This is a genomic window from Pseudomonas sp. Leaf129 (assembly GCF_001423465.1).
Classification (GTDB): domain Bacteria; phylum Pseudomonadota; class Gammaproteobacteria; order Pseudomonadales; family Pseudomonadaceae; genus Aquipseudomonas; species Aquipseudomonas coleopterorum.
On record NZ_LMOC01000010.1, the window covers coordinates 57049 to 113737 of the forward strand.

The following is a 56689-nucleotide window of genomic DNA, read 5'->3' on the forward strand; positions in this document are numbered from 1 at the left end:
ACCCGCGCCAGGGCCGTTTCCTCAAACTGCTACCGGCGATCCTTCTGTACATGGCCTATCTGACCCTGCTCATCGCCGCGCGCAGCGCCATGGAAAAAGGCCGGCTGCCCGCAGCGCTTGGCATGTGGTGGGTGCACGCGCTGTTCCTGGCCATCGGCCTGCTGCTGATGTATTGGGAACCCATGAAGCTGGCCCGTGCCAGCCGCCGTGCCAAGGGGGTGACCCATGGTTAAGCTCGATCGTTACATCGGCAAAAGCGTCGCGGTCGCCATTCTGGCCGTGCTGGGGATCATCCTCGGGCTGGCCTCGCTGTTCGCCTTCATCGACGAGATGGGTGACATCAGCGACACCTACACCTTGGTCGATGCCGGCAAATACGTGGCGCTGACGGCTCCGCGACGGGTCTACGACATGCTGCCGATGGCGGCCCTGATCGGCTGCCTGATCGGCCTCGGCAGCCTGGCCAGCAGCAGCGAACTGACCATCATGCGCGCGGCCGGCGTGTCGGTGGGGCGCATCGTCTGGGCAGTGATGAAGCCCATGCTGGTGTTGATGATCGTGGGCGTGCTGGTAGGTGAATACGTTGCCCCGCCTGCAGAAGACAAGGCTCAGGCCGAGCGCTCCCTGGCTCAGGGCAGTGGCGATGCGCAGAGCGGCAAGCACGGCATGTGGCACCGCCAGGGCGATGAATTCATCCACATCAACACGGTCCAGCCACGAGGCCTGCTGTACGGGGTCACCCGTTACCGCTTCGACGACCAGCGCCATATGCTCAGCGCCAGCTTTGCCCGCAAGGCGCAATACGATGGTGATCATTGGCAGTTGAGTGATGTCACTACCACGCTGTTCCACAGCGATCGCAGCGAAGTGGTCAAGGCTCCCGAAGAGCGTTGGGATGTTTCCCTGACTCCACAGCTGCTGAGTACGGTCATTGTCGCACCCGAAGCGCTGTCGATTTCCGGTCTGTGGGGCTACATCCACTACCTCGCCGATCAAGGGCTGAACAACGGTCAGTACTGGTTGGCGTTCTGGGTGAAGGTCCTGCAACCGCTGGTCACGGCAGCGCTGGTGTTGATGGCCATCTCGTTCATCTTCGGCCCGTTGCGTTCGGTCACCCTGGGCCAGCGCGTGTTCACCGGCGTGCTGGTGGGCTTCGTGTTCCGCATCGCCCAGGACCTGCTCGGGCCATCGAGCCTGGTATTCGGCTTCCCACCGCTGCTGGCAGTGGTGCTGCCTGCAGCGATCTGCGCCGTGGCAGGGATCTGGCTGTTGCGACGCGCCGGTTAGCGCAAGCACAGCCACACAGAAAACCGGCCCTCAGTGGCCGGTTTTTCGTTGGGCCATCCGCACCACCTGGCTGCGCGATCCCAGATCGTGCCAGGTGCGCTGGCGTCGATCGAACAGCATCCACCACCAGCCGATCCCCAGGCATAGCCACGACACTATCGCCAGGACAAAGCGCAGCGCCGCCTGGCCCAGGCCGAGCGGGCTACCGTCGGCACTTTGCACGCGGATACCCCAGGCCTGCATGCCCAGGGTCTGCCCGGCACGGGTCCAGAAACAGGCGAAGAAGGCGAACGACAGACTTGCCAGCAGCAGTGAAAGCCATTGGTCATGATCTAAGGCGCCTGCCTCGGACAGGGCGCGCAGGTGAGCTTCGCCGTACCAGAGCACTTGTCCCAGCTTGTACAGCGCGGTGGCGACCATCAGCAGGGCTACCAACAGGATCAGATCGTAGGCCGCCGCAGCCAGCCGGCGAGCCAAGGTTGCCGGCATCGGCTGATGTATAGCGTTCACGGCATCGGGTGCCATCGAGAATCCTTGGAAGGGGGGCAGTCGGCGCTTACCGAGCGGCCACAAAAAAGCCCCAGGCTATCAGCGCTGGGGCTTTTGGGCGACGCTCGAATCAAGCCTCGGCTTGAACCTCGTCGGCCTGCAGGCCTTTCTGGCCCTGCACGGATACGAAGGTGACCTTTTGGCCTTCCTTCAGGCTCTTGAAGCCGTTGCCTTGAATGGCGCGGAAGTGAACGAACAGGTCTGGACCGCTTTCAGGCGTAATGAAACCGAAACCTTTTTCGTCGTTGAACCACTTGACGGTACCGCTTTGACGATTCGACATAGCTTAATTTCCTTGAAACCTAGAAGTATTAACAGCGTCTTTCACATGAAAGAGTACTGGGCTGATTTGCAGGAAAGTTAAGAGACGTCGAACGGGTTGTAGCAGTCATCAGCGCTACTGCCCAGGTCACGATCCAAGCGACCCATGCAAACACAGTGGAGAAACTTTACGCTAACTTCAGCGAGAAAAACAAGCCCTCGCAACCGCGGTGTTCAGACCTTTTTGTGCCGCATTTCAGGCCCTGTTCGGGGCGTTGCCCCAAGTTCGTGCACAAGCTGCATACACTTGACGTCATTGAGTTAAAACAACGGAAACAGTGCAATAAGGTGTGTTGGAACTATGACGCTTTAGCGTCGCGTCATAGTTTTTATCTACCAGGGACGGCTGTCAGCCAGAGTCCATCGATGCGCCAGGTTGCAATCAGCCCCGATAATAGCGTTGCGGCACGAACGGCATCTTGGCAACTTTCATGGGCACGGGCTTGCCACGCACGATGGCACTGAGCGTAGTGTCCAGCGTCGCTGCGCTGGCCTCCACATAGCCCATGGCAACCGGAGCATCCAGGGTCGGGCCGAAACCGCCACTGCAGACGCGACCGACTTCAACGCCTTCGGCATTCAGGATGGGAGCACCCTCACGTACGGGTGTGCGTTCTTGAGGCAGCAGGCCGACGCGCTTGCGTGCAACGCCTTCGTGTTGCTGCGCGAAGATGATCTCGGCACCCGGGAAACCTCCGTCACGGGCACCATCGGCGCGGCGCGTCTTGGAGATGGCCCAGAGCAAGCTGGCCTCGATGGGCGAGGTATCGCTGTCCATGTCATGGCCGTACAGACACAGGCCTGCTTCGAGTCGCAGCGAATCCCGTGCGCCCAGGCCAATGGGTTCCACTTCAGCCTCGGCCAGCAGCGCGCGCGCCAGGGCTTCGGCCTGGGCGTTTGGCACGGAAATCTCGAAACCGTCCTCGCCGGTGTAGCCCGAGCGACTCACGTAGCAGACCACGCCGAGCAGCTCGACGCTGGCGAATTGCATGAACGTCATCTGCGCGACTTCCGGGGCCAGACGTGCCAGCACCGTGACCGCCGCCGGACCCTGAAGCGCCAGCAGCGCACGTGAATCGAACAAGGCTTCGATCGTGCAACGGCCGCTCAAATGCTGTTGCAGGTGGGCCAGGTCCTGGTCCTTGCAGGCAGCGTTGACGACCAGCATCAAGGTGTCGTTGCCCAGGTTCGCCACCATCAGGTCGTCGAGAATGCCGCCCTGTTCGTTGGTGAACAGCGCATAGCGCTGCATGCCCACCGGCAGGTCGATGATGTCCACCGGCACCAACGTTTCGAGGGCCTTGGCGGCGTCGGCGCCGGTCAGGCGAATCTGGCCCATGTGCGACACATCGAACAGGCCGGCCTGGGCTCGGGTGTGTCGATGTTCTTTCATGACGCCCAGTGGGTACTGCACCGGCATGTCGTAGCCGGCGAAGGGCACCATGCGCGCGCCCAGTTCCAGGTGCAGCGCATGCAGCGGGGTGGTTTGCAGAGGGGTATCGGACATAGTCATTCCTTGCGCAGCAGGGCGCGCGGCAATCAAGGCCGCGCACCGCCGTCATCACGCTTGCTGATAGGCTTCGATGGAAGGGCAGGCACACACCAGGTTGCGGTCGCCGAAAACGTTGTCGACCCGGCCAACGGGTGGCCAATACTTGTTTTCCAGCAGGGTCGGCAGCGGGTAGACCGCCTGTTCACGACTGTAGGCGTGGGTCCATTCGCCGACCAACTCGGCGGCCGTGTGCGGCGCATTCTTCAGCGGGTTGTCGTCGCGATCCAGACGGCCTTCCTCGACCGCGCGAATTTCTTCGCGGATCTGGATCATGGCGTTGCAGAAGCGGTCGAGTTCTTCCATCGATTCGCTTTCGGTCGGCTCGATCATCAGGGTGCCCGCCACCGGGAACGACATGGTCGGGGCGTGGAAGCCGAAGTCGATCAAGCGCTTGGCGACGTCGTCGACGCTGATGCCGCTGCTGTCCTTGAGCGGGCGCACGTCGAGGATGCACTCGTGAGCCACCAGGCCGTTGCTGCCGGCGTACAGAATCGGGTAATGCTGCTCCAGGCGACGGGCGATGTAGTTGGCGTTGAGGATGGCCACCTGGGAAGCGCGCTTGAGACCGTCGCCGCCCATCATGCGGATGTACATCCAGGTGATCGGCAGGATGCTGGCGCTGCCGAACGGCGCTGCGCAGACGGCGCCTTCCTTGCGTTCCAGGGCCGCGTGGCCGGGCAGGAACGGAGCAAGGTGCGCTTTCACGCCGATCGGGCCGACACCCGGACCGCCACCGCCATGGGGAATGCAGAAGGTCTTGTGCAGGTTCAGGTGGGACACGTCGCCGCCGAACTTGCCCGGCGCGCACAGGCCCACCATGGCGTTCATGTTGGCGCCATCGATGTACACCTGGCCTCCGTGGTCATGGATGATCGCGCAGATCTCGCGGATACCTTCCTCGAACACGCCATGGGTGGACGGGTAGGTGATCATCAGGGCTGCCAGCTTGTCGCTGTGCTCGATGGCCTTGGCGCGCAGGTCTTCGATGTCGACGTTGCCGCGCGCGTCGCAGGCGGTGACCACCACGCGCATCCCGGCCATGTGCGCCGTAGCCGGATTGGTGCCGTGGGCCGAGGACGGAATCAGGCAGATGTCGCGATGCGCTTCGCCACGGCTTTGGTGGTAGGCCCGAATCGCCAGCAGCCCGGCGTATTCACCCTGGGAACCGGCGTTGGGCTGCAGGGACACGGAGTCGTAACCGGTGGCGGCGCACAGCATGCTCTCCAGCTCGTCGGTCAGCAGTTGATAGCCCAGGCTCTGCGCGGCCGGAGCGAAAGGGTGCAACTGGCCAAATTCGGCCCAGGTCACCGGGATCATCTCGCTGGCGGCGTTGAGCTTCATGGTGCAGGAGCCCAGCGGGATCATGGTGCGATCCAGGGCCAGGTCCTTGTCGGCCAGGCGGCGCAGATAGCGCATCAGCTCGGTTTCCGAGTGATAGCGGTTGAAGACCGGATGTTGCAGGATCGCCGACTGACGCAGCAGGGCTTCGGGCAGTCGATCGGTGACTTCGTCGGCCAGGGTCTGGAAGGTCACCTCGGTGCTTTCGTTGTGGAACAGCGCGAACAGCGCTTCCACATCGGCCTGGCGGGTGGTTTCGTCCAGCGAGATGCCCACGCGCTCGGCATCGACCTCGCGCAAGTTGATACCCGCGGCACGGGCCTGCTCATGCAGGCGCTCGGTCGCGTTGCCGGTGGCAAGGGTCAGGGTGTCGAAGAAATGCTGCTGCTCGACGCGCACGCCCAGTTGCGTCAGGCCGCGCGCCAGGATGGCGGTGAGCTGGTGGGTGCGCCGAGCGATCTGGATCAAGCCAGCCGGGCCGTGGTAGACCGCGTACATGCTGGCGATGTTGGCCAGCAGGACCTGCGCCGTGCAGATGTTGCTGGTGGCCTTCTCGCGGCGGATATGCTGCTCGCGGGTCTGCATGGCCAGGCGCAGGGCGCTCTTGCCGTGACGGTCCACGGACACGCCGACCAGACGGCCTGGCATGTCGCGTTTGAAGCTGTCGCGGGTGGAGAAATACGCAGCGTGCGGGCCGCCGAAACCCAACGGCACACCAAAACGCTGGGCGCTGCCGATGGCCACGTCGGCACCGAATTCACCCGGCGGGCTGAGCAGGGTCAAGGCCAGCAGATCTGCGGCCACAGCCACCAGAGCGTTGCCGGCGTGGAAGCGCTCGACCAGTTCGCGGTAATCGAAAATGTCGCCGTTGCTGGCGGGGTACTGCAGCAGTGCGCCAAAGAAGCCGTCGGTGTCGGCGAGCTGGTGCTCGTCGCCGACGACCACCTCGATACCCAAGGGCTCAGCGCGGGTGATCAGTACGGCCAGGGTCTGCGGGTGGCAGTGGCTGGAGGCGAAGAAGCGCTGGCTGCTCTTGTTCTTGCTCAGGCGTTTGCAAAAGGTCATGGCTTCGGCAGCCGCGGTCGCTTCGTCGAGCAGCGAGGCATTGGCGATGGGCAAGCCGGTCAGGTCGCTGATCAGGGTCTGGAAGTTCAGCAGCGCTTCCAGGCGGCCCTGGGAAATTTCCGGCTGATACGGCGTGTAGGCCGTGTACCACGCAGGGTTTTCCAGCAGGTTGCGCAGAATCGGCGCTGGCGTGTGGGTGTTGTAATAGCCCTGGCCGATGTAGTTCTTGAACAGTTGGTTCTGCTGGGCAATGGCCTTGATGGCGGCCAAGGCATCGGCTTCGCTCTGCCCGGCAGACAGACCAAGCACGCTGGTGCCCTTGATGCTTTCGGGGATGACGCTGGCGCTCAGCGCGTCCAGGTTGTCGTAGCCGAGAAAATCGAGCATGGCCTGCTCGTCGGCAGGGCCGGGGCCGATGTGGCGAGCGATGAATTCGTTGTCGGTGTGCAGTGCAATGGCGCGAGTCATGGTCGATCCTCAGCCTTGGGCGGCGATCAGGTTGTCGTAGGCGGGCTGGTCGAGCAAGGCGTGAACCTGGTCCAGGTCATCGGGGATGAAACGGAAGAACCAGCCCTGTGCCAGTGGGTCCTGATTGACCAGTTCCGGGGCGGCATCGAGCGCTGCGTTGACCTCGACGATCTCGCCGTCGAGCGGCATGTTGATGCTGCTGGCAGCCTTCACCGATTCCAGCACCGAAACCTCGGCATCGCGCGCGTGGTGGGCCAATTCGGGCAACTGCACGAACACGACATCGCCCAAGGCGTTCTGGGCAAAAGGGGTGATGCCGACTGTGACGCTGCCGTCGGCTTCGAGGCGTAGCCATTCGTGTTCGACGGTGAAACGCAACTCGCTCATGGAAACTCCGCAATGATTTGGGGTTCAGCAATGGCGGTTACTTAGCAAGATGGTTGCCAGATTCCCCAAAGCCACACACTTCAAGGCCTTCAGGCAGATGACCTACGTCCAGCAGCAGATTGGCTGTAACGAAAACGCTACGCATCACGCGGGCCCATACCTGGCGATAGCCCCTGTAGCAGCGGCGCAAGCCGCGTCGGCGCCAAACGCGGTCTGTCGAATACACTGCGGTGGGCCCAGACGCGGCTTGCGCCGCTGCTACAGGGCGCATCAGACAAGGGTGTATTGGATTGCGTACGGTGTATTGGAATCGATACGGTATGGGTTGTGTGACGTGTCAGGATGCGCTACCAATACCGTACTTGCGCAGTCGATTCGCAATGGCCGTATGTGACGTCTGCAGTCGGCTGGCCAACTGGCGGCTCGACGGATAGCTGGGGTATAGCTTTTCCAACAGCGCTTTTTCGTAGGCGCCCACCGCCTGCTCCAGGCTGACCACCTCACCGTCGTTGCGGTGGGTCACGCGGGTACCGGCAATATCCAGATCACCGATATCCACCGTATTGCTTTCGCAGACGGCAGCGGCGCGAAAGATCACGTTCTGCAACTGCCGGACATTGCCCGGCCAGCGGTTGCCCAGCAAGGCAGGATAAGTATTCGCTGTCAGTCGGCACATCGGCCGCTGAATCTGCGTGCAGGCCTGCTGCATGAAGTAACGCGCGAGCAACAGAATGTCTTCGCCGCGCTCGCGCAGCGGCGGCACATTCAGGTTGAGCACGTTGAGGCGGTAGAACAAGTCTTCCCGAAACGCTCCTTCGGCCACCATCTGCTCCAGATTGCGGTGGGTGGCGCTGAGGATGCGCACATTGACCTTGACCTCGCGGTCGCCGCCGACCCTGCGAAAGCTGCCATCGTTGAGAAAACGCAGCAGCTTGGCTTGCAGGTACGGCGACATTTCACCGATTTCGTCGAGGAACACCGTGCCCTGGTGGGCCAACTCCATCAGCCCCGGCTTGCCGCCTCGCTGGGCACCCGTGAAGGCGCCGGGGGCGTAGCCGAACAGCTCGCTCTCGGCGAGGTTCTCCGGCAGCGCGGCACAATTGAGAGCCAGGAACGGCGCCCCGTGGCGCGCGCTGACGGCATGGCAGGCACGTGCCACCAGTTCCTTGCCGGTGCCGGTTTCGCCCTGGATCAATAAAGGCGCATCCAGGGCCGCAACGCGTTGCGCTCGAGCCTTCAGCGCACGAATGGGTGCAGAGTCACCCAGCAGCGAGTCGAATCCCTCGGCATGGTCGTGGTGCAGGGCGGCCAGCCGTTCACCCATGCGGTTGGGCGGGTACAGCGTCAGCAAGGCACCTGCGTCGGTGATGGGTGTGGCATCGAGCAGCAGCGTCTGACCATTCAGATTGACCTCGCGCAGTGGCAGTCGGAACCCCTGTTCCAACAGGGAACCGAGCAGGGCCGGATCGGCGAACAGATCGGCCACCGACTGCCCGGCCGGCTCGCGACCATACAGCTCGACCAAGGCCGGGTTGGCCAGCAGAACATTGCCGGCACTGTCCAGCGCCAGCACTGGATCGGCCATGGCGGCCAGCAGGGCTTCGAGCTGCAGATGCCGGCGCTGTCCGGGCAGGATGTCGACCACACGCACGTCTTCCACGCCCTTTACCCGGAACAGGGCATCGTGCAGCTCTTCCAGGACCAGCGGGCTGAGCGTCGGCGCATCGATGTAGACGTTGGGTGGGACCATCTCGACGGCATCGAGATTGAGATTGCGGGCACCAAGCAATGCCAGCACTTCCTGGGTGATGCCGACACGGTCGATGAAGCTGACGTGGATACGCATGGGTTTCGTGCATTCTGGACAGCGGAGGCAGGCAGTATGCCTTGCCATGGCTCAAAGCTGTAGGGCCGAGGCTGTGGGTCAGCGCTCGGCAGTGACGCGTTCGGGTCGCGACCAGATCCACAGGTTGACCAGCACCATGCCCGCGATGGCAGCGTAGACCGGCCAGTGTTGCTTGAGGGTGAACCACATCACCAGCGAGCAGATCACCATGCTGACGGTGGCGCTGACCTTGGTCCGGCGGGTGATCACCTTGCCATTGCGCCAGTTGTGCAGCATGGGGCCGAACAACTTGTGGTTCTCCAGCCAGGCGCTGAGCCGCGGCGAGCTTTTGGTTGCCGCCCACGCGGCCAGCAGGATGAACTCGGTGGTGGGCAACCCCGGCACCACGATCGCGATCAGCCCGATGATCAGGCTGGTATAGGCCAGCAGGCCGTAAAGCACGCGGGCCATCTTTGAGGGGAGCGGGCGAGGGTTGTCCATGAGTTCCATACAGTCGGGTTTCAAGCCGGCGCCGTGTCCCGATGATCGGCGTAGGTGTGTTGCAGCAGCACCTGCAAGCGCGCGAACGCGTCGTTGGCCGCCTGGTCGGCTTCCGCTTCTTCGCTCGGGCTGAAGGGCAGGGCATCGAAAATTGCGTTGAAGGCTTTCCAGCCCTTGCCGCGTCCGCCTTCGGGTTCGGCCAGATGACGAGCACCGAAACTCTCCGTGTAGCCCAGGGCGTTGGCCCGCTTGATCAGGATAGCGGCGCCGAGTTTAGACCCTTCGGAGACACGAATCCAGGTCAGCGCCGTCGCCAGGCTGGGCTCGCTGAGGGCGCCCGGAACAGGTTGCGGAATGGCCACGCCCAGATCGATCAGGTCGGCCTTGGCCGCCTCAGCGCGGCAGCGCCCGGGCAGGTCGGGAAACAAGGCGATCAGGGCGGGATCGTTGTACAGGTGCTGCAGCTCCGACTGGAACAGGTACTGCATCTGCAGAAAGCGCCCGTAGCTTTCCGGCGTATCGAATGGCGCGTGGCGGGCCACGGTGTTTTCCAGGCTGTCATGCAACGCCTGGCTGATCGCGCGCAAGCGCGCGGAGCGCAGTGGGGCGTGGTCCTGAGGGTGCTCGGTGACGGTCATTGCGAATTCCTTGAAAATGCGGTGCTGTGTAGACGAGACGAATCGACTCACAGCGGACCGTAAAAAAATCTCACCACAGGGGCAGCGGTTATCTGCCCCTACAGTGCCATTATCAGATGTCCCAAACCAGATTGATCGCGAAATTACGACCAGGAGCCGTGAGACGGTCGAGGTTGGCGGGTGATGTCACCGCCGCTTCGCCCACACCGTCATAACTGCGTACGTCGTCCCATAGCCAGTATTTCTTGTCGGTGAGGTTGTACAGGCCGGCGTTGACGGTGACGTCGTCGGTGACCTTGTAGTAACCGGCCAGGTCGAGGATGCCGAATCCAGGCGTTTTGAACACGCCGCTGCCGTCCGGCGACTTGAACGCGCTGCTGTCCACTCGGTTCTGCCGCTTGACCAGTGTCCAGCTGAGCAGGCCGCCGTATTGCTGCTGCTCGTAACCCAGGCCGAAGACACCCTTGAGCGGATTGACGCTGTTGATCGGTTGGCCGTTGTCTTCGTTCTTGCCATGGGCGTAGGCGATGGAGCCCTGGCTGTAGAGACCTTGCGGTGCGCCGAAGCTGTCCAGGTTCAAGCGGCCCTTGAGCTCGACGCCCTTGATGGTGGCGTGCTTGATATTGTTGCTTTGGAACACCGCGGACGTCGCCCCGGGGGTGACCGCATCTTCGTTGATGAAGTCACGATACTGGTTGTAGAACACCGCGATGTCGAAAGTGCCGGCTTCGAATTTGCCGCGCAGACCGGTTTCATAGCTTCTGCTTTTCTCTGGATCCAGGTCCGGATTGGGCTGGACCGTATAACCGGCGCCCAGGTTTTCGAAGCGACCGTACAGCGCCTTGGCCGAGGGCGTGCGGAAGCCTTCGGCGTACTGCCCGTACCAGGTGTAGTGGTCATCGAAGTCGTAGGTCACGCCCATCGTGGGTGACAACCGGTGCCAGTTCCGATCGCTGTCGGTCACGGTGTACTCGCCCTTGGGGTTGACCGTGCGCAGGAACTCATCGGTCAGGCGGGGCTTGAGCTGGGTGTAGTCATAGCGAGCGCTGGGCCGGAAGGTCCACTGGTTCCAGCGGATCTCGTCCTGGGCGAACAGGCTGTAGGTGTTGATGGTCGGGTCGGGGAAGTCGCTGGACTTGACCAGGCGATCGGTCGAACTGTCGGCGCCGATGGCTCGGCAACTGCCCATCACGGTCAGGCAGGTCCCGTAGCCGCTGCGCGAGCCGGTGACCTTCTGCTGGCGGATGTTCGTGCCGTAGGTCAGTAGGTGATCGGTTTGTCCCACCTGAAAGGCCTTGTCCAGTTGCAGGTCGAACACCCACTGGCGCTCTTTGTACAGGGTGTCACGCGTTCGCAGCACATCGCGTGCGCGCGGAACGACATAGTGCTCTTCGGTGTGCTGGTCGGTCTTGGCGATCTGGTAGTTCAGGCTCCACTTGATGTGATCGGCCACGACGCTGTCCAGGCCGAAGTCGTGGTTCAAGCCGAAGCGCTCGCGGGTGACCGTGTCATTGCCACCGCGCGATCGATAGAAATTCAGCGGGCTGCCATTGGCATACGGGCCGCCATAGGCGCTTTTCAGGTCGACATCACGGTCGTCCTTGTACTTTTCATAGGTAAGCCCGAACCGAGCGTCGTCGGCGTAGTTCCAGCCCAGCTTGGCCAGAACGTTGGTGGAGCGCACATCCTTGGGGTCGGCCGCGGTGCGGCTCAGTCCGGTACTGTTGTGATCTGCGTGGGACTCGGTTTCATGCCCGTTGCGCTGGCTCACATGCAGCAAGGCGTCGAGGTCACCCGTACGGCCGGCCACGGTGGCCGAGCTCAGCCAGCTCTCGTCTGCCGAGCTGTAGCCGGTCTTCAGGCGCGCGCCGATGTCCTTGCCCGGCTTGATGATGTCTTCCGGGTCCAGGGTGTAATAGCTGACCACCCCACCGATGGCGCTGCTGCCGTACAGCGACGACGCCGGCCCGCGCAGGATTTCCACCCGCTTGACGATTTCCGGGTCGACGTAGTTGCGCTCGGTTTGCGCATAGGGGCCGTTGAAGAAGCTGTCCGGCACTTCGACGCCATCGACCTGAGTGAGGATGCGGTCGCCATCGATGCCGCGAATGTTGTAGCCGGTGATGCCACTGCGCAGGCCGGTGCCGCCCGCTGACACGCCCGGTTCGTAGCGCACCACATCCTGAATCGTGTTGACGTTGTCACGGTCCAGCTGCGTGCGGTCCTGCACGCTGACGGTGCTCGGTACGCTGTCGGCGCTCTGTTCCTGGCGGGTGGCGCTGACGGTCATCTGTTGCAGGGCGATCACGGCACCCGGCGGACTGCGCTCGAGCACGACATTATTGGCGCTAATTTTCCGGTAGCGCAGCGATGTGCCCGCGAGCAGGCGATCCAGTGCCTGTTCCGGCGTCAGGTTGCCACGTGCGCCGGGTGATACAACGTCCCGAGCGAGCTCGGCGGGCAGTCCGACTTGCCATCCCGTCGTGGTGCTGAAGCCGTTCAAGGCCGATGTCAGAGGTTGCTGGGCGATGCTGAAGGAGTGACTGACGCTGTTGCGGGCGCTGCTTGGTGTCGGCTCTGCAGCGCTGCCCACGGCAGGCACGGCGGCCAGCAGCAGGGCAGCGGCGAGCACCGAGTGGTGGAACGTTGGACGAGTGAAACCTGTGGGCATCGAAAGCGCTCCTTGTCGCGTGTCGTTATAGTGTCGCTGATTCGAATACGAATCAGTTGCATTGGCTATGACTAGACGGATGGGGAAGCGCTACAGCGTAAAAATAATTATGCGGGTTATGCAGGTTGTTGGTTCATGAGAGTGACGTGTCTGTCAGTTCAGGATGACCAGCGCCGGAAACTCCCGCACCTGCGCCGACGTTACCTGGGCCAGCGAGCGAACTACATCGAGCGGATTGTCCAGGCGGTAATTGCCGGTCACCGCCACCTGCTCGAGTTTTTTGTCGGTATTGATGATCCACCCTGGGTAATAGCGTCGAAGTTCGGCGAGCACCTCGCCCATGGGGCAGTTCTCGAAGATCAGCCGGCCCTGGACCCAGGCCAGATCCTTCTGCGGATCGAGCCGCTCGCGTGTGCCGAACCCCTTGGGGCCGATACGGATACTGTCGCCGGCGTTCAGACGGACTTTCTCGTCATGGCTGGCGCTGAGGTCGACGTTGCCGCGCTGTACCCGCACCTGCGCCTGGCCATCGTGGTAGCTAACGGCGAAGGCGCTGTCGAGCACATCGGCACGCACCGGGCCGGCTCGCACCTGCAAAGGTTGCCGACGGCTGGGCGGCACCTCGAAAAAGGCTTCGCCTTCGTACAGGCGCGCGCTGCGTTGCCGCGTGTCGATTCGGCTGGAAAAGGCCGAATCGGTGTTGAGCAGCACCTTGGAGCCGTCCTCCAGTTCCAGGTGCTGGCGTTCGCCGACCTGGGTCAGATGAGCAGCCTGTACGCGCAGCGGCAGGTGGGTGAAATTGAGTACGCCGACCACCAGTATCGCGGCGGTGGCGAGGGGTTTCCAATGCCGCCGCCACGCCGGCGTTCGGCACTGCGTTTGCAGGGCCACGGCGGCGTCCTGCACCGGCGCCCCGTGCCACACGGCGCGGGCTTGCTCGAACGCAGCGGCATGTCCGGGGTCGGCCAGCAGCCAGGTCTCGAATGCCCTTTGCTCGGCGGGGTCGGCGCAGGGCTGAACGATCAGCCAATCGATGGCTTGCTCCGTGACGGGCGTCAATGGCGCCTGTTCTGGTGAATGCTGCCGGTTCACGGGTGTTGCTCCAGGCGCTGTGCGACGCCGATGCAGATCGCCATGATCAATTTCAATTCCTTCTGTACGGTGCTTGCCGAGACGTCCAGCTCCTGGGCAATCTCTACATAACTGCTGCCATGCACTCGGCTCAATATGAAAATGCGCTGCTGGCGCGGCGTCAGTCGGCCAAGGCTCAGGGTCAGCCTGGCCAGCAGGCGCTCGGCATGAGCCGCCTCATCTGGAGTGCTGCTCGCTGCTGCAATGCTTTGTAGCACGTCGAGGGGCACATCTTCGACCATGGTCCGCTCCTGCACCCGCCGTGAGCGCAGATAATCCAGTGCCAGATTGCGCGCTGTCTGAAACACGAAGGGTTCGAGGTGCTCGATGGGTCGCTCGCCCAGGGCACGGTTGACCCTCAGGTAGGTTTCCTGAAGCAGGTCTTCGGCGGTGCTGGGGTTGCGTACCATGCGCTGAAGGGTGCGCAGCAGACTCAAGCGCTGGGAGAGAAAAACGGAATTGAAGCGTGATTGACTCACGGAAGTGCTCGACCGGAAAGCAGCAGATGATAATGCTTCTCATCTGTTCATCTAGTCAAGTCGCGATCTTTGCAAGAGGTATCGCGGCTGGAGACGGCATCAACCGTATCCAGCCGCTATGGGGTCTTACTTGGCGTTGATCAGCGCCAGGCAGTTGTCCAGCATGCGGTTCGAGAAGCCCCACTCGTTGTCGTACCAGGCCATGACCTTGACCAGCTTGCCGTTGACCTTGGTGTGGTTGGCATCGAAGATCGACGACAGCGGGTTGTGGTTGAAGTCGGTCGAGACCAGCGGCAGGGTGTTGTAACCCAGCACCTTGGACTGTTCGGCCGCCGCCTGCATCAGCGCGTTGATCTCGTCACGGCTGACTTCGCGCGACAGGTTCAGGGTCAGGTCGACCAGCGATACGTTGATCACTGGGACGCGTACTGCCATGCCGGTCAGCTTGCCGGCAAGTTCGGGCAGCACCAGGCCCACTGCCTCGGCAGCACCGGTCTTGCTGGGGATCATCGACTGGGTGGCCGAGCGCGCGCGGTAGGGGTCGCTGTGGTACACGTCGATCAGGTTCTGGTCGTTGGTGTAGGCATGGATCGTGGTCATCAGACCCTGCTCGATGCCCAGCTCGCGGTGCAGTACCTGGGCAACCGGCGCCAGGCAGTTGGTGGTGCACGAGGCGTTGGAGATCACCTCGTGGGACTGGCGCAGCACTTCATGGTTGACGCCATAGACCACCGTGGCGTCGGCGCCCTTGGCCGGGGCCGAGATGATCACCTTGCGCGCGCCGGCGGTCAGGTGCGCCGCGGCCTTCTCACGGTCAGTGAACAGGCCGGTGCATTCGAACACCACGTCGATCTTCTCGGCCTTCCACGGCAGCTCGGCCGGGTTGCGGATCGCGCTCACCGAGATGCGATCGCCATTGACCGTCAGGCCTTCCTTGTCGTGCTCCACCGTGCCGTCGAAGGTGCCATGCACCGTGTCGTACTTGAGCAGGTGGGCGTTGATCGCGCTGTCGCCCAGGTCGTTGATGGCGACGACTTGCAGGTCCTGGCGGTAGCCTTGGGTATAGAGTGCCCGCAGGACGTTGCGGCCGATGCGGCCAAAACCGTTGATTGCTATGCGAATGGTCATGAGTGATTCCTGTAATCAGATTGGGTGATTCCCCTTGGATCAGGTCCGGGCAAGCAGGTCACGTAATCTGTTTTGTTGTTGGAATTACAAGATTATTCGCATAGAAATAGAAAACAAGCCTTTTTAGTGGCAATATTTTGTTCTATCTACAACGAGTGACCGGTACAACCCTTCCTTCACATCGATTCTGCCTGCAGGGCTTTGAGCCCTGGCACAGGTCGTAGTTCGGACAGAGTGTTGCAGAGGTCGCCCCCAAAGCCTGGAGTTCTTCACATGCATCCCCGCGTCCTTGAGGTCACCCAACGGCTGATCGCGCGTAGCCAAGCTACCCGCGAGCACTACCTGCAACTGATCGACAGCGCTGCCAGCGACGGCCCCATGCGGGGCAAGCTGCAGTGTGCGAACTTTGCCCATGGAGTAGCGGGGTGCGGCACCGAAGACAAGCACCAACTGCGCATGATGAACGCGACCAATATCGCAATTGTTTCGTCATATAACGACATGCTCTCGGCGCATCAGCCTTACGAGACCTACCCCGAACAGCTCAAGCAGGCCCTGCGTGAAATCGGCTCGGTCGGCCAGTTCGCCGGCGGCGTGCCGGCCATGTGCGATGGTGTGACCCAGGGCGAGCCCGGCATGGAACTGAGCCTGGCCAGCCGCGAGACCATTGCGCTGTCCACAGCCGTGGCGCTGTCGCACAACATGTTCGACGGTGCGCTGATGCTCGGCATCTGCGACAAGATCGTGCCGGGCTTGATGATGGGGGCCCTGCGTTTTGGCCATCTGCCCATGATCTTCGTCCCCGGCGGACCGATGCCGTCGGGCATTTCCAACAAGGAAAAGGCCGATGTCCGGCAGCGCTATGCCGAGGGCAAGGCCAGCCGTGAGGAGTTGCTCGAATCGGAGATGAAGTCCTACCACAGTCCGGGCACCTGCACCTTCTATGGCACGGCCAACACCAATCAGCTGCTCATGGAGGTGCTCGGCCTGCATTTGCCGGGCGCCTCGTTCGTCAACCCCAATACGCCGCTGCGCGACGCGCTGACCCATGAAGCGGCTCATCAGGTGACGCGCCTGACCAAAGCCAATGGCGAGTTCACGCCCATTGGTCGCATCGTCGACGAAAAGTCACTGGTGAATTCGATCGTCGCCCTGCACGCCACGGGCGGTTCGACCAACCACACCCTGCACATGCCGGCGATCGCCATGGCAGCAGGCATCATCCTGACCTGGCAGGACATGGCCGACCTTTCCGAAGTCGTGCCTACCCTGTCCAATGTCTACCCGAACGGCAAGGCTGACATCAACCATTTCCAGGCCGCTGGCGGCATGGCGTTCCTGATTCGCGAGCTGCTCGGTGCAGGCCTGTTGCACGAGGATGTCAACACCGTGGCCGGCCATGGCCTGAGCCGCTATACCCGCGAGCCGTTTCTGGAAGACGGCCGTCTGGTCTGGCGCGAAGGGCCTGTGGCGAGCCTCGACGAGAGCATTCTGCGCCCGGTGGCACGCCCGTTTTCGGCCGAGGGCGGATTGCGCGTGATGGAAGGCAACCTGGGCCGTGGCGTCATGAAAGTGTCTGCTGTGGCTCTGGAGAATCAGGTGGTGGAGGCGCCTTGCCGCGTGTTCCAGGACCAGCAGGAACTGGCCGACGCGTTCAAGGCCGGCGAGCTGGAAAAGGATTTCGTCGCCGTCATGCGTTTCCAGGGCCCGCGCTCCAACGGCATGCCGGAACTGCACAAGATGACGCCGTTTCTCGGCGTGCTGCAGGACCGCGGCTTCAAGGTCGCGCTGGTTACCGACGGGCGCATGTCCGGCGCGTCTGGCAAGATTCCCGCCGCCATTCATGTCAGCCCCGAAGCGGCCAGTGGCGGACCGTTGGCCTTGGTGCGCGATGGCGATATCATCCGGGTCGACGGTGTCGAAGGTACCTTGCAGGTGCGCGTCGATGCCCAGACGCTGGCCAGCCGCACCCCGGCGGTCGGCACCTTGGCCAATGGCGTAGGTTGCGGGCGTGAACTGTTCGGGTTCATGCGCCAGGCCTTCAGCTCGGCCGAGCAAGGCGCCAGTGCCTTCACTTCGGGGTTGGAGATTTTGCGATGACACTCGCCCTCATTGGCGATATTGGCGGTACCAACGCACGTTTCGCCATCTGGGAGAATGACGCATTGCATTCGGTCCGGGTCTTCGCGACGGCGGACCACACCAGCCCCGAGCACGCGATCGGCGTGTACATGGCCGACCTCAAACTGCAGAAAGGCGATATCGGTGCCGCGTGCCTGGCGGTGGCCGGCCCGGTGGACGGTGACGAATTTCGCTTCACCAACAGCCATTGGCGCCTGAGCCGCAAGGCCTTCTGCCAGACCCTGCAGCTGGATCACCTGCTGCTGATCAACGACTTCACGGCCATGGCCTTGGGCATGACCCGGCTGCAGCCCGACGAGTATCAGCTGGTGTGCGAAGGGGAGGCCGACCCTGCACGTCCGGCCGTGGTCATCGGTCCGGGCACCGGCCTGGGCGTGGGCACCTTGATCGGCCTGCGCAACGGCTGGATGGCGCTGCCGGGGGAGGGCGGCCACGTCGACCTGCCGGTTGGCAGCCCCCGCGAAGCTCAGCTGCGAGCGCACATCGAAGCGCAGATCGGTCACGTCAGTGCCGAAACGATTCTGAGCGGTGGCGGCTTGTTGAGGTTGTATCAAACTGTGTGCGAAGTGGACGGTCACGAGCCATCCTGCGACTCACCTGCGCAAGTCACCGAAGCCGGTCTGGCCGGCGATCCCGTCGCCCGCGAAACCCTGGAGCAATTCTGTCGCTTTCTCGGCCGGGTGGCGGGCAACAATGTGCTGACCGTGGGCGGTCGCGGTGGTGTGTACATCGTCGGCGGCGTGATCCCGCGCTTCCTGGAAATCTTCATGCAGAGCGGTTTCGCCGAAAGCTTCGCCGACAAGGGCTGCATGAGCGATTACTTCAAGGGCATTCCCGTGTGGGTGGTCACGGCCGAGTTCTCCGGGCTGCTGGGCGCTGGCGTGGCCTTGCAACAGGCGCAAGCTTGAGCGTTTAATCAGCCCTTGAAAAAAGCCGGGCGTATCGACCCGGCAATGACAACAAGGACGCCCACGTGAGCACTGTCGGCAAATCGATCCTGCTGGTCGATGACGATCAGGAAATCCGCGAACTGCTGGACACCTACCTGAGCCGCGCCGGCTTTGCCGTGCGCACCACGGCCAACGGCGCGGGCTTTCGCGAAGCCCTGAGCGCCGAGGTCGGCACCGACCTGGTGATTCTCGACGTCATGCTGCCCGACGAAGACGGCTTCAGCCTGTGCCGCTGGATCCGCCAGCATCCACGCATGGCCCAAGTGCCGATCATCATGCTGACGGCCAGCTCCGATGAAGCGGACCGGGTAATCGGTCTCGAATTAGGCGCCGATGACTATCTGGGCAAACCGTTCAGCCCTCGCGAGCTGCAAGCGCGCATCAAGGCGCTGCTGCGGCGCAGCCAGTTCGCCAGCGAGCGTAGCGAGCGCAGCGGCGAGGTGCTTGGCTTCGACGAGTGGCGGCTCGATACCGTGAGCCACCGGTTGTTTCACACCGATGGCGAGGAGGTGTTCCTGTCCGGTGCCGACTTCGCCTTGCTCAAACTGTTTCTCGATCATCCCCAGCAGATTCTCGACCGCGACACCATCGGCAACGCCACCCGCGGGCGCGAGCCGATGCCTCTGGACCGCATCGTCGACATGGCGGTCAGCCGTCTGCGCCAGCGCCTGCGCGACAACGACAAACCGCCCCGGTTGATCCGCACGGTGCGCGGTAGCGGTTACCTGCTGGCGGCCCACGTTGCGCCTGTTTAAACCACGCTCGCTGCTGGGCCGCATGCTCTTGCTGACACTGCTGGCGGTGCTGCTGGCGCAGGGGTTGTCCAGCGTGATCTGGTTGTCGCAGTTGCGGGCCACTCAGCTCGAAGGACTGGTTACCAGCGCGCGCAGCCTGGCGCATTCGATGGCGGCCAGCGTCAGCTATTTTCGTTCGCTGCCACTGGCCTATCGGCCGCTGGTGCTGGATCAGCTGCGCAGCATGGGCGGTACGCGCTTTTTCGTATCGCTCAATGACAAGCCCCTGGGCATGCAGTTGCTCGAACCGACCGCACGCAAGACCGCGGTAATCGAGGCGGTGTCTGCGGTGCTCAGATCTCAGCTGGGCAGCGACGTGGATATTTCGGTGACCTTCGTCAGCCCCGATGATCTGCGCATCTTCAACAGCGGCCTGAAGCTGGACGAACTGCCGCGTTCCTGGGCGCACTACGCCCTGACCCTGGAGCCGGTGAATCCACCGGTGCTGGTCACCCAGATTCGCCTGGGGCCGAGCGAATGGCTGTACATCGCTTCACTGTTGCCCGAACCCTACACGACCCTGGAAGAAGAGGGACTGCCGGCCCAGCAGATCTGGTTCATCGCCCTCACCAGCGGTTTCCTGTTGCTGTTCATCGGCGTGCTGGTGCACTGGCAGAGTCGTCCTCTCAAACGTCTGGCTCGCGCCGCACGCGAGTTGTCCTTGGGCGAGGTCAACAACCAGCCGCCCATGGACGGAGGCGGCAGCGAGGTGGTGGAAGTGGCGCGGGCGCTGAATGCCATGCGCGAGCGCATCAGCCGCTACCTGACCGAACGCAGCCAGTTGTTCAGCGCCATCTCCCATGACTTGCGCACGCCCATCACCCGTTTGCGGCTGCGCGTCGAACTGCTCGACGATCCCACCCTGGAGGCCAAGTTCGGCCGCGACCTGGACGAGCTGGAATTGCTGGTCAAGGGCGCACTGCAATGCGTGAAAGACACCGACATCCACGAGAACATCGAGCGGGTCGATCTCGATCAGGTCCTCGACTGTCTGGTGGAACCTTATCTGGCGCCGCACGGCAATGGCCGTGTGACCCTGGAAGGCCAGGCGCGCCGACCCTACGCCGGCAAGCCGCTGGCCATCAAACGCTGCATCGGCAACCTGATCGACAACGCCCTCAAGTACGGTGACCGCGCGCACCTGTCCATCCACGACGATGCGCAGGCCTTCGTGCTGTACGTGGACGATGAGGGCCCCGGTGTACCCGAGCAACGATTACAGAAGGTCTTCGAGCCGCACTTCCGCCTGGCCGGTACCCAGCAGGGCTATGGGCTAGGGCTGGGTATCGCGCGCAACATCGCCCACAGCCACGGTGGCGAGGTGACGTTGCAGAATCTTCCGGCCGGTGGCTTGCGGGTGACATTGGTCTTGCCGCGCAAGACGGTGTGAGCGGTCCGCGTGTTTCTGCACACCAACTGGCCGGGCGATCATGAATGTCACCAGTCTGTGACATTTCCCTATCCCTTCGTTACCTGCACCCCACTTGGCGGTGTTTACACTCTCACGCAACGCAAGCATCAGACTTGCCTCTGCATAACAACAAAAAAGGAAGTCCCATGAACAAGCTCTCTCGCCTCGCCCTCGTCGTTTCCTTCGCCTCCCTGTTCCCGCTCAGTGCCATGGCTGCCGATTCCAAAGGTTCGGTGGAAGTGGTCCATTGGTGGACGTCAGGCGGTGAAAAAGCGGCGGTCGACGTGCTCAAGGCGCAGGTCGAGAAAGATGGCTTCACCTGGAAAGACGGGGCCGTAGCCGGTGGCGGCGGTTCGACTGCCATGACCGTGCTCAAGAGCCGCGCCGTGGCCGGCAACCCGCCTGGTGTAGCCCAGATCAAAGGCCCGGACATCCAGGAATGGGCGTCGACCGGCCTGCTCGACACCGACGTGCTGAAAGATGTCGCCAAGTCGGAAAAGTGGGACAGTCTGCTCGACAAGAAAGTCTCCGATACCGTGAAGTACGACGGTGATTACGTCGCCGTGCCGGTGAATATTCACCGCGTGAACTGGCTGTGGATCAACCCGGAAGTGTTCAAGAAAGCCGGTATCACCAAGAACCCGACCACTCTCGAAGAGTTCTACGCTGCAGGCGACAAGCTCAAGGCTGCAGGTTTCATCCCTCTGGCCCATGGTGGTCAGCCTTGGCAGGACAGCACCGTGTTCGAAGCGGTAGTGCTTTCGGTCATGGGTGTCGATGGTTACAAAAAGGCCCTGGTCGACCTGGACAACGCCGCGCTGACTGGCCCGGAAATGGTCAAGGCGCTGACCGAGCTGAAGAAAGTCGCGACCTACATGGACGCCGACGGCAAAGGTCAGGACTGGAACCTGGAAGCGGCCAAAGTCATCAACGGCAAGGCCGGCATGCAGATCATGGGTGACTGGGCCAAGTCCGAATGGACCGCCGCCAAGAAAGTCGCTGGCAAGGACTACGAGTGCGTGGCCTTCCCGGGCACCGACAAGGCGTTCACCTACAACATCGACTCGCTGGCCGTGTTCAAGCAGAAGGACGCAGGCACTGCGGCCGGTCAGCAGGACATCGCCAAAGTCGTGCTGGGTGAGAACTTCCAGAAAGTCTTCAGCATCAACAAAGGCTCGATCCCGGTTCGCAACGACATGCTGAACAACATGGAACAACTCGGTTTCGATTCCTGCGCACAGACCGCCGCCAAGGACTTCCTGGCGGACGCCAAGTCCGGCGGCCTGCAACCGAGCATGGCGCACAACATGGCGACCACGCTGGCCGTGCAAGGCGCGTTCTTCGATGTCGTGACCAACTACATCAACGATCCGAAGGCCGACCCGGCCGACACTGCCAAGAAGCTCGGCGCAGCGGTCAAGTCTTCCAAATAAGCCGTAGCGGCAAGCTGCAAGCTGCAAGTCAGAGCACTGCCCTGCTTATCTTGCAGCTTGAAACTTGTAGCGCGTAGCTGCCCTTTTCTTTCTCGATGGATTTCCCCATGAGCTCTGTTGCTGCGTTCAGCAAAGCCTCGCCGTTCGATGCATTGCAACGCTGGCTGCCAAAACTGGTGCTGGCGCCGAGCATGTTCATCGTACTGGTGGGCTTCTATGGCTACATCCTGTGGACGTTCGTGCTGTCGTTCACCACGTCGACGTTCCTGCCGACCTACAAGTGGGCGGGCCTTGCGCAGTACGCGCGGTTGTTCGACAACGACCGCTGGTGGGTCGCGAGCAAGAACCTCGCCGTGTTCGGTGGCATGTTCATCGGCATCACGCTGGTGATCGGTGTGTTGCTGGCGGTGTTCCTTGACCAGCGCATCCGTCGCGAAGGCTTTATCCGCACCATTTACCTGTACCCGATGGCACTTTCGATGATCGTCACCGGTACCGCGTGGAAATGGCTGCTCAACCCGGGCATGGGCCTGGACAAATTGCTGCGTGACTGGGGCTGGGAAGGCTTCCGTCTCGACTGGCTGATCGACCCCGATCGCGTGGTCTACTGCCTTGTGATCGCGGCGGTGTGGCAAGCCTCGGGGTTTATCATGGCGATGTTCCTCGCTGGCCTGCGTGGTGTCGATCAATCGATCATTCGTGCCGCGCAGATCGATGGCGCAAGCATGCCGACGATCTACTGGAAAGTGGTGCTGCCGAGTCTGCGTCCGGTGTTCTTCAGTGCGGTGATGATTCTGGCGCACATCGCCATCAAGAGTTTCGACCTGGTCGCGGCGATGACCGCCGGTGGTCCGGGTTACTCCTCCGACCTGCCAGCGATGTTCATGTATTCCTTCACCTTCAGTCGCGGCCAGATGGGCATGGGCTCGGCCAGTGCGATTCTGATGCTCGGTGCGATCCTCGCGATCATCGTGCCTTACCTGTATTCCGAGCTGAGGACCAAGCGCAATGACTGATCTCGCAGCCAAACCCGCCATCAGCCTGAGTCGCATCGCGATCTACGCGGTGCTGATCCTCGCCGTATTGCTTTACCTGGTGCCGCTGGTGGTCATGTTGCTGACCAGCTTCAAGACCCCGGAAGACATCAGCACCGGCAACCTGCTGAGCTGGCCGACCGTGGTCAGCGGCATCGGCTGGGTCAAGGCCTGGGCCACGGTTGACGGTTACTTCTGGAACTCGATCAAGATCACCGTACCTGCCGTGATCATCTCTACCGCCATCGGGGCGCTGAACGGCTACGTGCTGTCGATGTGGCGCTTCCGCGGTTCGCAGCTGTTCTTCGGTCTGCTGTTGTTCGGCTGCTTCCTGCCGTTCCAGACGGTGCTGCTGCCGGCCTCGTTCACGCTCGGCAAGATCGGGCTGGCGAGCACTACCACCGGCCTGGTGCTTGTCCACGTGGTTTACGGTCTGGCGTTCACCACGCTGTTTTTCCGTAACTACTACGTGAGCATTCCCGACGCGCTGGTTAAAGCCGCACGTCTGGACGGCGCGGGTTTCTTCACGATTTTCCGCCGCATCATTCTGCCGATGTCGACGCCGATCATCATGGTGTGCCTGATCTGGCAATTCACCCAGATCTGGAACGACTTCCTGTTCGGTGTGGTGTTCTCCAGCGGTGATTCGCAACCGATCACGGTGGCGCTGAACAACCTGGTCAACACCAGCACCGGCGCCAAGGAATACAACGTTGACATGGCGGCGGCGATGATCGCCGGTTTGCCGACCCTGCTGGTCTATGTGGTCGCAGGCAAGTATTTCGTGCGCGGGCTGACAGCCGGCGCAGTCAAGGGGTAATCATGGCTACGCTCGAACTTCGCAACGTCAACAAGACCTACGGTCCCGGCCTGCCGGACACGCTGAAGAACATCGAACTGTCGATCAAGGACGGGGAGTTCCTGATCCTCGTCGGCCCGTCGGGGTGCGGCAAGTCGACCCTGATGAACTGCATCGCCGGTCTGGAAAGCATCACCGGCGGCGCGATCATGATTGGTGATCAGGACGTCAGTGGCATGAGCCCGAAGGATCGTGACATCGCCATGGTGTTCCAGTCCTACGCGCTGTACCCGACCATGAGCGTGCGCGAGAACATCGAATTTGGCTTGAAAATCCGCAAGATGCCGCAGTCGGCGATCGATGAAGAAGTCGCGCGCGTGGCCAAGCTGCTGCAGATCGAACACCTGCTCAACCGCAAACCGGGTCAGCTCTCCGGTGGTCAGCAACAGCGTGTGGCGATGGGCCGTGCCCTGGCGCGTCGGCCGAAGATTTATCTGTTCGACGAACCGCTGTCCAACCTCGACGCCAAACTGCGCGTCGAGATGCGCACTGAAATGAAACTGATGCACCAGCGCCTGAAGACCACCACGGTCTACGTGACCCACGACCAGATCGAGGCCATGACCCTGGGCGACAAGGTGGCGGTCATGAAGGATGGGATCATCCAGCAGTTCGGCACGCCACAACAGATCTACAACGATCCGGCCAACCTGTTCGTGGCCAGCTTCATCGGCTCGCCGCCGATGAATTTCATCCCTCTGCGCCTGACGCGTCAGGACGGCCGTCTGGTGGCGTTGCTCGACAGCGGCCAGGCGCGCTGCGAGCTACCGCTGGGTATCACCGACGCGGGGCTGGAGGATCGCGAGATCATCCTCGGTATTCGCCCCGAGCAGATCGCCCTGGCGAGCGAACAGACCACGGGGTTGCCGGTGTTGCGCGCCGAAGTACAGATCACCGAGCCGACCGGGCCGGACACCCTGGTCTTCGTCACGGTGAACCAGACCAAGGTCTGCTGCCGACTGGCGCCGGATGATGCACCGACGCCAGGCGCGACCCTGAACCTGTTGCTGGACCCGAGCAAGGTCCTGCTTTTCGACGCGGCCAGTGGCGCGCGCCTCGGCATAACGCGCTCCGTGGAAGATGCTGCACCCTTGGGCAACGTGACCCAGTTCAAAGGACGCTGAATAGCGACACCGGCAGGCGGCCTGTCGCCTGTCATTGGCAAGACTGTACAACACGTCAATAACAATAAAAGAGGAAGCGGGATGAACAGCAGACTTATCAACAAACCCAGACTGATCGGCCAATTGTCGATGCTTGGCGCCTTGAGTCTGGCCGGTAGCGTGCACGCCGCCGGCGCCTTCACCGAAGAGTCGCCGTGGATGACCGGCGATTGGGGTGGAGCGCGTACCGAATTGCTGGAAAAGGGATACGATTTTTCGCTGGAGTATGTGGGGGAGGTTGGTAGCAACCTGAACGGTGGCTACAACGACGACACCACCGCACGCTACAGCGACCAGTTCGCCCTGGGCGTGAAGATGGACCTGGAAAAGATCCTGGGCTGGAACGACGCCGAGTTCAAGCTGGCCATTACCGAACGTAGCGGTCGCAACATTTCCAACGACCGGATCGGCGATCCGCGTGCCGGGACCTTGAGTTCCTCCCAGGAAGTCTGGGGCAGGGGGCAGACCTGGCGGCTGACGCAGATGTGGTACAAGCAGGGCTATTTCGACAACAAGCTCAACGTCAAGATCGGTCGATTTGGTCCGGGCGAGGAATTCAACAGCTTCCCGTGCGACTTCCAGAACCTGGCGTTCTGCGGTTCGCAGGTCGGCAACTGGGTCGGCAACATCTGGTATAACTGGCCGGTCAGCCAGTGGGCCTTGCGCATCAAGTACAACATCACGCCGGAAGTGTACGCGCAGGTGGGTGTGTTCGAGCAGAACCCTTCGTACCTGGAAACCGGCAACGGCTTCAAGCTCAGCGGTAGCGGCACCAAAGGCATGATCCTGCCGGTCGAACTGGTGTGGACGCCCAAGCTCAACGATCTGCCGGGCGAGTACCGTCTGGGCTACTACTACAGCACGGCCAAGGCCGACGACGTCTATGAAGACGGCAATGGCCAGGCAGCCGCCGTGTCCGGCGCCAGTTACAAGTCCCACAGCAGCAAGCATGGCGCCTGGATCGTGGCACAGCAGCAGTTGACCAGCCATAACGGCAGCGCTGCACGTGGTCTGAGCATCTTCGCCAACGCTACCGTGCACGACAAGGACACCAACTTCGTCGACAACTACCAGCAGATCGGCCTGACCTACATGGGGCCCTTCGACGCTCGGCCCAAGGATGACATCGGCGTGGGCATCGCCCGCATCCACGTCAACGACGACGTACGCAAGAATCGTCGCCTGGTCAACGATCTGAACAATGTCGACGACTACGACAACCCCACCTACCTGCCGATCCAGGACACCGAATACAACGCCGAGATCTACTACGGGTTCCACGTCACCAACTGGCTGACCGTGCGGCCCAACGTGCAGTACATCAAGCACCCGGGCGGCGTGAATCAGGTGGACGATGCACTGGTGGCCGGCCTGAAGATTCAGTCCAAGTTCTGATTTGTGGTGTGCTCTTTACGGGTGACTTCGGTCGCCCGTTTTTTTTTAACCCAGTGATGGACTCCCGTAGGAGCGGTCATCGGCCGCGAAAGCCACACCACGGTACATCTGATCCACCGCGGCGCACTTTTCGCGGCCACTGGCCGCTCCTGCAGATCCGTATTCAGTCCAGCCCATCTCCTGCCGGATAGCGGCTGACATTCAGGCTTTCCTTGATCTTCCTCAGGTGCGGTTGGAAATCCACCCCGCGTCGTAGCGTCATGCCCGTGGCCAGCACATCGAGCACGGTCAGTTGCACGATGCGCGAGGTCATCGGCATGTAAATATCCGTGTCTTCTGGCAGGGGTATGTTCAGACTGACACTGCTGGCCTTGGCCAGGGGCGAGCCCGCGGCGGTCAGGCCCAGCACCGAGGCGCCGTTTTCCCGCGCCAGGCGAGCCACTTCCACCAGTTCGCGGGTGCGCCCAGTGTAGGAAATGATCACGAACAGCTCACCAGTGTGGGCCACCGAGGCCAGCATTCGCTGCATGAGGACATCGGCATGCGCCGACACCGCCAGGTTGAAGCGGAAGAACTTGTGCTGCGCATCGAGCGCCACCGGCGCCGATGCGCCGAGGCCGAAGAAATGGATCTGCCGCGCCTGGATCAGCATGTCCACGGCGCGGCTGACCAAGGCCGGATCGAGTTGCTGGCAGGCGCTGTCCAACGAGGCAATGGCGCTGCCGAAAATCTTCTGGGTGTAGGCTGCAGGATCGTCGTCGGCTTCCACCGCGCGACTGACATAAGCCGCGCCGCTGGCCAGGCTCTGCGCCAGTTGCAGCTTCAGCTCGGGGTAGCCACTGACGCCGAAGGATCGACAGAAGCGGTTCACCGTCGGCTCGCTGACCTTGGCGGCTTGCGCCAGGGCGGCAATACTGAAGCGGGTTGCCTGCTGCGGATTGAGCAGAATGATCTCGGCCACCTTGCGTTCGGCCTTGTTCAGCTCATCGAGGCGGCTCTGGATCTGTTCCAGAAGATTTCGCACACGGTCCATGGTATGTCCTTGGGTCTACTGCAGCCAGCGAGCATGTCTGGCTAGGCTGTCTTCACGGGTGGCTTATCCTACTGGTGGGCGCAGTGCGCCACCACCCGTATCTGTTTGAAGGGGCAAATGTTGTGGTTATTACTACATTCTGCCTTGAATCGCGCCCTGAAAAAGGGTATTTCTACGTCAACTTGATAGAAGAACAAACATCATGCCCTCAATGACCGCAGGATCATGCACCTTTGCCCTCTTTGGCGCCCTGGGCGACCTGGCATTGCGCAAGCTGTTTCCAGCGCTGTATCAACTCGATCGCGCGCAGTTGCTGCACGCCGATACCCGCATTCTCGCGTTGGCCCGCGAACCCGGTGACGAGGCCCACCACCTGGGTGTCATCGAAGCCGGACTGCGCAAATTCGTTTCCGAGGCGCAGCTCGAGCCTGAATCACTGCAGCGTTTTCTGGCCCGTCTGAGCTACGTGCACGTGGACTTTCTGGACGCCGACACCTACGTTGCACTGGCCGAGAAAGTCGGCGATGCCGAGCAATTGATCGCCTACTTCGCCACGCCGGCTGCCGTGTACGGCGCCATCTGCGAAAACCTGCACAAGGTCGGCCTGACCGAGCGCACCCGCGCCGTGCTGGAAAAACCGATTGGCCACGACCTGGAATCCTCGCGCCGGGTCAACGACGCCGTGGCGCAGTACTTCCCCGAAAACCGGGTCTACCGAATCGACCACTACCTGGGCAAGGAGACGGTGCAGAACCTCATTGCCCTGCGCTTCGCCAACAGCCTGTTCGAAACCCAGTGGAACCAGAACTACATTTCCCACGTGGAAATCACCGTGGCGGAAAAGGTCGGCATCGAAGGCCGTTGGGGGTATTTCGACCAGGCCGGTCAGCTGCGCGACATGATCCAGAACCACCTGTTGCAGCTGCTGTGCCTGATCGCCATGGATCCACCGGCCGATCTGTCCGCCGACAGTATCCGCGACGAGAAAGTGAAGGTTCTCAAGGCGCTCGCGCCGTTCACTGCCGATGGGCTGACCCAGCAAGTGGTCCGGGGTCAGTACATCGCGGGCTATAGCGAAGGCCGGCCTGTGCCGGGGTATCTGGAAGAGGAAAACTCCAACACCCAGAGCGACACCGAAACGTTCGTCGCGCTGCGCGCCGACATTCGCAACTGGCGCTGGGCCGGCGTGCCGTTCTACCTACGCACCGGCAAGCGCATGCCACAGAAACTGTCGCAGATCGTCATCCACTTCAAAGAGCCGCCGCACTACATCTTCGCTCCCGAGCAGCGCCTGCAGATCAGCAACAAGCTGATCATCCGCCTGCAACCGGACGAAGGCATATCGCTGCGGGTGATGACCAAGGAACAAGGCCTGGACAAGGGCATGCAACTGCGCAGCGGGCCGTTGCAACTGAATTTCTCCGACACCTATCGCAGTGCGCGTATTCCAGATGCGTACGAGCGGTTGCTGCTGGAGGTCATGCAGGGCAATCAGAACCTGTTTGTCCGCAAAGATGAAATCGAATATGCGTGGACGTGGTGCGATCAGCTGATCGCCGGCTGGAAGAAGTCCGGCGATGCCCCCAAGCCGTACGCGGCAGGTTCCTGGGGGCCGATGAGCTCGATTGCCCTGATCACACGCGATGGGAGATCCTGGTATGGCGATATCTGATTTACAGTTCCCCGAAGGGGTGAAGGTTCACGACTGCGTGAGCGCCCCCCTGTTGGCCGAAGCCTTGGCCGGCAAGGTGGCCGAACAATTGCGCGAGGCCATCGAACGTCAGAATGTGGCGACCCTGGTGGTTTCCGGCGGACGCAGTCCGGTGGCGTTCTTCGAGTGCCTGGCGCGTCAGAGCCTGGACTGGTCGCGCGTGGTGATTTCCCTGGCCGACGAGCGTTGGGTGCCCATCGAGCATGCCGACAGCAACGCCGGTCTGCTCAAGCGTCACCTGTTGGTCGGCGCGGTGGAGCAGGCTCGTTTCGTCAGCCTGTACCAGACCACTTCCAGCCAGGAGGAGGCCGCTGCAGTGGCCGATGACCTGCTCGGCCAATTGCCACCGATCGATGTGCTGGTACTGGGCATGGGCGATGACGGGCACACCGCGTCGCTGTTTCCCGACAGCCCCAACCTCGAACAGGCTCTGGCACTGGACAGCGAGCGTCGCTGCTGGCCGATGCTGGCGCCCAGCGTACCCCATCAACGCCTGAGCATGAGCCGCGCGCTGCTGGCCTCGGCCCGCTTCAAGGTGTTGTCGGTGCAGGGCGAGAGCAAGTTGAGCACATTGCGCACCGCACTGGCCGGCGACGATGTCGCGCAGATGCCGATCCGCGCCTTCCTGCACTCCGCGTTGGATATCTACTGGTGTCAATGAATCAAGGAACCGCCGCAATGATCACCACCGAACAACAGCAACGCATGGTTGACAAGGTTGCCCAGATCGACGCCCTGGCGGCGCGTGCGCGAATCCTGCCCGTCATTACCATCGCGCGTGAAGAGGACATTCTGCCGCTCGCCGATGCACTGGCGGCCGGCGGTCTGACCGTGCTGGAAGTGACCCTGCGTTCGGCACTCGGCCTGAAGGCCATTCAGGTGCTGCGCGAGCAACGCCCCGAACTGCTGGTGGGCGCAGGCACCGTACTGACTCGGGAAATGCTGGCCGCGACCGAGCAGGCCGGTTCTCAGTTCACCGTCACCCCCGGCGTGACCCAGGACATGCTCGAGGCCGGTGTGGAAAGCTCGCTGCCCTTGCTGCCGGGTATCAGCAGCCCGTCCGAATTGATGATGGGCTACGCGCTGGGTTATCGCCGCTTCAAGCTGTTCCCGGCCGAGGTGAGCGGTGGTGTTGCTGCCATCAAGGCGCTGGGCGGACCTTTCCCGGAGGTACGCTTCTGCCCAACGGGCGGCGTGGGCCCAAGCAATATCAACAGCTACATGGCGCAGTCCAACGTGATGTGCGTGGGCGGCTCATGGATGCTCGACAGCAAATGGATTGAAAACCGCGATTGGGCACGCATTCAGGAGTGCAGTGCGCAAGCGCTGGCTCTGCTCGATTGATCAGACTTCGTTAGGCGCTTCATGGCTGTCTTCAGTGCGCTTGGTCGGCGCACTTTTTTTTGCCTGGAACAAAGCCTTGATAGCCCTAGCGGCCATCGGCAATGCGCGGCTTGCCATGTTTGGCACGCAGCGGATCGAGCAGGTCGGACAAACCGTTGTGATCGATTTCCTGCATGAGGGCCAGCAGACCACCCAGCTCTCCCTTGGGAAAACCCTCGCGTGCGAACCAGTTCAGATAATGCCCTGGCAGATCGGCAATCACCCGGCCCTTGTACTTGCCGAAGGGCATTGCAAATGTCACCAGAGATTCGAGTTTTTCAGGGTTCATAGACAGATCTTCGCAACGAGTTTCATTTCAGGGGCAAGGTGACAAAGGTTACATGCATTCTGCACGAGCGCATAATTCGCGATCATGCATAAAGAGGGTAGGGTCGGCGGCTTATTAATCGCAAGCCACTGATCTATAAGACAATAATCAATAACGTCGATTTGGCACGAAGCCTGCTCTTGCTCATTCATCCCCAACCCGGTTTCCGATTTTTTCAGGAATTGAACAAAGATGAATGGTCCCACCAAAAGCGTGATTTCGATTCTCAACAATCTGATCGAAACCTGCAAAGACGGTCAGGAAGGCTTCAAGACGTGCGCCGAAGACATCAAGAACCCCGAGCTCAAGGCGCTGTTCACCAAGCACGCGGACGAATGCGCTGAGGCGGCTGGCGAGTTGCAAGCCGAAGTGATCGCTCTGGGCGGTACCCCTGAAGACTCCACCAGCCTGAGCGGCGACCTGCACCGCCGTTGGGTCGACGTCAAATCGATTTTCACCGGCAAGGATGAAGAGGCGGTATTGAACGAAGCCGAGCGTGGCGAAGATGTAGCACTTGCGGCCTATAAGGACGCCTTGGCCCAGCCACTGCCTGCCCACGTTCATTCCATCATCGAGCGTCAACAGCAGGGCGTACAACGCAATCACGATGAGATCAAGGCGCTGCGCAATATCGCTCGTGCCCATAGCTGAGTTGGCTTGAGCAATAGATGAACGCCCGTGTATCGGGCGTTTTTTTATGGCTGGTGTTCAGTGGCTGGCAGGCAGTGCGGGTGTCCGCGAACCGTCGGTGCGGTGAAACAGCCGCTCCAGTTGCAGATAGATCACCGGCGTGGTGAACAGCGTCAGCACCTGGCTGATCAGCAGGCCGCCCACCACCGCAATACCCAGCGGCTGGCGCAACTCCGCACCGGCGCCGTAGCCGAACATCAACGGCAACGCACCCAGTAGTGCAGCCAGGGTGGTCATGATGATCGGGCGGAATCGCGTCAGGCAGGCTTTGTGTATCGCTTCACGCGGGGGCAGTCCTTGGATACGTTGCGCCTGCAGGGCGAAGTCGATCATCAGAATGCCGTTCTTCTTGACGATGCCGATCAGCAAGACCAGGCCGATCAAACCCATGATCGAGAAATCCTGTCCCCACAGCCATAACAGCAACAAGGCACCGAGCCCGGCCGAGGGCAGGGTCGAGATGATCGTCAGGGGGTGGACGAAGCTTTCGTACAGCACGCCCAGGATGATATATACCGCCACCAGCGCGGCCAGAATCAGCCAGGGTTGACTGGCCAGTGAGCTCTGAAAGGCCTGGGCCGCACCCTGAAAACTGCCGCTGATGGAAGCGGGCATGCCCAGTTCCGCCTCCGTGCGTTCGAGCAACGCCACGGCTTCGCCCAGCGCAACCCCCGGTGCCAGGTTGAAAGACAGGTTGGCAGCCGGAAACAGACCGTCGTGACTGATCGACAAGGGGCCCTGAGTGGGCGGCTCCACTCGGGCGACGGCCGAGAGCGGTACCATTTCACCGCTCAGCGCTGAGCGCAGATAGAAGTACTGCAGGCTCTGCGCCTTGCCGCGCTGATCCGCCTTGAGTTCCAGAATGACCTTGTACTGATTGGTCTCGGTCTGGAATTCGTTGATCTGGCGCTGACCGAACGCATCGTACAGCGCCTGATCGATGTCGCTGGTGGTCAGGCCGAAACGCGCTGCGGCCACGCGATCGATGCTGATGTGCGTCACGCTGCCACCCAACTGCAAGTCGTTGGACAGGTCGCGAAAAGCCGGGTTGGCCCGCAGCCGCTCGGTCAGGCGCTGGGTCCACAGGTTCAGGGTAGGCCCGTCATTGCTCTTGAGCACGTATTGGTACTGACTACGGCTGGGGCCGGCGCTGAGGTTGATGTCCTGCCCGGCGCGCAGGTACAGCACCACGCCCGGGACCTGCGCCAGTTGCGGCCGCAGGCGGTCGATGAACTCGCTGGCCGACACGTCTCGCTCGCCTTGGTTCTTCAAGCCGATCCAGAACCGTCCAGTGGCAATGGTCTGGTTGCTGCCTGTCACGCCGACAGCGTGGGAATAAGCCCGGACCGCCGGATCTGCACCGACGATGCGGGCCAGAGCGAGGTGTTTTTCCTGCATGTCCTTATAGGAAATGTCCGCCGCCGCCTCGGTTGTGCCCAGCACGAAACCGGTGTCCTGCACCGGGAAGAACCCTTTCGGGATGAGCACGTAGCCCACAGCCGACAGGCCCACGGTCAGGGCGAACACGGCCAGGGTGATACGCTGGTGCGCCAGCGCGCGTATCAGCCCCTTGTCATACCAGTCCAGCAGACGCGCACCGAAATCGGCGCGCGTGGCGTGCGCGGGTCGGCGCATGAACAGCGCGCACAAGGTCGGTGCCAGGGTCAGGGAAACCACGACCGAAATCAGAATGGTCGAGGTCGCCGTCAAGGCAAACTCCTTGAACAGCCGCCCGACCACGCCCCCCATGAACAGCAGCGGAATGAACGCGGCGATCAGCGAAAAACTGATCGACACCACCGTGAAGCTGATTTCGCTGGCACCCTTGATCGCCGCTTCGCGCATGCCATCGCCTGCTTCAAGGTGGCGATGGATGTTCTCCACCACGACGATCGCGTCGTCGACCACGAAGCCGACGCTGATCACGATCGCCACCAGCGTCAGATTGTTCAGGCTGAAACCCATCAGGTACATGGCGGCGAATGTCGCGACCAGAGACACACCCAGCACGCTCGACACGATCAGCGTGGCTGACAGCTGGCGCAGGAACAGGGCCATGACCGCCACGACCAGCAACACGGCGATCAGCAGCGTCAGCTCGACTTCGTGCAGGGAAGCCCGGATGGTCTGGGTGCGGTCGTTGAGCACGGTGACGTCCACGGTCGCCGGTAGCATCTCCTGCAAGCGTGGCATGGCGGCGAGAATGCGGTCGACGGTGTCGACGATATTGGCGCCCGGCTGACGGAAAATCGTTAGGTTCAACCCCGGTTGATCACCGGACCAGGATTGCACGTAGGCATTCTCCGCGCCCTGGATCACGGTGGCGACATCCTTGAGCTGCACCGGCGCACCGTCACGGTAGGCCACCACCAGTTGCGCGTATTCATCGGCCTCGAACAGTTGATCGTTGGTGGCCAGTGTCGAAACGCTGGTGTCACCGTACAGAGCGCCCTTGGCCAGGTTCAGGCTGGTCTGCTGGATGGCGCCGCGCAGGTCGGCCAAGGTCAGCTCCAACGCAGCCAGGCGCTCGGGAGCCGCCTGCACACGAATCGCCGGGCGTTGCTGGCCGGTGATGTAGACCTGGCCGACGCCCTCGATCTGGCTCAGTTGCCGAGCCAGCAGCGTTTCGGTGTAGTCACTCAACACGTGGGTGGGCATTTGCGCCGAGCTCACGCTGAGGATCAGCACCGGGCTGTCACCCGGGTTGACCTTGCGCCAGGTTGGCAGGTTGGGCATGTCCTGCGGCAGACGTCCGGCCGCGGTATTGATTGCCGCCTGGACCTCTTGCGCGGCGGTGTCGATGCTTTTGCTCAGGCTGAATTGCAGGATCAGATTGGTCGATCCCAGCGCGCTGCTGGAGGTCATCTGGGTCATGCCGGGGATGGCACTGAACTGCACTTCCAGAGGCGTGGCCACCGAAGATGCCATGGTCTGCGGACTGGCGCCGGGCAATTGGGCGTTCACCTGAATGGTCGGGAAATCCGCTTCGGGCAGCGGCGCGATTGCCAGCCGGGTAAAGGCCAGGCCACCGAGCAACACCAGGGCAAAGGTCAGCAGAACGGTGGCCACCGGGTGGTCGATGCACCAGGCGCTGACCGAGCGCCCGGCGCTCATGGCGCGGTCGCTGCGTTGCCCGTCGCCGGCTCGACCACCTGCACGGAAGCGCCTGGCCTCAATCTTGACTGCCCGTCACTGACCAGCACGTCACCAGCCGCCACGCCCTCTATCAGGCTCTGCGTGGAGTTCTGGTAAAGCACCTGCACCGAAACCTGCTCGACCTTGGCGTCAGTCACACGGTAGACGTAATGGCCGTCGATCCCGCGCTGGACCACGGCCAATGGCACTACCAGGGCATTGCGCTCGATCCCGACCTGCAACCCGACACTCACCAGCTGACCTGGCCACAAGGTGTGTTTGCCGTTATGAAATTCAGCCTTGGCGCGAATGGTGCCGGTGTTTGCCGCAATCTGGTTATCCAGCAGGGTGAGGTGGCCTTCACCGACCTGCGTGCCCGTCTCGGTGTCGCCATTTATGTACGCGCGCACCACCGCTGGCTGCGGCTTGTCCAGCAGCGACTGCAGGGTGGCCAGTTCCTGCTGCGGCAGCGAGAACTCGACAGCGATGGGATCGATCTGAGTCACCGTGAACAAGCCTTCGGCATCACTGACGCGCAGGAAATTGCCGGGATCCACGCGTCGAATCCCGACCCGACCGGTCACCGGCGAACGAATCTGGGTATAGGACAACTGCACTTGCGCCGCAGCGATGGCGGCCTTGTTGCCTTGCAGGGTTGCGGTGAGCTGGTCGAACAGGGCTTGCTGTTCGTCGAGCACCTGTCGGGAAATACCATTGTCACGGCTCAGGTCCTTGTAGCGGCGCAGGTTGATCCCTGCCACTTGCAACTGCGCCTGGCTCTGACTGGCTTGCGCCTGAGCTTGAGCCAGGCTGGCGCGAATGGCGCGATCGTCGATGCTGGCAAGCGCATCTCCTTTGTTCACCCATTGGCCTTCTTTCACCGCGACCTGGGAAAGAATGCCGTCGACCTGCGCGCGCACGGTCACGCTGTGCAATGAAAGCACCGAACCGATACCGGTGAGGTAACGCGGAACATCGGCCTGCACCACGCTGACCACGCGCACCGGGATGGGCTGGGCCGGTGCTGGCTGGGTGGGTGAGGTGCGCTTGAACAGCCATGCCGCGACGACCACGACGACGAGCAGCAGACCTGCCACGAGCAGGGGGCGGATGGCTATGCGCATGCGGATCGGACACCGGCAGGGGGGAAGATCGGGCAGTTTGACCTTAGTCGCGCTGCCTTGCCAAGCCCAGGCCTTTGGGTGGTCGGCCCTGGGCAGCCGACGTCCATGGGGCTATTGCGGTTCGCCCAGGAAAAATCGCTCAGATCCAGAGGCGTTTAACCGTTAGACCCGTCGGGTTTTTCCTACAAGGTGTGCTGAATAGACCTATGGAACTGCCCAGTTGATCACCAGAGACTTCTTTCCTTACAACAAGTCGATAAATGAAGGAAGGCCAGTGATCGTTATGGACTGTGTGAAGTATGGCAAAGGATTGCTGCTGGCGAGTCTGATCCCCGTGATGCTGGCCTTGCTGTACGTCAGCACGTTGCCGGCGGCGATCAAGTGCTGCGCCTTTCAACTGGCCCTCGCCTTGGGCATGCTGTTGGTGTTATCGACACGCCAGCCATGGATTAGGGTGCTGGTGGTTGTTTCATTCATGCTCAAGTTCGCAGCGCTGGAAGCACTCGACGAGAAAGCCGGCAGCATGCCGTTTGTCAGCATCCTCTATGCATTCATTCTGCTTTGACGTTATTTGCCCTGTACCGAATCCCACTGAGTGACGAATGCCTTGCGGCTTTGCTTGTGATACAGACACAGCTCGGCGCCAGGCTGATTCTTCATGTGCGCCTGTGGATAACGGCCTTGGATGAGCACTGCGGTGTAACCCACGCGGTCTTCGAATTCGGCAGGCGCGCTGGCCACCCGGGCCTGTTTCAATGTGGTGGCTTTCAAGCAGCTGCTCGCGATGCGTTTGTCGTGTTCCGCCCAGGCTTGGTCGGTCGACGCCATCGCTTGAGTGGTGGCGCCGCCGAGCGCGAGCAAAAGGATCAGGTGGGTTTTCATGGTCAGGGAGCCTCAGCGGTGTAAACGGGCACCCATTATGCCTGGGTGCACCGCTGACCTGACTGCGTTGAGGCGCAGGTACCTTTATGCCGCAGCGAACTCAGCGCGCCTGTTCGGCGACGAAACGCGCTGCGGTGATCAGGCAGCCGGTCAGTTCGGGGGAGGAGAATTTCGTCAGCACGGCATTGGCGCCGGCCAGCCGAGCCTTCTCGCTGTTCATCGTACTGTCCAGCGAGGTGTGCAGCAGAACGTACAGATCCTTGAAGTCCGGTGTTTCTCGCAAAGTGCGGGTCAGCGCGTAGCCGTCCATTTCCGACATCTCGATATCCGATACCAGCACATTGATCTGCGCCTCGGTGCCCTGCAGTTCCAGCAGGCAGTCGATCGCCTCGCGGGCGCTGCGCGCCGTCCGACATTCGATGCCCAGGGTGCGCAAGGTGATGAGCGACTGCTGCAACGCCACGTGGCTGTCGTCCACAACCAGGATGTTGGCGTTGGCCAGGCAGCGGGCATCGGCGTCGCTCAAGCGCTGGGGTTCGCCCTGCAGGCGCGCCGGGGCAATGCCGTGGATGACTTTCTCGATGTCCAGTACCTGCACCAGCGCACCGTCCACCTGGGTCACCCCGGTGATGAACGACTTGGTACCCGAGCCGTAGGGTGGCGGACGGATATCGGTACTCAGGCAATGCACTATGCGGCTGACGGCCTGAACGTGCAGGCCCTGCTTGGAGCGACTGACGTCCGTGACGATCAGGCACCCGCCGGACGGATCGAGCAAGGGTTGCTCACCGATCGCTCGGCTCAGGTCGATGACGGACAACGCCTGGCCCCGCAGGGTTGCCACCCCTTTGACGTGGGGATGTGCTTCGGGGAGTCGGGTCAGGGCAGGGCAGGGGATGATCTCGCTGACCTTGAGCAGGTTGATGGCCATCAACTTGCCGCTGCGCAAGGTGAACAACAGCAAGGAAAGGGAATCTGCGCGGGCGTTCTGGGTTGCCATGTGAACCTTCTTGATGGAGCCGATGCGGGGCGGCGAACGACCCGCCAAAGGAGTGCGTTGCCTATGTATCGACTCGACACGCGCAGGCTTTAACGAGATCGCCGTGCTGGCTGCCACGCCTGGCTTAACGTCGGTTTAATCACGCGCGCCGTACTGTATGCGAGTCGGAAGAAATTTCTGGTTACACCGTATTTCCAGAGTTTTCCTACAGTCCTCTTGGCAACCCAGCGTGTAGACTGGCGCCCATCTAAAAACCTGCCCGTTCTGACCTGTGAAGGGAAAGCTGCAATGAATGAAGTCAACCTGCGCCTGAACCGCGAGCGACGTTTCCTGGTATTGCTGGGCGTGATCTGCCTGGCCTTGATCGGTGGGGCGCTGTACATGCAGATCGTGTTGGGCGAGGCACCTTGCCCATTGTGCATCCTGCAACGCTATGCCTTGCTTTTCATTGCCCTGTTCGCCTTCATCGGCGCGGCGATGCGCGGCCGTACCGGTGTGACGGTATGCGAAGGGTTGGTGGTGCTCAGCGCCGTGGGCGGCATTGCGGCGGCCGGGCGTCATGCATGGGTATTGGCCAATCCCTCGGTCAGTTGCGGCCTCGACACGCTGCAACCGATCGTCGACGGGTTGCCCCTGGCCGATCTGATGCCCAGCGTGTTTCAGGTTCAGGGTTTCTGCTCCACACCTTATCCGCCGGTGCTCGGCCTGTCGCTGGCGCAGTGGGCGCTGGTGGCTTTTGTGATGACGGCTATTCTTGTACCCGTAGGCATCTATCGCAATCGAACACGCGCCTGATGGCGCCAGGGGTATCGGCCTCGTCATTATTCGTGCCGGAAGTCGATTCCGCCTTCGGCGTGTAACGGCGAAGATGCGACAACCTGTCGTCGGCGATTTCGCGAAAGCCCCTAAAATACGGGCCTTCGCAAGGGTTTTCAGGGGTGCGACATCGTGTCGCAAGGCTTTGAAAGTGCGTCGGATTGTTGCATAATTTGGAAATACCTGTTGCTGGATTAGTCGTAGTCAATGGGTAAAGGGCTCACTACAATCGCGGAAATTTCAGCAGGTCAGTGCCTCAAAAAGGGCAGGTCGGTGGCGCTTTTGCACCATTGGCAGGCACTTTTCATACCGTTGGTACGGCTTAGCTGAACCCTTGAGTGGTCCATGCACTCAAGGGAAAGAGTCTGCAATCCTCTGGATTGCACAAGTCATGACAGCTGCACCGTTCCAGACCGGTCTTGTCACCCCGCAGCAACTGCGAGCCTGGCATGTCCGTATTCAATCCCGATATAAATGCTGGCGCTTGGCAGGTCGAAGTGTTGGCTACCAAAACACAATTGCATTGAAGCAAGCTGCTCTAGAGGTCGTGAGATGAGTAAAAAGCGTTACCCCAGACTGTTTGGCATACTGCCCTTTTTAGGCATGCTTTTTCTCGGCGGGTGCAAGTGGACCCTGATCGACTCGAAAGGGCAGGTGGGCATCGACGAACGCAACCTGATCTACATCGCCACCGGGCTGATGTTGCTGGTGGTGATCCCGGTCATCGTCATGGCGCTCGCGTTCGCCTGGAAATACCGTGCCTCCAACAAGGAAGCCACCTACACGCCTGAATGGGCGCACTCCACCAAGATCGAACTGGTGGTGTGGGGCATCCCGCTGCTGATCATCATCGCGCTGGGCTACGTGACCTACGTGTCGACTCATCACCTGGATCCGTACCGTCCGCTGGATTCCGAGCACAAGCCGGTCACCATCCAGGTCGTTGCGATGGACTGGAAATGGTTGTTCATCTATCCGGAACAAGGCATTGCCACGGTCAACAAGATCGTCTTCCCGGCCAACGTACCGGTCAACTTCCGCATCACCTCCGACTCGGTCATGAACTCGTTCTTCATTCCGCAGCTGGGCGGCCAGATCTACGCAATGGCCGGCATGCAGACGCAGTTGCACTTGATCGCCAATGAAAACGGCGAGTTCGACGGCATCTCCGCGAACTACAGCGGTGCAGGCTTCACCGGCATGAAATTCAAAGCAGTCGCTACGACCCAGGCTGATTTCGATGCATGGGTCAGTGAAGTGAAGAGCGCGCCTAAGCAGCTCGATGCAGCTACCTACGAAGCGCTGGCCAAACCTAGCGAGAAAAACCCGGTCGAGCTGTATTCCTCGTACGTCCCGAACCTGTTCCAGACCATCATCGACAAGTATGAAGGCATGAACCCAGGTAAAGGCGTCAGCCACGAGGGGAAGCAAGCCTCGAACGAAGGGATGGACATGGGCAAGAATTCAGCTGCTGGGGCAGAGGAGTAAAAGATGTTCGGTAAACTTAGTCTGGAAGCGGTGCCCTTCCACGAGCCGATAGTGATGGTGACACTCGCCGTCGTTGCGCTGCTCGGGGCGGTGGTGTTCGGTCTGATCACCTACTACAAGAAGTGGACGTACCTGTGGACCGAGTGGTTCACGTCGGTTGACCACAAGAAAATCGGCGTGATGTACATCGCCGTTGCCATGGTCATGCTGCTGCGCGGCTTTGCCGACGCCATCATGATGCGCTCGCAGCTTGCGGTCGCCACGGGCGGTTCCACCGGCTTCCTGCCACCGGAACACTACGACCAGATCTTCACCGCTCACGGTGTGATCATGATCATCTTCATGGCCATGCCATTCATGATCGGTCTGATGAACATTGTCGTGCCGCTGCAGATCGGCGCTCGCGACGTGGCTTTCCCGTTCCTGAACTCGGTCAGCTTCTGGCTGTTCGTGGTCGGCGTGCTGCTGGTCAACATCTCTCTGGGTGTCGGCGAGTTCGCCAAGACCGGCTGGGTGGCGTATCCGCCGTTGGCGGGGTTGCAATACAGTCCGGGGGTAGGTGTCGACTACTACATCTGGGCACTGCAGATATCCGGCTTGGGTACCTTGCTCACAGGCGTCAACTTCATCGTCACCATCCTGAAGATGCGTGCGCCTGGCATGACGCTGATGAAAATGCCGGTGTTCACCTGGAACTGCCTGTGCACCGCGGTCCTGATCGCAGCTTCGTTCCCGATCCTCACCGCTGTTCTGTTCATGCTGACCCTTGACCGCTACTTGGGCTTCCACTTCTTCACCAACGAGCTTGGTGGGAACCCGATGATGTACGTCAACCTGTTCTGGGCCTGGGGCCACCCCGAGGTTTACATTCTGATCCTGCCGGCCTTCGGTGTGTTCTCGGAAGTAACCTCGACATTCTGTAAAAAGCGTCTGTTCGGCTACGTCTCGCTGGTATGGGCAACGATCGCCATTACCGTGCTGTCGTTCGTGGTCTGGCTGCACCACTTCTTCACCATGGGTTCGGGGGCCAACGTCAACGCCTTCTTCGGCATCATGACAATGGTCATCGCGATTCCGACCGGTGTGAAGATCTTCACCTGGCTGTTCACCATGTACCGTGGCCGCATCGAGTTCACCACTCCGATGTTGTGGACCATTGGCTTCATCGTGACCTTCAGCATCGGCGGCATGACTGGCGTACTGCTGGCGGTACCGGGCGCTGACTTCGTCCTGCACAACAGCCTGTTCCTGATCGCTCACTTCCACAACGTGATCATCGGTGGTGCGGTATTCGGTTACCTGGCCGGCTTCGCCTTCTGGTTCCCGAAAGCGTTTGGCTTCAAGCTCAACGAGCGTCTGGGCAAGTACTCGTTCTGGTGCTGGCTGGTCGGTTTCTATCTGGCGTTCATGCCGTTGTACGTGCTGGGCTTCATGGGCATGACCCGTCGCCTGAACCATACCGACAACCCAGAGTGGACACCTTGGCTGTACGTGGCTTTCGTCGGTGCACTGTTCGTCGCCGCCGGTATCTTCTTCCAGCTGCTGCAACTCTATGTATCGATCCGCGATCGTCACAAGAATCAGGACGTTTCGGGCGACCCATGGGATGGCCGTACCCTGGAGTGGTCGACTTCGTCGCCACCACCGTTCTACAACTTCGCCGAGCAGCCAGTGGTTTCCGACCTGGACGCTTACTGGGGCATGAAAGAGCGTGGTGAAGCCACTGCCAACGCCGCGGACTACAAGCAGATTCACATGCCGCGCAACACCGGTATGGGCGTGCTGATGTCGTTCTTCGGTCTGATCCTGGGCTTCGCCGCCATCTGGCACATCTGGTGGGCGGCTGCGATCGGCCTGGCCGGCATGGTCATCACCCTGATCGTGCGCAGCTATGACGACGACATCGACTACTACGTACCGGCTGAAGAAGTCGCTCGTATCGAAGGTGAACGCATGGCTCGCCTGGCAAACGCTGCACGAGTTGATTCTCGTCTGAACTCCACGGTGGAGAAGGCTTAAACAATGTCTAACGCAACCTTAAACGCGGAAGTGGCTCACCAACACGAGCACGGTCACGACGATCACGATCATCACGATTCCGGGGGCATGACTGTCTTTGGTTTCTGGATCTACCTGATGACCGACTGCATCCTGTTCGCGTCGATCTTCGCCGCCTACGCAGTACTGGTTAACAACGTCGCCGGTGGCCCGTCGGGCCACGACATCTTCGAGCTGCCCTTCGTGGCAGCCGAGACTGCACTGCTGCTGTTCAGCTCCATCACGTATGGCTTCGCCATGCTGGCGCTGCACAGCAACGACAAAAGCGGCGTGATGAAGTGGTTGTTCGTCACGTTCCTGCTGGGTGCAGGCTTCATCGCGATGGAGATCTACGAGTTCCACAAGCTGATCGAAGAGGGCTTCGGCCCGCAGCGCAGCGGCTTCCTGACCGGGTTCTTCACCCTGGTCGGAACCCACGGCCTGCACGTGACCAGCGGCTTGATCTGGATGGCGGTGCTGATCGCCCAGATCAAATCCAAAGGCCTGACCGCAACCAACAACACGCGCATGAGCTGCCTGAGCCTGTTCTGGCACTTCCTGGACGTGGTCTGGATCTGCGTGTTCACCGTCGTCTATCTGATGGGAGCTCTGTAAATGGCAAACCCTCATACCACTTCGGCCGGTAGCAGCCACGGTAGCTACAAGTCGTACATGATCGGTTTCGTGCTGTCGGTCATCCTGACCGCGATTCCGTTCGGTCTGGTGATGTTCCCGACTCTGTCCAAGGAAGCCACGCTGTGGATCGTGCTGATCTTCGCAGTGGTCCAGGTGCTGGTTCACCTGGTTTACTTCCTGCACCTGGACCGCACGTCCGAACAGCGCTGGAACGTGATCGCCTTCGTCTTCTCGGCGTTGATCATCGCGTTCCTGGTCGGTCTGTCGCTGTGGATCATGTTCAGCATCCATCACTTCATGATGGCGAAGTAAGGAACCCGGCATGTCCGTTAAGCACTTTATCCAAATCACCAAACCGGGGATCATTTTCGGTAACGTGCTTTCCGTGGCAGGTGGGTTCTTCCTGGCCTCTCAAGGGCATGTCGACATTGGGCTGTTCCTGGCTACAGTGATCGGTACATCGCTGGTGGTGGCATCGGGCTGTGCATTCAACAACTGCATTGACCGCGACATCGACGTGAAGATGGAGCGCACCAAGAACCGCGCATTGGTCCAGGGGCAGATTTCGGTGAAGGTCGCATTGATCTTCGCCACACTGCTCGGGGTCGCCGGGATGGTCATGCTGTACGCATTGGCCAACCCTCTGGCGGCGTTGTGCGGTCTGATCGGCTTTGTGATCTATGTAGGGTTCTATAGCCTCTACCTGAAGCGCAAGTCGGTGCATGGTACGTTGGTCGGCAGTCTGTCCGGTGCCATGCCTCCGGTGATCGGTTACGTGGCAGTCAGCAACAGCTTCGATCTGGCGGCGTTGACGCTGCTGGTGATGTTCAGCCTGTGGCAGATGCCTCATTCGTATGCCATCGCGATCTTCCGCTTCAATGACTATCTGGCAGCTTCGATTCCAGTGTTGCCGGTGAAGCGCGGAATCGTCGTGGCCAAGAAGCACATCCTGCTCTACATCCTGGCTTTCCTGCTGGCGACGCTGATGCTGACCCTGGGTGGCTATGCCGGGATGAGCTATCTGGCAGTGGCGGCGGCCATGGGCATGTACTGGTTGTACATGGCCTGGACGGGCTACAAGGCGGTTGATGATCGAGTCTGGGCGCGCAAGCTGTTCGTGTTCTCGATCTTCACCATCACTGCCTTGAGCGTGATGATGTCGCTGGATTTCAAGGTGCCCAGTGAGTTGTTGCTGACTTACGCGCACTGATTTCGCTGCAGCGATAAAAACGCCCCGGACCGAATAGATCCGGGGCTTTTTTTGGGCAGAGGTTGGGTCCGTGGTGCGGCCTTCGCGGGCAGAGCCCGCTCCCACAGGGACTCTTGTGGAACCGGGCTCTGCCCGCAAGGGCCGTACCGCATATTCCGCTTTACAGCCCCGCATCGGCCCGATTATCGTTCGAGCTGGCCACCGCAGTGGCCAACGTCGCTCGGACGGTTCCGGGCGCTTACGTCTCCGAGGAAATCATGGCCGAACCTGTTCGCCCGCGCCGCTTTGCGCGCATCGATCGTCTCCCCCCTTATGTGTTCAACATCACTGCCGAATTGAAGATGGCTGCGCGTCGGCGCGGCGAAGACATCATCGACCTGAGCATGGGTAATCCCGACGGCGCCACGCCGCCCCACATCGTCGACAAACTGGTGACCGTTGCCCAGCGCGAAGACACCCACGGCTACTCCACTTCCCGTGGCATCCCGCGGCTGCGTCGGGCGATCTCGCGCTGGTACAAGGACCGCTATCAGGTCGATATCGACCCTGAAGACGAAGCCATCGTCACCATTGGTTCGAAGGAGGGCCTGGCCCACCTGATGCTGGCGACCCTCGACCAGGGCGATACCGTTCTGGTGCCCAACCCCAGCTACCCTATTCACATCTACGGTGCAGTGATCGCCGGTGCCCAGGTACGCTCGGTGCCGCTGGTGCCCGGTGTGGATTTCTTCAACGAGCTGGAACGGGCGATCCGCGAGTCCATTCCCAAGCCGAAGATGATGATCCTGGGCTTTCCATCCAACCCGACCGCGCAATGCGTGGAACTGGATTTCTTCGAGCGGGTGGTGGCACTCGCCAAGCGCTACGACGTTTTGGTGGTGCACGACCTGGCCTACGCCGACATCGTCTACGACGGCTGGAAGGCGCCTTCGATCATGCAGGTACCGGGCGCCAAGGACATCGCCGTCGAGTTCTTCACGCTGTCCAAAAGTTACAACATGGCAGGATGGCGAATCGGCTTCATGGTCGGCAATCCCGAGCTGGTCAACGCTCTGGCCCGGATCAAGAGCTATCACGACTACGGCACGTTCACACCCCTGCAGGTGGCGGCCATCGCCGCACTCGAAGGCGATCAGCAGTGTGTGAAAGACATCGCCGAACAGTACCGCCAGCGTCGCAACGTGCTGGTAAAAGGTCTTCACGAGCTGGGTTGGATGGTGGAAAACCCCAAGGCTTCGATGTACGTCTGGGCGAAGATTCCCGAGGACTACGCCCATCTTGGTTCGCTCGAATTCGCCAAGAAGCTGTTGGCCGAAGCCAAGGTCTGCGTCTCGCCTGGCATCGGGTTCGGTGACTATGGCGATGATCACGTGCGCTTTGCCCTGATCGAAAACCAGGATCGCATACGCCAGGCCGTACGTGGCATCCGCCAGATGTTCCGGGCCGACAAGGCGGATCGTTCCTAGCCTGGCAGGTCGCGCCACTCGTACTGCATCTGGCGCGCGGTGATGCGCGCTGCGTCACCGCCCAGCAGCCTCGCCACCAGATGCAGGCTCATGTCGATACCGGCGGAGATCCCGGCACTGGTGACCAGGCTGCCGGCGTCGACATAGGGCACATTTTCCTGCACGTCCAGGTCCGGGTAGCCTTCACGGAGTTCCTGGATGTCGGCCCAATGGGTGGTCACGCTGTGTCCTTGCAGCAGGCCAGCCTTGGCCAGAATCAACGCCCCGCTGCACACCGACGTCAGCAAGCCTGTCGACGATGCCATCCGGCGCACCCAAGCCAGGGTCTGCGGATCATTTACGGGCTGATCGATCACACCACCCGGTACTATCAGAACGTCGCAAGGCAGTTCGTCATCGAACTGCGCATCGGGCTGCACCCGCAGGTCGTAGCGCGCAGTGAGCAGCTCGCGACTGGCCGCGACTGTGCTGACGAGAAACGGTGGATGAGCACTGAGGCCGTCGCGCAAGGCGATGCGCGTGGCGACACTGAACACCTCGTAAGGTCCTGCGAAGTCGAGGATCTCGATACCGGGATACAGCAGGATGACCACCTGCAAGGGGCGGTCGAAAATCTGCAGTTCGGGGGGCAGGGCGTTGGGCATACGTTCACTCCAGTCTGGAGCAGGCATGATCGGTCCGGAGCTCGCGTGGGTAAATGACAGTTACCCCACAGATCCTGCCAATGCATCGTGCGACGCATTGTCGGGATGAGCGCTCGACTGTCCGGAGAAATTGTTTCGCCAAGTTGCAATTGCCCGAGAACACCTTTTTAAATGGCAACCTGATCCTGGCTTTTGGCCGATTACGCGTAAACTGATCATTCCTCGCGAGGCGGTTGACCTTCACCGCACTCGTTCGCTTCGCCTCTGGCCAGTCATCGGCCAGGCTTCATCTTCAGTTTCAGGATCATATTGTCATGACCAAACGGCTCACCAGCGCTCTGCTGGCTTGTGTATTACTCGGCTCCAGCGCCGCCCACGCGCAGAAAGCGCCCCCACCGGTTCAGCTGTCGTTGCTCGGCTCCGGTGGTGTGGTCAGCGCCATGCAGACTATCGTCGTCGAATATGAAAAGGCCACTGGGGTCAAAGTCACCGTGTTGCCTTCGCCGGCCATCGGCGACAACCCCATGGCGATCTCCAGTCGACTGGAGCGCGGCGAGCGTGCGGACCTGGTGCTTACCGAAGACGCGGCCCTGAACAAACTCATTCAATTGGGGGAAGTGCAGCGCGAGCCGCGGGTGGATGTTGGCAAGTCGTTCATTGCCATGGCGGTACGCCAGGGCGAGGCCAAGCCTGACATCGGCAGTGTCGACGCCTTTCGCAAGACGTTGCTTGACGCCCGTTCGCTGGCCTATTCCAACAGTACCAGTGGCCTGTACCTGTCACATCTGTTGTTCCCGCGCATGAAGCTCACCGAGCAGCTTCGCGACAAAAGCAGCCTGGTCGACAACGAACCGGTGGGGGCGGCCGTCGCCCGGGGCGATGTGCAGTTGGGGTTCCAGCAGTTGAGCGAGCTCAAGGCGGTACCGGGTATCGACATCGTCGGTCTGATTCCCGATGCGGTGCAGAAGATGACGCTGTATTCAGGTGGCGTTACGCGTACCAGCGCTCACCCTGAAGAGGCCGCGGCGTTGCTGCAGTACTTGAGCACCCCGGCGGCCCGGCTGGCAATTGAGGAAAGCGGGCTGACGCCGGTGCACTGACCGGCCCCGGCCGCTCGCTATGGGCGCTAGAGAAACCTGACAGTGTGAAAGGCCACCGTGTTGTAGGGCACGGTGATTTCCTGTTTGTCCTTGAGATCCGGATGTGTGGCGATGATTTCGCGCACTTTCTGGAAAATCGGTTCCTGCTGCTCTGGGGCAAGGGCAGAAATGAAGCTGATCGAGCGTACCCGGTTGAGGATGACGTCCTCTGGCGTACCGGTGTACGTATGGGTGAACCGCTTTTCAACCAAGGGCGTGAATCCACTGTGAGGAAATGCTTCCCGCCATTTCTGGGTATAGAACCGTGGGCTGTCTCCGGCCACATCGCTCACGATGTCCGCGATCTGGCGCACCCAGTCGTGGCTGGTGTCGCGCAGGTTCCAGATCATTCCCAAGCGTCCTCTGGGTTTCAGCACGCGATAGATTTCCGCCATGCTGGCGGCATTGGCGAACCAATGGAAGGAGTGGGCGCAGACCACGGCGTCCACCGATCCACTTTTGAGGGGGATTTCCTCGGCAGCTCCTTCGAGGACTTTCACGTAGGGGTTGTCGGCCCAGTTGTGTTCCAGCTGTGCACGCATCGCCGCAACAGGCTCGACGGCGAACACTTCGGCGCCGGCCTCAAGCAGTCGCGGAATGAACTTGCCGGTGCCTGACCCCAGGTCGAGTACCGTTGTGTGGGGTGGGTCCCATTTGCTGTGCGGCTTGATCTGAATCGTCTCGCGCAACCAGTTGTCGAGCTCCTTGGGGTAGTCCGGACGGCCCTTGTCGAAGGCGTCGGCCCCCTGCAGGTAGCCCTTTGCAGCCGTCGATGGAAGGATGCCCTGGAGCTTTTCGGTCAAGTTCTTGATTTGCAGAATATCGCCTAGGTTTTTCACGTTCGCCCCTCGCACGCTTGCTGGCGCTGTCGTAGTCGCCAGGCTGATGGAACAGCGGAACACCCAACCAGCCTCGGTGGGCGTTATAAGACAAAGCGTAGCGCAAGGTGGACGAGGCGGTGGTTAATTCCTGCTGCACCAAACGAGGCCGGATCAGAGGGAGGTGGCAGACGCGCCTTCAAGCCCTTGGGCCACCGATGCCTGCGCCTGGGTCTCCAGCCACTGACGAAAAACCCTGCATTTCCGGCTTTCTTCGGTCGACCGCGCCGACAGCAGGAAATACCCGGACCCGTCGCGTACAAAGCCGAAGGGTGCGACCAGTTGGCCCGAGGCGAGCTCTTCTTCCACCATCATCATCGACGCCATGCTCACGCCCAGGCCTGCGGTGGCCGCCTGAAGGCACAAGTAGAAGTGCTCGTAATCGATGGTCGTGACATCGCAGGCCACTTTCTGCACCAGGCGCAACCACTGCTCCCAGGCCGCGGGTCGTGTTCGGCTGCGAAGCAGGTGCACGCCGCTCAATCGTCCGGCCGGCCCTGCCAGGCTGGGCGCGCACACCGGGCCCACCCATTCCGGACACAGTGCGCTGCTGTGCACGGTGTCATCCCAGTGGAAATCATCGCGTCGGATGGCCAGGTCAGCGCTACACCGAGAGAAATCGATCGGCCCGCCCGCTGCCAGCAATCGAATCTGGATGTCCGGATGCGCCTTGTTGAAGGCGGGCAGACGTGGAATCAGCCATTTCATTGCGATGGTCGGCTCGCAGGACAACACCAGAATGTCTTCGCAGGCTTTCTGCTGTACCTGACGAACCGCCTGTTCCAGCTGCTCGAACATCGGTTGGGTCACCTCATGCAGCAGACGTCCGGCATGGTTGAGAAACACCGCACGGTTGCGTCGCTCGAACAGCTCTACGCCCAATGCCTCTTCAAGCGAGCGAATCTGGCGGCTCACAGCGCCATGAGTGACGTGCAGTTGCTCCGCGGCCTTGATGAAACTCTGCGTTTGCGCGGCAGCGTTGAAAAAACGGAAGGAAGCGAGGGGCGGGAGGCTCATACGGGCAACGAAATCTCACAGGTTTCGATGACTATAAATCGTTTTTTTCAGCCCAGGCAAAACTCCATGATGGCGCTCGTTGCCGAGGATTCTGGCGACCTGACCAATAAAATGGAGAAAATCCATGGACAATATTCATAAGCGTGCAATGCCCATTGGCAATCTTGCTCCCCAGCTTTATACGCCACTGATCGCCGAAGTCTGCGATACCGTAAACCGCAATGGGTTTGTTTTTCTGCAACCGCCCATGGTCGCAGCCTTGCTGAACAGTGCCGTACCCGGCTTCGTCCAGGGCTGGGAAGACTTCCGGCTCTCATGGGGTCATCTGGACCAGGACGCGTTCATGGGCGACGGTGGTACCTATCGCTTCCGGCGTTACGCCACCTTCTTCACCGAGCAGGGCAGTCGCCACTGGCAACCCAGTCCTCACCAACCGCATTACCAGACCACTGTGCACAACCCACTCAATGGCGGCCTTGTCCGGCACTTTGCCCCGATCCCGACCGAGCTCTGCGAAGGCCTGGTTTTTTCGGCGGTGATGGATCTGTGTTGCGCCTGCTTCAATGTGCTGGCGCCACACTGCGCATGGCATATCGAAGTCCATCAGTTCCGCATCGATGCGTCCGCGGGAGCCGCCTCTCCCACGCCCGAAGGTGTGCACCGGGACGGCGTCGACTTTGTATTCATGCTGATGGTCAACAGGGTCAATGTCGTGGAGGGGGAAACGTCCATCTACGATAACGACCAGCGGCTGCTGGCCAGGCATTCGATGATCCATGAGCTGGAAGCTGCCCTGCTCAATGACGCACAGGTCCGGCACGGTGTCAGCGCCATCATCCCGATACATCCCGATCGACCTGCCCACCGCGATGTACTGGTCGTTACTTTCAAGAAACGCTGATGGAATGTGGTCATGAACGAATTACTGGCAGTAGCCCTGATTACCGTATTGGCTGTCATCAGCCCAGGCCCCGACTTCGCCATGGTCACGCGCAACAGTTATGCCTATGGGCGGCGCAGTGGACTGATCGCGGCATTGGGCATTGCCTGCGGTGTACAGGTGCATGTTTTCTACACCGTGTTCGGTATTGCCGTGATCATCACGCAATCGCCCCTGTTGTTCATGGCCATGAAATGGCTGGGTGCCGGTTATCTCATTTACCTGGGGCTGCGCTCATTGCTCAATACGTCAAAGTTGGCGCTGGATACCGTCGAGGGTGCGACACCGTCTCTGTGGAGCGCTTTTCGAATGGGCTTTTTCACCAATGCGCTCAATCCCAAGACGATGCTGTTCGTGGTGGCGACCTACAGTCAGGTCGTGCAGGCAGGCAGTTCGATGACGACGAACTTTGCCTACGGTCTGTTCATGTCGTTCTCGCACTGGGTGTGGTTCAGCATCGTGGCGCTGTTCTTTTCGTCCGGGCCATTGCGGCGGCGGATGCTGGAGAAACAACGCCTCGTCGATCGCGTGATCGGCACCGCGCTCATCGGGTTGGGCGCGAGCCTGGTGCTGCCGGGCCTTGTTGGCTGAGCCATGGCACCGCAAGCCGTCTGCCATGGCGCTTGCGGTGCAATCGATCAGGCCGGCTGCAGTTTCTTTTCGAACACCACCACGCCGTCCAGGTCGCGCAGTTGCACGGTCATTTCCCCGCTTAAGCCCTCGATCTGCACTTCGCCGAAAAACTGGAAGCCCGCGAACGGCGAAGTGTTCTGCGCAGGCGGCGCTTTCTGGAAAACCACTTGCGGACCGAACGTGGCATCGAGCGGGTTGGGCCCGAAGCTGCCGGCATTCAACGGTCCGGCGACGAACTCCCAGAAGGGCTCGAAGTCCTGAAACACAGCGCGGTCGGGGTGGTAGTGGTGGGCTGCGCAGTAATGCACATCGGCCGTGAGCCAGACGGTGTTGGCAATTTTTTGCTGGCGCAGAAAACCCAGCAGCTCGGCGATTTCCAGCTCGCGACCCTTGGCAGCGCCGTCATCGCCGTTGGCGATCGCCTCCCAGCGGCCAACGCCTGGGCTGACCTCTCCATCTGGAACACCCAGGCCGATGGGCATGTCGGCGGCGATGACTTTCCACTGCGCCTGCGATCCCTTGAGCCCGGACTTGAGCCAGTCCAGTTGCGCCTGCCCGAGAAACGCCGTGCGGGCTTCGGGTGTGGGCGCCAGATTGTCATCATTGCCGCTGCGGTAGCTGCGCATGTCCAACACGAAAATGTCCAGCATCGGCCCGTAGCTGAGCTTGCGGTAAATACGCCCACCGTTGTCGGCCCGTTGCAGGCGCATGGGGGCGTATTCGAGCCATGCCTGGCGGGCGTTGCCCACCAGATGGCGAATGTCGCGGTTCTGGTAACGCTCGTCGAGCTGCTTGCTGGGCGACCAGTTGTTGGTCACCTCGTGGTCGTCCCATTGCCAGATCTGCGGCACCTCGGCGTTGAACCGGCGCACGTTTTCATCCATCAGGTTGTAGCGGTAGTTGCCGCGGTACTCATCCAGAGTCTCGGCCACCTTGCTCTTGGCTTCGGTGGTGATGTTGCGCCACACGCGGCCGTTTTCCGTGGTCACCGTGGCCGGCACCGGCCCGTCGGCGTAAATGGTGTCGCCGCTGTGGATGAAGAAATCCGGCAAGCGCAGGCGCATGGCTTCGTAGATACGCATGCCGCCAATGTCCGGATTGATGCCAAAGCCCTGGCCCACGGTGTCGCCGCTCCACACGAAACGGATGTCACGACGCTGCGAAGGCTCGCTGCGCAGATGACCGAACCACGGCTCGCTGCTGACGCCGGTCTGCGCGTCCTCGAACTGCACCCGATAGAAGATCGCCTGATCCACCGGCAAGCCATTGAGCTCGACCCGTGCGGTAAAGTCGGTGCCGGCGTCGGCCAATGGCGAGACCAGTCGGCGCGGGTTGGTGAACATGCTGCGCGTATCCCATTCCACCACCATCCGCGCCGGGCGGTCGCACCGGCTCCAGACCATCGCCTTGTCGCCCAACAGGTCGCCGGACTGCACGCCGTCGGTGAGTTGGGGCCGGTCCTTGACCGAAGCGATCACCGCCGGCGCCAGCCCCGGCAGCAGAAAACCCGCACCCACGGCCTGGACAAGACGACGGCGCTTGAGGTCGAACATGCTCATGACATAGCCCTGTGAAAGAGAAAGGGCTATGTAAGCGTGGGGATGTGACAGGGGCGTGTCAGCCAGGAACGATCGTCTCGCTCGCCGAACTTGCCTGCAGCGTGCGCAGGCCTGTCAGCACGGCGGTGAGCATCAGCAAGCCGGCGCCGATGGCGACGCCGAATCCGGCACGGGTGCCGAAGTGGTCGATGACCAGGCCGGCAGTCGCGCCGCCCATTGCAATGCCGACACTGACGCCTGTACTCAACCAGGTCAGCCCTTCGGTGATCTTTCCGGGCGGCAGGATTTTCGTGCCGATGTTCATCACCACGATCAGCGTCGGCGCGAACGACATGCCGGTGATGAACAGCAAGCCGGTGAGCCAGTACACATTGGGCGCAAAGATCGGCAGCGTGGTCGCCACGGCGGTGAATACCGCGCCGATCAGCAATTGGGTTTCGAACGGTAGCCCACTCCTGACCGCTCCGAAGGTGATCCCGGCGACCATCGATCCTGCCGCGAAGCCCGCCAGGACAAAGCTGGCAGCGGCCGCCCAGCCGGCCTCCTTGGCAAAAGCGACCACCGCCACGTCGACCGACCCACCGAGCACGCCCAGCGCCAGCATCGCCACGACGATGATCCGCAAGGCCGGAATGCGCAGGGGAGAGCTGGAGTGGCCTTTGACGGCTGGTATCGGCGGTGGCTCGGTTTCGTGCTGGCGCAGGAAGGCGACCACGCCGACGGCCAGCAGCACGGCGGCCACCAAAGGTCCGGCTTGAGGAACCAGACCGCTGCTCAAGGCGATGGACAGCGGCGGGCCGACGATGAAGGTGAATTCCACCAGCACCGTATCCAGGGAATACGCGGCGTGCAGCTGCGGCTTTCCGCGAAACAGATAGGCCCAGCGCGCGCGGATCATCGCCCCGAAACTGGGAAGCACACCTGCCATGGCTGCCAGCACGAACAGCACCGGCAGCGGCGCATGCCAGTACACGGCACCGATCAAGGCGAGCAGCATGCCAATGCTGAACGCCGCGATCGGCGCCAGCACCTTGCGCTGGCCGCGCTGATCCACCAGCTTCGAGATCTTCGGGCCGAGTATGGCGCTGGTCAGGGTATAAGTGCCCGCTACCGCACCCGCCACCCAGTAGCGGCCCGTTTCCTGTGCAAGCATGGCAATCAGGCCCAGACCGACCATGGCCTGCGGAAGCCTGGCCATCGAGCCGGCCACGATCAGCGCCACGACGCCTGGGGTTGCGAAGAATGTACGGTAGGCATTGCTCATGTGAAGGGCGGAACTCCGTGTTCGCGGGGGTGGATCAGGTAGGGGCTTTTATAGTGCCAGTAGGTTGAAGCTGATACCTGTTTTGCCGGGGTGTAGAAGGAAGATCATAGGGGTCGCTCAAGAAATAATAGTCGTGCGGCCAGTGCCGTCATCATGCCCGCGAAGCCATAGCTGCCCCACCTTCTCAACGCCGGACCGCCATTCAACCGTTTGCGCAGCGCTGCGGCACAAAGGGCGAGCACGCAGTGAAAAACCAGGGCAATCAAGGCGAGCAGCGTGCCCAGCACCGAGAGCTGGACGACTACGCTTGCATTGCCGACCGTGACGAATTGCGGCAGGAACACCATGAAGAACAGCAGGGCCTTGGGGTTCAACAAGCTATTGAGCGTGGCGCGAATGAATACCTTGCGGGTCGAGCCCAGCGGACGTGGGGCAGCGCTTTGAGCCGTTGGCGCCGTCAACGCTTGCCAAGCCATCCACAACAGATAGCACGCACCCGCCAACCGCAACAAGTCGAAAGCAGGAGCCCAACTCATGACGACAGCACCCATGCCTGCGCTGACCAGCAGCGTCATGATCAAATCCGCCAGCGAAATGCCCAGCGCGGCCGCCACCCCGGCCCGCCAGCCATGGGCAAGGGCGTGGCTTGTGACGAACGCCATGTTCGGTCCGGGGACGATCAGCAGCAATGCCGCGGCAATGACGAACAGGTAGAGGTTGGCTGCATCCGGCATGACGACTGCTCCTTTGAGTTGACTCCAAGGGTAGGCGCATCAGGTGAGCGGCGGGAGGTACAGTTCAAGAGAAGGTGGGGGCAACAGTCGATTTTGCTGCAGAGGCCGCCAAGGCTGCGAGCGACACGGTGCCCCTTGAGCCATATATCGAATGCCTGGGTACCACTGAATAGGTGGCGGTGAACGGATACGGCGTCGGCAGCGCTGGCTTGTTCATGGCCAGCGGCCGCTCCTGAGCAGGAAGGATGCCGATCGCAGGCGAAAAAAAAGACCTTCGCGAAGGTCTTTTTTCTGATTTGGTGCCCCGAGGGAGACTCGAACTCCCACTCCTTTCGAAAACGGATTTTGAATCCGCCGCGTCTACCAATTCCGCCATCAGGGCTTACAGGCGGCGAAGTATAGAGACGACTCGACCACTGGTCAATCAGCTTTCATGGTCAATTTTGAAGATTTTTGCTAGAATTTTCAGCCCTATACAGCCGAACCCTATCATGCGCGTCGCCGATTTCTCTTTCGAGCTTCCTGATTCCCTGATCGCTCGCCATCCGCTGGCCGAGCGCCATGGCAGCCGCTTGTTGGTCCTCGATGGGCCGTCCGGTGCGCTGGATCATCGTCAATTCACCGATCTGCCGGGCTTTCTGCGGCCGGGCGACCTGATGGTGTTCAACAACACCCGGGTGATTCCGGCGCGGGTGTTTGGCCAGAAGGCGTCGGGGGGCAAGTTGGAAATTCTGGTGGAACGCGTGCTGGACAGCCATCGCGTGCTGGCCCATGTGCGTTCCAGCAAGTCGCCCAAGCCCGGCTCGATGATCCTGATCGACGGCGGCGGCGAGGCCGAGATGGTCGCGCGGCACGATGCGCTGTTCGAGTTGCGCTTCAACGAAGAAGTGCTGCCGCTGCTGGACCGCGTTGGCCATATGCCGTTGCCGCCCTACATCGATCGCCCCGACGACACTGCCGACCGCGAGCGCTACCAGACCGTGTACGCCGAGAAGGCCGGTGCGGTGGCGGCGCCGACGGCGGGTCTGCACTTCGACAAGGCGCTGCTGGCGCAGATCGAAGCGATGGGCGTTGAAACTGCCTTCGTGACGTTGCATGTGGGCGCGGGTACCTTCCAGCCGGTGCGGGTCGAGAAGCTCGAAGATCACCACATGCATAAAGAGTGGCTGGAGGTCAGCCAGGACGTGGTCGATGCGGTGCAGGCGTGCAAGGCCCGCGGTGGCCGCGTGGTAGCGGTAGGTACCACCAGCGTGCGTTCGCTGGAAAGCGCGGCCCGCGATGGCGTATTGAAACCGTTCAGCGGCGACACCGACATCTTCATCTTTCCAGGGCGGCCGTTTCATGTAGTCGATGCCCTGGTGACCAACTTTCATTTGCCCGAGTCCACGCTGTTGATGCTGGTCTCGGCGTTCGCGGGTTATCCCGAAGTCATGGCGGCCTATGCGGCGGCGGTGGCCAACGAGTACCGCTTCTTCAGTTACGGTGATGCCATGTTCATCACCCGCAATCCGGCGCCTCGCGGTCCCAGCGAAGCCGCGCCAGGGGATCAAGCATGAGTCGCACCTGTCGTATGTCGTTCGAGTTGCTGGCCACCGATGGCAAGGCCCGTCGTGGTCGCCTGACCTTTCCCCGTGGCGTGGTGGAAACCCCGGCGTTCATGCCGGTGGGCACCTATGGCACGGTCAAGGGCATGTTGCCGCGCGACATCGAGGCGATCGGCGCACAGATGATCCTGGGCAACACCTTTCACCTGTGGCTGCGCCCCGGCACCGAGGTGATCAAGGCGCACGGCGACCTGCACGATTTCATGCAGTGGAAAGGGCCGATTCTGACCGACTCTGGTGGCTTCCAGGTATTCAGCCTCGGCGCCATGCGCAAGATCAAGGAGGAGGGCGTGTACTTCGCCTCCCCGGTGGACGGCTCCAAGGTCTTCATGGGTCCCGAGGAATCGATGCAGGTGCAGCGTGACCTGGGCTCGGACGTGGTGATGATCTTCGACGAATGCACGCCTTATCCCGCCGACGAGCAGACCGCGCGCACGTCCATGGAGCTGTCGCTGCGCTGGGCGCAACGTTCCAAGGATGCCCATGCTGACAGCACGGCGGCGCTGTTCGGTATCGTTCAGGGCGGCATGCACGAGAACCTGCGCATGCGCTCGCTCGAAGGCCTGGACAAGATCGGCTTCGATGGCCTGGCCATCGGCGGCCTGTCGGTGGGCGAGCCCAAGCACGAAATGATCAAGGTGCTCGACTACCTGCCGGGCCAGATGCCTGCTGACAAACCTCGTTACCTTATGGGAGTAGGCAAACCCGAAGACTTGGTCGAGGGTGTGCGCCGCGGTGTCGACATGTTCGACTGCGTGATGCCGACGCGCAATGCGCGCAACGGGCATCTGTTCATCGATACCGGCGTGCTGAAGAT

At 61.3% G+C, this 56689-nt stretch carries 53 protein-coding genes and 1 tRNA gene (2 of these 54 running past the window's edge); 29 read left to right on the forward strand and 25 right to left on the reverse strand.

The genetic code is table 11. The annotated features are described in order from the left end of the window. Both lptF and lptG read left to right on the forward strand, forming a co-directional pair. A protein-coding gene (gene lptF, locus ASF66_RS18940) for an LPS export ABC transporter permease LptF (RefSeq protein ID WP_056844949.1) crosses the window boundary here: on the forward strand, window positions 1-233 show its 3' portion. The gene continues 886 nt to the left of window position 1, outside the view; only the last 233 of its 1119 coding nucleotides appear in the window; the start codon falls outside the window, past its left edge; it ends in the stop codon at window positions 231-233. Continuing rightward, window positions 226-1287 carry an LPS export ABC transporter permease LptG gene (lptG, locus tag ASF66_RS18945; protein WP_049861831.1) on the forward strand — a complete coding sequence of 354 codons (1062 nt, stop codon included), beginning with the start codon at window positions 226-228 and terminating at the stop codon, window positions 1285-1287. The genes lptF and lptG overlap by 8 nt, the downstream gene beginning before the upstream one ends. A gap of 30 nt (window positions 1288-1317) precedes the next feature. Here the strand turns inward: lptG and ASF66_RS18950 are convergent, their stop codons facing one another. The 12 genes from ASF66_RS18950 to gap all read right to left on the reverse strand — a co-directional run bounded on the left by ASF66_RS18950 (window position 1318) and on the right by gap (window position 15340). Next, entirely contained in the window at window positions 1318-1812 is a 495-nt protein-coding gene (locus tag ASF66_RS18950) for an RDD family protein (RefSeq protein ID WP_056844950.1), read from the reverse strand. 94 nt (window positions 1813-1906) lie between these two features. Continuing rightward, on the reverse strand, window positions 1907-2119 hold the full coding sequence (locus ASF66_RS18955; RefSeq protein WP_049861833.1) for a cold-shock protein: 213 nt from the start codon (window positions 2117-2119) through the stop codon (window positions 1907-1909). Window positions 2120-2539: 420 nt separating this feature from the next. Beyond that, window positions 2540-3664, reverse strand: a complete 1125-nt coding sequence (gene gcvT, locus ASF66_RS18960; RefSeq protein ID WP_056844951.1) for a glycine cleavage system aminomethyltransferase GcvT — start codon at window positions 3662-3664, stop codon at window positions 2540-2542. Between the two features lie 54 nt (window positions 3665-3718). Then, a complete protein-coding gene (gcvP, locus tag ASF66_RS18965; RefSeq protein ID WP_056844952.1) occupies window positions 3719-6580 on the reverse strand; it encodes an aminomethyl-transferring glycine dehydrogenase in 2862 nt (953 codons plus the stop codon). Between the two features lie 9 nt (window positions 6581-6589). Further along, the gene (gcvH, locus tag ASF66_RS18970; RefSeq protein ID WP_056844953.1) at window positions 6590-6967 is read right to left on the reverse strand and encodes a glycine cleavage system protein GcvH; all 378 of its coding nucleotides are present in this window, start codon (window positions 6965-6967) and stop codon (window positions 6590-6592) included. Between the two features lie 337 nt (window positions 6968-7304). Further along, a complete protein-coding gene (locus ASF66_RS18975) occupies window positions 7305-8813 on the reverse strand; it encodes a sigma-54-dependent transcriptional regulator (protein WP_056844954.1) in 1509 nt (502 codons plus the stop codon). A 78-nt stretch (window positions 8814-8891) separates the two neighbouring features. Further along, window positions 8892-9293 (reverse strand): YbaN family protein, encoded by a 402-nt coding sequence (locus ASF66_RS18980; protein ID WP_090361984.1) that lies wholly within the window; start codon window positions 9291-9293, stop codon window positions 8892-8894. 20 nt (window positions 9294-9313) lie between these two features. Beyond that, window positions 9314-9931 (reverse strand): biliverdin-producing heme oxygenase, encoded by a 618-nt coding sequence (locus ASF66_RS18985; RefSeq protein ID WP_056844955.1) that lies wholly within the window; start codon window positions 9929-9931, stop codon window positions 9314-9316. A gap of 112 nt (window positions 9932-10043) precedes the next feature. Further along, entirely contained in the window at window positions 10044-12602 is a 2559-nt protein-coding gene (locus ASF66_RS18990; RefSeq protein WP_056844956.1) for a TonB-dependent receptor, read from the reverse strand. Between the two features lie 153 nt (window positions 12603-12755). Next, window positions 12756-13694 (reverse strand): FecR family protein, encoded by a 939-nt coding sequence (locus tag ASF66_RS18995; protein WP_082484716.1) that lies wholly within the window; start codon window positions 13692-13694, stop codon window positions 12756-12758. Further along, complete coding sequence (locus tag ASF66_RS19000) at window positions 13691-14212, reverse strand: RNA polymerase sigma factor (RefSeq protein ID WP_056844957.1); 522 nt, start codon at window positions 14210-14212, stop codon at window positions 13691-13693. The genes ASF66_RS18995 and ASF66_RS19000 overlap by 4 nt, the downstream gene beginning before the upstream one ends. 126 nt (window positions 14213-14338) lie before the next feature. Beyond that, window positions 14339-15340 carry a type I glyceraldehyde-3-phosphate dehydrogenase gene (gap, locus tag ASF66_RS19005; RefSeq protein ID WP_056844958.1) on the reverse strand — a complete coding sequence of 334 codons (1002 nt, stop codon included), beginning with the start codon at window positions 15338-15340 and terminating at the stop codon, window positions 14339-14341. A 273-nt stretch (window positions 15341-15613) separates the two neighbouring features. Between gap and edd the strand changes: the two genes are divergently transcribed. The 9 genes from edd to ASF66_RS19050 all read left to right on the forward strand — a co-directional run bounded on the left by edd (window position 15614) and on the right by ASF66_RS19050 (window position 26521). After that, entirely contained in the window at window positions 15614-17440 is a 1827-nt protein-coding gene (gene edd / locus ASF66_RS19010) for a phosphogluconate dehydratase (protein WP_056844959.1), read from the forward strand. Next, window positions 17437-18390 (forward strand): glucokinase, encoded by a 954-nt coding sequence (locus tag ASF66_RS19015; RefSeq protein WP_056844960.1) that lies wholly within the window; start codon window positions 17437-17439, stop codon window positions 18388-18390. Before edd ends, ASF66_RS19015 begins: the two co-directional genes overlap by 4 nt. A 65-nt stretch (window positions 18391-18455) precedes the next feature. Further along, complete coding sequence (locus tag ASF66_RS19020; RefSeq protein ID WP_049861846.1) at window positions 18456-19187, forward strand: response regulator; 732 nt, start codon at window positions 18456-18458, stop codon at window positions 19185-19187. A 22-nt stretch (window positions 19188-19209) separates the two neighbouring features. Further along, window positions 19210-20616, forward strand: a complete 1407-nt coding sequence (locus ASF66_RS19025) for an ATP-binding protein (RefSeq protein WP_082484727.1) — start codon at window positions 19210-19212, stop codon at window positions 20614-20616. 167 nt (window positions 20617-20783) lie between these two features. Continuing rightward, window positions 20784-22070 (forward strand): ABC transporter substrate-binding protein, encoded by a 1287-nt coding sequence (locus ASF66_RS19030; protein ID WP_043186421.1) that lies wholly within the window; start codon window positions 20784-20786, stop codon window positions 22068-22070. 107 nt (window positions 22071-22177) lie between these two features. Continuing rightward, complete coding sequence (locus ASF66_RS19035; RefSeq protein WP_049861849.1) at window positions 22178-23086, forward strand: carbohydrate ABC transporter permease; 909 nt, start codon at window positions 22178-22180, stop codon at window positions 23084-23086. After that, on the forward strand, window positions 23079-23924 hold the full coding sequence (locus ASF66_RS19040) for a carbohydrate ABC transporter permease (RefSeq protein ID WP_056844962.1): 846 nt from the start codon (window positions 23079-23081) through the stop codon (window positions 23922-23924). Before ASF66_RS19035 ends, ASF66_RS19040 begins: the two co-directional genes overlap by 8 nt. A gap of 2 nt (window positions 23925-23926) precedes the next feature. After that, complete coding sequence (locus ASF66_RS19045; RefSeq protein WP_056844963.1) at window positions 23927-25087, forward strand: ABC transporter ATP-binding protein; 1161 nt, start codon at window positions 23927-23929, stop codon at window positions 25085-25087. 129 nt (window positions 25088-25216) lie between these two features. Then, window positions 25217-26521 (forward strand): carbohydrate porin, encoded by a 1305-nt coding sequence (locus ASF66_RS19050; RefSeq protein WP_376787120.1) that lies wholly within the window; start codon window positions 25217-25219, stop codon window positions 26519-26521. Window positions 26522-26684: 163 nt separating this feature from the next. On the opposite strand, the gene hexR is transcribed toward ASF66_RS19050, so the two are convergent. Continuing rightward, window positions 26685-27545, reverse strand: coding sequence for a DNA-binding transcriptional regulator HexR (gene hexR / locus ASF66_RS19055; protein ID WP_177327977.1), 861 nt, complete (start codon window positions 27543-27545; stop codon window positions 26685-26687). A 211-nt stretch (window positions 27546-27756) separates the two neighbouring features. On the opposite strand from hexR, the gene zwf reads away from it, so the two are divergent. Genes zwf through ASF66_RS19070 form a run of 3 tightly spaced genes read left to right on the forward strand, consistent with a single transcriptional unit; the run spans window position 27757 to window position 30609 of the window. Then, a complete protein-coding gene (zwf, locus tag ASF66_RS19060; RefSeq protein WP_056844964.1) occupies window positions 27757-29226 on the forward strand; it encodes a glucose-6-phosphate dehydrogenase in 1470 nt (489 codons plus the stop codon). After that, window positions 29213-29926, forward strand: coding sequence for a 6-phosphogluconolactonase (pgl, locus tag ASF66_RS19065; RefSeq protein WP_049861854.1), 714 nt, complete (start codon window positions 29213-29215; stop codon window positions 29924-29926). Before zwf ends, pgl begins: the two co-directional genes overlap by 14 nt. After that, entirely contained in the window at window positions 29923-30609 is a 687-nt protein-coding gene (locus ASF66_RS19070) for a bifunctional 4-hydroxy-2-oxoglutarate aldolase/2-dehydro-3-deoxy-phosphogluconate aldolase (protein ID WP_177331311.1), read from the forward strand. The genes pgl and ASF66_RS19070 overlap by 4 nt, the downstream gene beginning before the upstream one ends. Window positions 30610-30694: 85 nt before the next feature. Here the strand turns inward: ASF66_RS19070 and ASF66_RS19075 are convergent, their stop codons facing one another. Continuing rightward, window positions 30695-30937: a DUF3820 family protein gene (locus tag ASF66_RS19075; RefSeq protein WP_049861856.1), complete on the reverse strand. Its 243-nt coding sequence runs from the start codon at window positions 30935-30937 to the stop codon at window positions 30695-30697. Window positions 30938-31168: 231 nt separating this feature from the next. Between ASF66_RS19075 and ASF66_RS19080 the strand changes: the two genes are divergently transcribed. Further along, a complete protein-coding gene (locus ASF66_RS19080) occupies window positions 31169-31627 on the forward strand; it encodes a ferritin-like domain-containing protein (protein ID WP_056844966.1) in 459 nt (152 codons plus the stop codon). Between the two features lie 57 nt (window positions 31628-31684). On the opposite strand, the gene ASF66_RS19085 is transcribed toward ASF66_RS19080, so the two are convergent. Both ASF66_RS19085 and ASF66_RS19090 read right to left on the reverse strand, forming a co-directional pair. Next, a complete protein-coding gene (locus ASF66_RS19085) occupies window positions 31685-34780 on the reverse strand; it encodes a multidrug efflux RND transporter permease subunit (RefSeq protein WP_056844967.1) in 3096 nt (1031 codons plus the stop codon). Continuing rightward, entirely contained in the window at window positions 34777-35925 is a 1149-nt protein-coding gene (locus ASF66_RS19090) for an efflux RND transporter periplasmic adaptor subunit (protein WP_056844968.1), read from the reverse strand. The genes ASF66_RS19085 and ASF66_RS19090 overlap by 4 nt, the downstream gene beginning before the upstream one ends. A gap of 220 nt (window positions 35926-36145) precedes the next feature. Here ASF66_RS19090 and ASF66_RS19095 point away from each other — a divergent pair, with 220 nt between their 5' ends. Next, window positions 36146-36490 carry a hypothetical protein gene (locus tag ASF66_RS19095; protein ID WP_156463229.1) on the forward strand — a complete coding sequence of 115 codons (345 nt, stop codon included), beginning with the start codon at window positions 36146-36148 and terminating at the stop codon, window positions 36488-36490. A gap of 2 nt (window positions 36491-36492) precedes the next feature. Here the strand turns inward: ASF66_RS19095 and ASF66_RS19100 are convergent, their stop codons facing one another. Further along, entirely contained in the window at window positions 36493-36807 is a 315-nt protein-coding gene (locus tag ASF66_RS19100; RefSeq protein WP_056844970.1) for a hypothetical protein, read from the reverse strand. 100 nt (window positions 36808-36907) lie between these two features. Continuing rightward, the gene (locus ASF66_RS19105) at window positions 36908-37807 is read right to left on the reverse strand and encodes a chemotaxis protein (RefSeq protein WP_049861862.1); all 900 of its coding nucleotides are present in this window, start codon (window positions 37805-37807) and stop codon (window positions 36908-36910) included. Between the two features lie 288 nt (window positions 37808-38095). On the opposite strand from ASF66_RS19105, the gene ASF66_RS19110 reads away from it, so the two are divergent. From ASF66_RS19110 to alaC, 7 genes are all read left to right on the forward strand, one after another. After that, a complete protein-coding gene (locus tag ASF66_RS19110) occupies window positions 38096-38602 on the forward strand; it encodes a disulfide bond formation protein B (RefSeq protein ID WP_049861863.1) in 507 nt (168 codons plus the stop codon). Window positions 38603-39175: 573 nt separating this feature from the next. Next, a complete protein-coding gene (gene cyoA / locus ASF66_RS19115; protein ID WP_049861864.1) occupies window positions 39176-40111 on the forward strand; it encodes a ubiquinol oxidase subunit II in 936 nt (311 codons plus the stop codon). 3 nt (window positions 40112-40114) lie between these two features. Beyond that, on the forward strand, window positions 40115-42130 hold the full coding sequence (gene cyoB / locus ASF66_RS19120) for a cytochrome o ubiquinol oxidase subunit I (protein ID WP_056844971.1): 2016 nt from the start codon (window positions 40115-40117) through the stop codon (window positions 42128-42130). 3 nt (window positions 42131-42133) lie between these two features. Then, complete coding sequence (locus tag ASF66_RS19125) at window positions 42134-42763, forward strand: cytochrome o ubiquinol oxidase subunit III (RefSeq protein ID WP_049861866.1); 630 nt, start codon at window positions 42134-42136, stop codon at window positions 42761-42763. Beyond that, entirely contained in the window at window positions 42764-43096 is a 333-nt protein-coding gene (gene cyoD / locus ASF66_RS19130; protein ID WP_049861867.1) for a cytochrome o ubiquinol oxidase subunit IV, read from the forward strand. A gap of 10 nt (window positions 43097-43106) precedes the next feature. Beyond that, a complete protein-coding gene (gene cyoE / locus ASF66_RS19135) occupies window positions 43107-43994 on the forward strand; it encodes a heme o synthase (RefSeq protein ID WP_049861868.1) in 888 nt (295 codons plus the stop codon). 257 nt (window positions 43995-44251) lie between these two features. Beyond that, window positions 44252-45460, forward strand: a complete 1209-nt coding sequence (gene alaC, locus ASF66_RS19140; protein WP_056844972.1) for an alanine transaminase — start codon at window positions 44252-44254, stop codon at window positions 45458-45460. Here alaC and ASF66_RS19145 read toward each other — a convergent pair. Then, the gene (locus ASF66_RS19145) at window positions 45457-46104 is read right to left on the reverse strand and encodes a DJ-1/PfpI family protein (RefSeq protein WP_056844973.1); all 648 of its coding nucleotides are present in this window, start codon (window positions 46102-46104) and stop codon (window positions 45457-45459) included. The two genes, alaC and ASF66_RS19145, sit on opposite strands and share 4 nt — an antisense overlap. Before the next feature lie 314 nt (window positions 46105-46418). On the opposite strand from ASF66_RS19145, the gene ASF66_RS19150 reads away from it, so the two are divergent. Next, window positions 46419-47204 carry a substrate-binding domain-containing protein gene (locus tag ASF66_RS19150; RefSeq protein WP_049861871.1) on the forward strand — a complete coding sequence of 262 codons (786 nt, stop codon included), beginning with the start codon at window positions 46419-46421 and terminating at the stop codon, window positions 47202-47204. A gap of 26 nt (window positions 47205-47230) precedes the next feature. On the opposite strand, the gene ASF66_RS19155 is transcribed toward ASF66_RS19150, so the two are convergent. After that, entirely contained in the window at window positions 47231-48082 is an 852-nt protein-coding gene (locus ASF66_RS19155) for a class I SAM-dependent methyltransferase (protein WP_314568931.1), read from the reverse strand. Window positions 48083-48235: 153 nt separating this feature from the next. Further along, on the reverse strand, window positions 48236-49138 hold the full coding sequence (locus ASF66_RS19160; protein WP_056844974.1) for a LysR substrate-binding domain-containing protein: 903 nt from the start codon (window positions 49136-49138) through the stop codon (window positions 48236-48238). On the opposite strand from ASF66_RS19160, the gene ASF66_RS22690 reads away from it, so the two are divergent. Genes ASF66_RS22690 through ASF66_RS19170 form a run of 3 tightly spaced genes read left to right on the forward strand, consistent with a single transcriptional unit; the run spans window position 49043 to window position 50669 of the window. Continuing rightward, window positions 49043-49279 carry a hypothetical protein gene (locus ASF66_RS22690; RefSeq protein WP_162240094.1) on the forward strand — a complete coding sequence of 79 codons (237 nt, stop codon included), beginning with the start codon at window positions 49043-49045 and terminating at the stop codon, window positions 49277-49279. The genes ASF66_RS19160 and ASF66_RS22690 overlap by 96 nt on opposite strands. Further along, the gene (locus tag ASF66_RS19165) at window positions 49263-50039 is read left to right on the forward strand and encodes a 2OG-Fe dioxygenase family protein (RefSeq protein ID WP_236707128.1); all 777 of its coding nucleotides are present in this window, start codon (window positions 49263-49265) and stop codon (window positions 50037-50039) included. Before ASF66_RS22690 ends, ASF66_RS19165 begins: the two co-directional genes overlap by 17 nt. Window positions 50040-50051: 12 nt before the next feature. Next, window positions 50052-50669: a LysE family translocator gene (locus ASF66_RS19170; protein WP_056844975.1), complete on the forward strand. Its 618-nt coding sequence runs from the start codon at window positions 50052-50054 to the stop codon at window positions 50667-50669. A 47-nt stretch (window positions 50670-50716) separates the two neighbouring features. On the opposite strand, the gene ASF66_RS19175 is transcribed toward ASF66_RS19170, so the two are convergent. From ASF66_RS19175 to ASF66_RS19190, 4 genes are all read right to left on the reverse strand, one after another. Next, the gene (locus tag ASF66_RS19175; protein ID WP_056844976.1) at window positions 50717-52270 is read right to left on the reverse strand and encodes an alkaline phosphatase D family protein; all 1554 of its coding nucleotides are present in this window, start codon (window positions 52268-52270) and stop codon (window positions 50717-50719) included. Between the two features lie 58 nt (window positions 52271-52328). Beyond that, the gene (locus tag ASF66_RS19180) at window positions 52329-53534 is read right to left on the reverse strand and encodes an MFS transporter (RefSeq protein ID WP_056844977.1); all 1206 of its coding nucleotides are present in this window, start codon (window positions 53532-53534) and stop codon (window positions 52329-52331) included. Window positions 53535-53638: 104 nt separating this feature from the next. Beyond that, the gene (locus ASF66_RS19185; protein ID WP_056844978.1) at window positions 53639-54268 is read right to left on the reverse strand and encodes a LysE family translocator; all 630 of its coding nucleotides are present in this window, start codon (window positions 54266-54268) and stop codon (window positions 53639-53641) included. A gap of 297 nt (window positions 54269-54565) precedes the next feature. Next, window positions 54566-54650: transfer RNA gene (locus ASF66_RS19190), tRNA-Leu, on the reverse strand. 109 nt (window positions 54651-54759) lie between these two features. On the opposite strand from ASF66_RS19190, the gene queA reads away from it, so the two are divergent. Then, window positions 54760-55824 (forward strand): tRNA preQ1(34) S-adenosylmethionine ribosyltransferase-isomerase QueA, encoded by a 1065-nt coding sequence (gene queA, locus ASF66_RS19195; protein ID WP_056844979.1) that lies wholly within the window; start codon window positions 54760-54762, stop codon window positions 55822-55824. Window positions 55825-55838: 14 nt separating this feature from the next. Next, on the forward strand, window positions 55839-56689 hold the 5' portion of the coding sequence (tgt, locus tag ASF66_RS19200) for a tRNA guanosine(34) transglycosylase Tgt (RefSeq protein WP_161804304.1). 265 nt of this gene lie beyond the right edge of the window; only the first 851 of its 1116 coding nucleotides appear in the window; the start codon lies at window positions 55839-55841; the stop codon falls past the right edge of the window.

What these genes read in the sequence shown, in the direction of transcription:
- lptG (WP_049861831.1), top strand. Translation starts at nt 226, where the DNA reads ATGGTTAAGCTCGATCGTTACATCGGCAAAAGCGTCGCGGTCGCCATT.
- ASF66_RS18950 (WP_056844950.1), bottom strand. Translation starts at nt 1,812, where the DNA reads ATGGCACCCGATGCCGTGAACGCTATACATCAGCCGATGCCGGCAACC.
- ASF66_RS18955 (WP_049861833.1), bottom strand. Translation starts at nt 2,119, where the DNA reads ATGTCGAATCGTCAAAGCGGTACCGTCAAGTGGTTCAACGACGAAAAA.
- gcvT (WP_056844951.1), bottom strand. Translation starts at nt 3,664, where the DNA reads ATGTCCGATACCCCTCTGCAAACCACCCCGCTGCATGCGCTGCACCTG.
- gcvP (WP_056844952.1), bottom strand. Translation starts at nt 6,580, where the DNA reads ATGACTCGCGCCATTGCACTGCACACCGACAACGAATTCATCGCTCGC.
- gcvH (WP_056844953.1), bottom strand. Translation starts at nt 6,967, where the DNA reads ATGAGCGAGTTGCGTTTCACCGTCGAACACGAATGGCTACGCCTCGAA.
- ASF66_RS18975 (WP_056844954.1), bottom strand. Translation starts at nt 8,813, where the DNA reads ATGCGTATCCACGTCAGCTTCATCGACCGTGTCGGCATCACCCAGGAA.
- ASF66_RS18980 (WP_090361984.1), bottom strand. Translation starts at nt 9,293, where the DNA reads ATGGACAACCCTCGCCCGCTCCCCTCAAAGATGGCCCGCGTGCTTTAC.
- ASF66_RS18985 (WP_056844955.1), bottom strand. Translation starts at nt 9,931, where the DNA reads ATGACCGTCACCGAGCACCCTCAGGACCACGCCCCACTGCGCTCCGCG.
- ASF66_RS18990 (WP_056844956.1), bottom strand. Translation starts at nt 12,602, where the DNA reads ATGCCCACAGGTTTCACTCGTCCAACGTTCCACCACTCGGTGCTCGCC.
- gap (WP_056844958.1), bottom strand. Translation starts at nt 15,340, where the DNA reads ATGACCATTCGCATAGCAATCAACGGTTTTGGCCGCATCGGCCGCAAC.
- edd (WP_056844959.1), top strand. Translation starts at nt 15,614, where the DNA reads ATGCATCCCCGCGTCCTTGAGGTCACCCAACGGCTGATCGCGCGTAGC.
- ASF66_RS19015 (WP_056844960.1), top strand. Translation starts at nt 17,437, where the DNA reads ATGACACTCGCCCTCATTGGCGATATTGGCGGTACCAACGCACGTTTC.
- ASF66_RS19025 (WP_082484727.1), top strand. Translation starts at nt 19,210, where the DNA reads ATGCTCTTGCTGACACTGCTGGCGGTGCTGCTGGCGCAGGGGTTGTCC.
- ASF66_RS19030 (WP_043186421.1), top strand. Translation starts at nt 20,784, where the DNA reads ATGAACAAGCTCTCTCGCCTCGCCCTCGTCGTTTCCTTCGCCTCCCTG.
- ASF66_RS19035 (WP_049861849.1), top strand. Translation starts at nt 22,178, where the DNA reads ATGAGCTCTGTTGCTGCGTTCAGCAAAGCCTCGCCGTTCGATGCATTG.
- ASF66_RS19040 (WP_056844962.1), top strand. Translation starts at nt 23,079, where the DNA reads ATGACTGATCTCGCAGCCAAACCCGCCATCAGCCTGAGTCGCATCGCG.
- ASF66_RS19045 (WP_056844963.1), top strand. Translation starts at nt 23,927, where the DNA reads ATGGCTACGCTCGAACTTCGCAACGTCAACAAGACCTACGGTCCCGGC.
- ASF66_RS19050 (WP_376787120.1), top strand. Translation starts at nt 25,217, where the DNA reads ATGCTTGGCGCCTTGAGTCTGGCCGGTAGCGTGCACGCCGCCGGCGCC.
- zwf (WP_056844964.1), top strand. Translation starts at nt 27,757, where the DNA reads ATGCCCTCAATGACCGCAGGATCATGCACCTTTGCCCTCTTTGGCGCC.
- pgl (WP_049861854.1), top strand. Translation starts at nt 29,213, where the DNA reads ATGGCGATATCTGATTTACAGTTCCCCGAAGGGGTGAAGGTTCACGAC.
- ASF66_RS19070 (WP_177331311.1), top strand. Translation starts at nt 29,923, where the DNA reads ATGAATCAAGGAACCGCCGCAATGATCACCACCGAACAACAGCAACGC.
- ASF66_RS19075 (WP_049861856.1), bottom strand. Translation starts at nt 30,937, where the DNA reads ATGAACCCTGAAAAACTCGAATCTCTGGTGACATTTGCAATGCCCTTC.
- ASF66_RS19080 (WP_056844966.1), top strand. Translation starts at nt 31,169, where the DNA reads ATGAATGGTCCCACCAAAAGCGTGATTTCGATTCTCAACAATCTGATC.
- ASF66_RS19085 (WP_056844967.1), bottom strand. Translation starts at nt 34,780, where the DNA reads ATGAGCGCCGGGCGCTCGGTCAGCGCCTGGTGCATCGACCACCCGGTG.
- ASF66_RS19090 (WP_056844968.1), bottom strand. Translation starts at nt 35,925, where the DNA reads ATGCGCATAGCCATCCGCCCCCTGCTCGTGGCAGGTCTGCTGCTCGTC.
- ASF66_RS19100 (WP_056844970.1), bottom strand. Translation starts at nt 36,807, where the DNA reads ATGAAAACCCACCTGATCCTTTTGCTCGCGCTCGGCGGCGCCACCACT.
- ASF66_RS19105 (WP_049861862.1), bottom strand. Translation starts at nt 37,807, where the DNA reads ATGGCAACCCAGAACGCCCGCGCAGATTCCCTTTCCTTGCTGTTGTTC.
- ASF66_RS19110 (WP_049861863.1), top strand. Translation starts at nt 38,096, where the DNA reads ATGAATGAAGTCAACCTGCGCCTGAACCGCGAGCGACGTTTCCTGGTA.
- cyoA (WP_049861864.1), top strand. Translation starts at nt 39,176, where the DNA reads ATGAGTAAAAAGCGTTACCCCAGACTGTTTGGCATACTGCCCTTTTTA.
- cyoB (WP_056844971.1), top strand. Translation starts at nt 40,115, where the DNA reads ATGTTCGGTAAACTTAGTCTGGAAGCGGTGCCCTTCCACGAGCCGATA.
- ASF66_RS19125 (WP_049861866.1), top strand. Translation starts at nt 42,134, where the DNA reads ATGTCTAACGCAACCTTAAACGCGGAAGTGGCTCACCAACACGAGCAC.
- cyoD (WP_049861867.1), top strand. Translation starts at nt 42,764, where the DNA reads ATGGCAAACCCTCATACCACTTCGGCCGGTAGCAGCCACGGTAGCTAC.
- cyoE (WP_049861868.1), top strand. Translation starts at nt 43,107, where the DNA reads ATGTCCGTTAAGCACTTTATCCAAATCACCAAACCGGGGATCATTTTC.
- alaC (WP_056844972.1), top strand. Translation starts at nt 44,252, where the DNA reads ATGGCCGAACCTGTTCGCCCGCGCCGCTTTGCGCGCATCGATCGTCTC.
- ASF66_RS19145 (WP_056844973.1), bottom strand. Translation starts at nt 46,104, where the DNA reads ATGCCCAACGCCCTGCCCCCCGAACTGCAGATTTTCGACCGCCCCTTG.
- ASF66_RS19150 (WP_049861871.1), top strand. Translation starts at nt 46,419, where the DNA reads ATGACCAAACGGCTCACCAGCGCTCTGCTGGCTTGTGTATTACTCGGC.
- ASF66_RS22690 (WP_162240094.1), top strand. Translation starts at nt 49,043, where the DNA reads ATGAGTGACGTGCAGTTGCTCCGCGGCCTTGATGAAACTCTGCGTTTG.
- ASF66_RS19160 (WP_056844974.1), bottom strand. Translation starts at nt 49,138, where the DNA reads ATGAGCCTCCCGCCCCTCGCTTCCTTCCGTTTTTTCAACGCTGCCGCG.
- ASF66_RS19165 (WP_236707128.1), top strand. Translation starts at nt 49,263, where the DNA reads ATGGACAATATTCATAAGCGTGCAATGCCCATTGGCAATCTTGCTCCC.
- ASF66_RS19170 (WP_056844975.1), top strand. Translation starts at nt 50,052, where the DNA reads ATGAACGAATTACTGGCAGTAGCCCTGATTACCGTATTGGCTGTCATC.
- ASF66_RS19175 (WP_056844976.1), bottom strand. Translation starts at nt 52,270, where the DNA reads ATGAGCATGTTCGACCTCAAGCGCCGTCGTCTTGTCCAGGCCGTGGGT.
- ASF66_RS19180 (WP_056844977.1), bottom strand. Translation starts at nt 53,534, where the DNA reads ATGAGCAATGCCTACCGTACATTCTTCGCAACCCCAGGCGTCGTGGCG.
- ASF66_RS19185 (WP_056844978.1), bottom strand. Translation starts at nt 54,268, where the DNA reads ATGCCGGATGCAGCCAACCTCTACCTGTTCGTCATTGCCGCGGCATTG.
- queA (WP_056844979.1), top strand. Translation starts at nt 54,760, where the DNA reads ATGCGCGTCGCCGATTTCTCTTTCGAGCTTCCTGATTCCCTGATCGCT.